Annotated in this window: 63 protein-coding genes, 1 other RNA gene and 1 riboswitch (1 of these 65 only partly in view); of the genes, 27 read left to right on the top strand and 37 right to left on the bottom strand. The window is 73.4% G+C overall.

Annotation, left to right across the window (positions count from 1 at the left end):
* On the bottom strand, positions 1-139 hold the 5' end (the start) of the coding sequence (locus tag VG869_10320) for an anthranilate synthase component I family protein (protein HEV3451590.1). The gene continues 1,085 nt to the left of window position 1, outside the view; only the first 139 of its 1,224 coding nucleotides appear in the window; its start codon is at positions 137-139; its stop codon lies beyond the left edge, outside the window.
* A 164-nt stretch (positions 140-303) separates the two neighbouring features.
* On the opposite strand from VG869_10320, the gene VG869_10315 reads away from it, so the two are divergent.
* Both VG869_10315 and VG869_10310 read left to right on the top strand, forming a co-directional pair.
* Positions 304-1,212: a hypothetical protein gene (locus VG869_10315; GenBank protein ID HEV3451589.1), complete on the top strand. Its 909-nt coding sequence runs from the start codon at positions 304-306 to the stop codon at positions 1,210-1,212.
* A gap of 124 nt (positions 1,213-1,336) precedes the next feature.
* Entirely contained in the window at positions 1,337-1,627 is a 291-nt protein-coding gene (locus VG869_10310) for a GYD domain-containing protein (protein HEV3451588.1), read from the top strand.
* Positions 1,628-1,721: 94 nt separating this feature from the next.
* On the opposite strand, the gene VG869_10305 is transcribed toward VG869_10310, so the two are convergent.
* Positions 1,722-2,516: a methyltransferase domain-containing protein gene (locus tag VG869_10305; protein HEV3451587.1), complete on the bottom strand. Its 795-nt coding sequence runs from the start codon at positions 2,514-2,516 to the stop codon at positions 1,722-1,724.
* A 146-nt stretch (positions 2,517-2,662) separates the two neighbouring features.
* Between VG869_10305 and VG869_10300 the strand changes: the two genes are divergently transcribed.
* From VG869_10300 to VG869_10275, 6 genes are all read left to right on the top strand, one after another.
* Positions 2,663-3,289, top strand: a complete 627-nt coding sequence (locus tag VG869_10300) for a maleylpyruvate isomerase family mycothiol-dependent enzyme (protein HEV3451586.1) — start codon at positions 2,663-2,665, stop codon at positions 3,287-3,289.
* A gap of 348 nt (positions 3,290-3,637) precedes the next feature.
* Positions 3,638-4,510, top strand: coding sequence for a hypothetical protein (locus VG869_10295; protein HEV3451585.1), 873 nt, complete (start codon positions 3,638-3,640; stop codon positions 4,508-4,510).
* 202 nt (positions 4,511-4,712) lie between these two features.
* Positions 4,713-5,648, top strand: a complete 936-nt coding sequence (locus VG869_10290) for a 2OG-Fe(II) oxygenase (protein HEV3451584.1) — start codon at positions 4,713-4,715, stop codon at positions 5,646-5,648.
* Between the two features lie 64 nt (positions 5,649-5,712).
* The gene (locus VG869_10285) at positions 5,713-6,183 is read left to right on the top strand and encodes a VOC family protein (protein ID HEV3451583.1); all 471 of its coding nucleotides are present in this window, start codon (positions 5,713-5,715) and stop codon (positions 6,181-6,183) included.
* 168 nt (positions 6,184-6,351) lie between these two features.
* Complete coding sequence (locus VG869_10280; GenBank protein HEV3451582.1) at positions 6,352-6,885, top strand: hypothetical protein; 534 nt, start codon at positions 6,352-6,354, stop codon at positions 6,883-6,885.
* Positions 6,886-7,104: 219 nt separating this feature from the next.
* Positions 7,105-7,479 carry an ACT domain-containing protein gene (locus VG869_10275; GenBank protein HEV3451581.1) on the top strand — a complete coding sequence of 125 codons (375 nt, stop codon included), beginning with the start codon at positions 7,105-7,107 and terminating at the stop codon, positions 7,477-7,479.
* A gap of 29 nt (positions 7,480-7,508) precedes the next feature.
* Here VG869_10275 and VG869_10270 read toward each other — a convergent pair whose 3' ends face one another.
* Positions 7,509-8,339 (bottom strand): thioesterase family protein, encoded by an 831-nt coding sequence (locus tag VG869_10270; protein ID HEV3451580.1) that lies wholly within the window; start codon positions 8,337-8,339, stop codon positions 7,509-7,511.
* Positions 8,340-8,471: 132 nt separating this feature from the next.
* Here VG869_10270 and VG869_10265 point away from each other — a divergent pair, with 132 nt between their 5' ends.
* Positions 8,472-9,116 (top strand): DUF4232 domain-containing protein, encoded by a 645-nt coding sequence (locus tag VG869_10265; protein HEV3451579.1) that lies wholly within the window; start codon positions 8,472-8,474, stop codon positions 9,114-9,116.
* A 116-nt stretch (positions 9,117-9,232) separates the two neighbouring features.
* Here VG869_10265 and VG869_10260 read toward each other — a convergent pair whose 3' ends face one another.
* The 9 genes from VG869_10260 to VG869_10220 all read right to left on the bottom strand — a co-directional run bounded on the left by VG869_10260 (position 9,233) and on the right by VG869_10220 (position 16,666).
* Positions 9,233-9,661 carry a hypothetical protein gene (locus VG869_10260; protein HEV3451578.1) on the bottom strand — a complete coding sequence of 143 codons (429 nt, stop codon included), beginning with the start codon at positions 9,659-9,661 and terminating at the stop codon, positions 9,233-9,235.
* Between the two features lie 329 nt (positions 9,662-9,990).
* Positions 9,991-10,218 (bottom strand): hypothetical protein, encoded by a 228-nt coding sequence (locus tag VG869_10255; protein HEV3451577.1) that lies wholly within the window; start codon positions 10,216-10,218, stop codon positions 9,991-9,993.
* 157 nt (positions 10,219-10,375) lie between these two features.
* Positions 10,376-11,293, bottom strand: a complete 918-nt coding sequence (locus VG869_10250; GenBank protein ID HEV3451576.1) for an ABC transporter substrate-binding protein — start codon at positions 11,291-11,293, stop codon at positions 10,376-10,378.
* Positions 11,294-11,318: 25 nt separating this feature from the next.
* Positions 11,319-11,996: an ATP-binding protein gene (locus VG869_10245; protein HEV3451575.1), complete on the bottom strand. Its 678-nt coding sequence runs from the start codon at positions 11,994-11,996 to the stop codon at positions 11,319-11,321.
* Positions 11,993-13,042: an ABC transporter ATP-binding protein gene (locus VG869_10240; protein HEV3451574.1), complete on the bottom strand. Its 1,050-nt coding sequence runs from the start codon at positions 13,040-13,042 to the stop codon at positions 11,993-11,995. The genes VG869_10245 and VG869_10240 overlap by 4 nt, the downstream gene beginning before the upstream one ends.
* Positions 13,039-14,151, bottom strand: a complete 1,113-nt coding sequence (locus VG869_10235; GenBank protein ID HEV3451573.1) for an iron ABC transporter permease — start codon at positions 14,149-14,151, stop codon at positions 13,039-13,041. The genes VG869_10240 and VG869_10235 overlap by 4 nt, the downstream gene beginning before the upstream one ends.
* Complete coding sequence (locus VG869_10230; GenBank protein HEV3451572.1) at positions 14,151-15,398, bottom strand: ABC transporter substrate-binding protein; 1,248 nt, start codon at positions 15,396-15,398, stop codon at positions 14,151-14,153. The genes VG869_10235 and VG869_10230 overlap by 1 nt, the downstream gene beginning before the upstream one ends.
* A gap of 23 nt (positions 15,399-15,421) precedes the next feature.
* Positions 15,422-15,591, bottom strand: a riboswitch (cobalamin riboswitch).
* Between the two features lie 42 nt (positions 15,592-15,633).
* Complete coding sequence (locus VG869_10225) at positions 15,634-16,008, bottom strand: DUF6027 family protein (GenBank protein ID HEV3451571.1); 375 nt, start codon at positions 16,006-16,008, stop codon at positions 15,634-15,636.
* A gap of 85 nt (positions 16,009-16,093) precedes the next feature.
* Complete coding sequence (locus tag VG869_10220) at positions 16,094-16,666, bottom strand: YceI family protein (protein HEV3451570.1); 573 nt, start codon at positions 16,664-16,666, stop codon at positions 16,094-16,096.
* Between the two features lie 198 nt (positions 16,667-16,864).
* On the opposite strand from VG869_10220, the gene VG869_10215 reads away from it, so the two are divergent.
* The 5 genes from VG869_10215 (at position 16,865) to VG869_10195 (ending at position 20,521) form a co-directional block, all read left to right on the top strand.
* Positions 16,865-17,461 carry an isochorismatase family protein gene (locus VG869_10215; GenBank protein HEV3451569.1) on the top strand — a complete coding sequence of 199 codons (597 nt, stop codon included), beginning with the start codon at positions 16,865-16,867 and terminating at the stop codon, positions 17,459-17,461.
* A complete protein-coding gene (locus tag VG869_10210; protein ID HEV3451568.1) occupies positions 17,458-18,858 on the top strand; it encodes a nicotinate phosphoribosyltransferase in 1,401 nt (466 codons plus the stop codon). The genes VG869_10215 and VG869_10210 overlap by 4 nt, the downstream gene beginning before the upstream one ends.
* Before the next feature lie 341 nt (positions 18,859-19,199).
* Positions 19,200-19,682: an ATP-binding protein gene (locus VG869_10205; GenBank protein ID HEV3451567.1), complete on the top strand. Its 483-nt coding sequence runs from the start codon at positions 19,200-19,202 to the stop codon at positions 19,680-19,682.
* Positions 19,679-20,167 carry a hypothetical protein gene (locus VG869_10200; protein ID HEV3451566.1) on the top strand — a complete coding sequence of 163 codons (489 nt, stop codon included), beginning with the start codon at positions 19,679-19,681 and terminating at the stop codon, positions 20,165-20,167. The genes VG869_10205 and VG869_10200 overlap by 4 nt, the downstream gene beginning before the upstream one ends.
* Positions 20,168-20,197: 30 nt before the next feature.
* Positions 20,198-20,521: an STAS domain-containing protein gene (locus tag VG869_10195; GenBank protein ID HEV3451565.1), complete on the top strand. Its 324-nt coding sequence runs from the start codon at positions 20,198-20,200 to the stop codon at positions 20,519-20,521.
* 46 nt (positions 20,522-20,567) lie between these two features.
* Here the strand turns inward: VG869_10195 and VG869_10190 are convergent, their stop codons facing one another.
* The 8 genes from VG869_10190 to VG869_10155 form a co-directional block, all read right to left on the bottom strand.
* Positions 20,568-21,374, bottom strand: a complete 807-nt coding sequence (locus VG869_10190) for an ABC transporter permease (GenBank protein HEV3451564.1) — start codon at positions 21,372-21,374, stop codon at positions 20,568-20,570.
* Positions 21,371-22,381 (bottom strand): ATP-binding cassette domain-containing protein, encoded by a 1,011-nt coding sequence (locus tag VG869_10185; GenBank protein ID HEV3451563.1) that lies wholly within the window; start codon positions 22,379-22,381, stop codon positions 21,371-21,373. Before VG869_10185 ends, VG869_10190 begins: the two co-directional genes overlap by 4 nt.
* Before the next feature lie 2 nt (positions 22,382-22,383).
* Positions 22,384-22,839, bottom strand: a complete 456-nt coding sequence (locus tag VG869_10180) for a universal stress protein (protein ID HEV3451562.1) — start codon at positions 22,837-22,839, stop codon at positions 22,384-22,386.
* 1 nt (position 22,840) lies between these two features.
* Positions 22,841-23,152, bottom strand: a complete 312-nt coding sequence (locus tag VG869_10175; GenBank protein HEV3451561.1) for a hypothetical protein — start codon at positions 23,150-23,152, stop codon at positions 22,841-22,843.
* 383 nt (positions 23,153-23,535) lie between these two features.
* A complete protein-coding gene (locus VG869_10170; GenBank protein HEV3451560.1) occupies positions 23,536-24,264 on the bottom strand; it encodes a hypothetical protein in 729 nt (242 codons plus the stop codon).
* Positions 24,261-24,887, bottom strand: coding sequence for an ABC transporter ATP-binding protein (locus VG869_10165; protein ID HEV3451559.1), 627 nt, complete (start codon positions 24,885-24,887; stop codon positions 24,261-24,263). The genes VG869_10170 and VG869_10165 overlap by 4 nt, the downstream gene beginning before the upstream one ends.
* Positions 24,884-25,840, bottom strand: a complete 957-nt coding sequence (locus VG869_10160; GenBank protein HEV3451558.1) for a 2-dehydropantoate 2-reductase — start codon at positions 25,838-25,840, stop codon at positions 24,884-24,886. The genes VG869_10165 and VG869_10160 overlap by 4 nt, the downstream gene beginning before the upstream one ends.
* Before the next feature lie 111 nt (positions 25,841-25,951).
* On the bottom strand, positions 25,952-26,281 hold the full coding sequence (locus VG869_10155; protein ID HEV3451557.1) for a WhiB family transcriptional regulator: 330 nt from the start codon (positions 26,279-26,281) through the stop codon (positions 25,952-25,954).
* 286 nt (positions 26,282-26,567) lie between these two features.
* On the opposite strand from VG869_10155, the gene VG869_10150 reads away from it, so the two are divergent.
* On the top strand, positions 26,568-26,951 hold the full coding sequence (locus VG869_10150) for a hypothetical protein (protein HEV3451556.1): 384 nt from the start codon (positions 26,568-26,570) through the stop codon (positions 26,949-26,951).
* Positions 26,927-27,745, top strand: coding sequence for a SigB/SigF/SigG family RNA polymerase sigma factor (locus VG869_10145; protein ID HEV3451555.1), 819 nt, complete (start codon positions 26,927-26,929; stop codon positions 27,743-27,745). Before VG869_10150 ends, VG869_10145 begins: the two co-directional genes overlap by 25 nt.
* Positions 27,746-28,035: 290 nt before the next feature.
* On the opposite strand, the gene VG869_10140 is transcribed toward VG869_10145, so the two are convergent.
* From VG869_10140 to VG869_10130, 3 genes are read right to left on the bottom strand one after another with little or no spacing between them, the layout of a single operon-like run.
* On the bottom strand, positions 28,036-28,389 hold the full coding sequence (locus VG869_10140) for an STAS domain-containing protein (protein ID HEV3451554.1): 354 nt from the start codon (positions 28,387-28,389) through the stop codon (positions 28,036-28,038).
* Complete coding sequence (locus VG869_10135; protein ID HEV3451553.1) at positions 28,386-29,162, bottom strand: SigB/SigF/SigG family RNA polymerase sigma factor; 777 nt, start codon at positions 29,160-29,162, stop codon at positions 28,386-28,388. The genes VG869_10140 and VG869_10135 overlap by 4 nt, the downstream gene beginning before the upstream one ends.
* Positions 29,159-29,545: a hypothetical protein gene (locus VG869_10130; protein ID HEV3451552.1), complete on the bottom strand. Its 387-nt coding sequence runs from the start codon at positions 29,543-29,545 to the stop codon at positions 29,159-29,161. The genes VG869_10135 and VG869_10130 overlap by 4 nt, the downstream gene beginning before the upstream one ends.
* Before the next feature lie 102 nt (positions 29,546-29,647).
* Here VG869_10130 and VG869_10125 point away from each other — a divergent pair, with 102 nt between their 5' ends.
* The 3 genes from VG869_10125 (at position 29,648) to VG869_10115 (ending at position 31,759) form a co-directional block, all read left to right on the top strand.
* Positions 29,648-30,019, top strand: a complete 372-nt coding sequence (locus VG869_10125) for a hypothetical protein (GenBank protein ID HEV3451551.1) — start codon at positions 29,648-29,650, stop codon at positions 30,017-30,019.
* 320 nt (positions 30,020-30,339) lie between these two features.
* Positions 30,340-30,960: a hypothetical protein gene (locus tag VG869_10120; protein HEV3451550.1), complete on the top strand. Its 621-nt coding sequence runs from the start codon at positions 30,340-30,342 to the stop codon at positions 30,958-30,960.
* Positions 30,953-31,759: a DUF1906 domain-containing protein gene (locus VG869_10115; GenBank protein ID HEV3451549.1), complete on the top strand. Its 807-nt coding sequence runs from the start codon at positions 30,953-30,955 to the stop codon at positions 31,757-31,759. The genes VG869_10120 and VG869_10115 overlap by 8 nt, the downstream gene beginning before the upstream one ends.
* A gap of 24 nt (positions 31,760-31,783) precedes the next feature.
* Here the strand turns inward: VG869_10115 and VG869_10110 are convergent, their stop codons facing one another.
* Genes VG869_10110 through VG869_10095 form a run of 4 tightly spaced genes read right to left on the bottom strand, consistent with a single transcriptional unit; the run spans position 31,784 to position 35,391 of the window.
* Positions 31,784-32,614, bottom strand: coding sequence for a metal ABC transporter permease (locus VG869_10110; protein HEV3451548.1), 831 nt, complete (start codon positions 32,612-32,614; stop codon positions 31,784-31,786).
* A 59-nt stretch (positions 32,615-32,673) separates the two neighbouring features.
* Positions 32,674-33,561 carry a metal ABC transporter permease gene (locus VG869_10105; protein ID HEV3451547.1) on the bottom strand — a complete coding sequence of 296 codons (888 nt, stop codon included), beginning with the start codon at positions 33,559-33,561 and terminating at the stop codon, positions 32,674-32,676.
* Entirely contained in the window at positions 33,548-34,396 is an 849-nt protein-coding gene (locus tag VG869_10100; protein ID HEV3451546.1) for a metal ABC transporter ATP-binding protein, read from the bottom strand. The genes VG869_10105 and VG869_10100 overlap by 14 nt, the downstream gene beginning before the upstream one ends.
* A gap of 44 nt (positions 34,397-34,440) precedes the next feature.
* Entirely contained in the window at positions 34,441-35,391 is a 951-nt protein-coding gene (locus tag VG869_10095; protein HEV3451545.1) for a zinc ABC transporter substrate-binding protein, read from the bottom strand.
* 163 nt (positions 35,392-35,554) lie between these two features.
* On the opposite strand from VG869_10095, the gene VG869_10090 reads away from it, so the two are divergent.
* Positions 35,555-35,755, top strand: coding sequence for a cold-shock protein (locus tag VG869_10090; GenBank protein HEV3451544.1), 201 nt, complete (start codon positions 35,555-35,557; stop codon positions 35,753-35,755).
* An 18-nt stretch (positions 35,756-35,773) separates the two neighbouring features.
* Here the strand turns inward: VG869_10090 and VG869_10085 are convergent, their stop codons facing one another.
* Together VG869_10085 and VG869_10080 are read right to left on the bottom strand one after the other, a co-directional pair.
* Positions 35,774-39,031, bottom strand: a complete 3,258-nt coding sequence (locus VG869_10085; GenBank protein HEV3451543.1) for a UvrD-helicase domain-containing protein — start codon at positions 39,029-39,031, stop codon at positions 35,774-35,776.
* Complete coding sequence (locus tag VG869_10080; GenBank protein HEV3451542.1) at positions 39,028-42,096, bottom strand: PD-(D/E)XK nuclease family protein; 3,069 nt, start codon at positions 42,094-42,096, stop codon at positions 39,028-39,030. The genes VG869_10085 and VG869_10080 overlap by 4 nt, the downstream gene beginning before the upstream one ends.
* A gap of 122 nt (positions 42,097-42,218) precedes the next feature.
* Between VG869_10080 and VG869_10075 the strand changes: the two genes are divergently transcribed.
* The 5 genes from VG869_10075 to VG869_10055 are packed head-to-tail and all read left to right on the top strand — an operon-like array spanning position 42,219 to position 46,531.
* Complete coding sequence (locus tag VG869_10075; GenBank protein HEV3451541.1) at positions 42,219-44,279, top strand: transglycosylase domain-containing protein; 2,061 nt, start codon at positions 42,219-42,221, stop codon at positions 44,277-44,279.
* 51 nt (positions 44,280-44,330) lie between these two features.
* Positions 44,331-45,044, top strand: coding sequence for a C4-type zinc ribbon domain-containing protein (locus tag VG869_10070; GenBank protein ID HEV3451540.1), 714 nt, complete (start codon positions 44,331-44,333; stop codon positions 45,042-45,044).
* Entirely contained in the window at positions 45,041-45,460 is a 420-nt protein-coding gene (locus VG869_10065) for a ribonuclease HI family protein (GenBank protein ID HEV3451539.1), read from the top strand. Before VG869_10070 ends, VG869_10065 begins: the two co-directional genes overlap by 4 nt.
* A 4-nt stretch (positions 45,461-45,464) precedes the next feature.
* Positions 45,465-45,947 (top strand): hypothetical protein, encoded by a 483-nt coding sequence (locus VG869_10060; protein ID HEV3451538.1) that lies wholly within the window; start codon positions 45,465-45,467, stop codon positions 45,945-45,947.
* Complete coding sequence (locus tag VG869_10055) at positions 45,944-46,531, top strand: histidine phosphatase family protein (protein HEV3451537.1); 588 nt, start codon at positions 45,944-45,946, stop codon at positions 46,529-46,531. The genes VG869_10060 and VG869_10055 overlap by 4 nt, the downstream gene beginning before the upstream one ends.
* A 19-nt stretch (positions 46,532-46,550) precedes the next feature.
* On the opposite strand, the gene bioB is transcribed toward VG869_10055, so the two are convergent.
* Positions 46,551-47,621 (bottom strand): biotin synthase BioB, encoded by a 1,071-nt coding sequence (gene bioB, locus VG869_10050; GenBank protein HEV3451536.1) that lies wholly within the window; start codon positions 47,619-47,621, stop codon positions 46,551-46,553.
* A 98-nt stretch (positions 47,622-47,719) separates the two neighbouring features.
* On the opposite strand from bioB, the gene rnpB reads away from it, so the two are divergent.
* Positions 47,720-48,096, top strand: an RNA gene (gene rnpB / locus VG869_10045) — RNase P RNA component class A.
* A gap of 256 nt (positions 48,097-48,352) precedes the next feature.
* On the opposite strand, the gene VG869_10040 is transcribed toward rnpB, so the two are convergent.
* The 5 genes from VG869_10040 to VG869_10020 form a co-directional block, all read right to left on the bottom strand.
* Positions 48,353-48,634 (bottom strand): hypothetical protein, encoded by a 282-nt coding sequence (locus VG869_10040; GenBank protein HEV3451535.1) that lies wholly within the window; start codon positions 48,632-48,634, stop codon positions 48,353-48,355.
* Between the two features lie 377 nt (positions 48,635-49,011).
* Positions 49,012-49,611 (bottom strand): dihydrofolate reductase family protein, encoded by a 600-nt coding sequence (locus VG869_10035; protein ID HEV3451534.1) that lies wholly within the window; start codon positions 49,609-49,611, stop codon positions 49,012-49,014.
* A 250-nt stretch (positions 49,612-49,861) separates the two neighbouring features.
* Complete coding sequence (locus VG869_10030; protein HEV3451533.1) at positions 49,862-50,251, bottom strand: VOC family protein; 390 nt, start codon at positions 50,249-50,251, stop codon at positions 49,862-49,864.
* Between the two features lie 221 nt (positions 50,252-50,472).
* On the bottom strand, positions 50,473-51,573 hold the full coding sequence (locus VG869_10025; GenBank protein ID HEV3451532.1) for a YHYH protein: 1,101 nt from the start codon (positions 51,571-51,573) through the stop codon (positions 50,473-50,475).
* A gap of 46 nt (positions 51,574-51,619) precedes the next feature.
* A complete protein-coding gene (locus VG869_10020) occupies positions 51,620-52,522 on the bottom strand; it encodes a diiron oxygenase (protein ID HEV3451531.1) in 903 nt (300 codons plus the stop codon).
* Positions 52,523-52,664: 142 nt separating this feature from the next.
* Between VG869_10020 and VG869_10015 the strand changes: the two genes are divergently transcribed.
* Complete coding sequence (locus tag VG869_10015) at positions 52,665-53,315, top strand: TetR family transcriptional regulator (GenBank protein HEV3451530.1); 651 nt, start codon at positions 52,665-52,667, stop codon at positions 53,313-53,315.
* A 102-nt stretch (positions 53,316-53,417) separates the two neighbouring features.
* Here the strand turns inward: VG869_10015 and VG869_10010 are convergent, their stop codons facing one another.
* Together VG869_10010 and VG869_10005 are read right to left on the bottom strand one after the other, a co-directional pair.
* On the bottom strand, positions 53,418-54,518 hold the full coding sequence (locus VG869_10010) for a glycoside hydrolase family 43 protein (protein HEV3451529.1): 1,101 nt from the start codon (positions 54,516-54,518) through the stop codon (positions 53,418-53,420).
* Between the two features lie 94 nt (positions 54,519-54,612).
* Positions 54,613-55,074 (bottom strand): TauD/TfdA family dioxygenase (locus VG869_10005; protein HEV3451528.1); only part of this gene is annotated, 462 nt, incomplete at its 5' end.

Here is a 55,074-nt window from a genome sequence, read left to right as displayed (position 1 = left end):
CGTACGCGAGATAGCCGGCCCACCAGCCCGGGGTGAGCCGTTCGAGGGTCTCGAAGGCCGCGTGCCCCGATGCGGCCACCACCTCGACGGGCTCCGCGGCGACGACGAGCCGCCCCCCGGTGCGAAACGCGACGGGCATCGCTCGAGCGGAGGGGAGCGGCCACGGCGACATCAGTGCCGCACGCTAGGCGGACGTGGAGCTCGGACCAGGCTCCATTTCGCTCGCCTGGTGATCGGGGTCACTGCTGAACGTCGCGTCGCGGGCCGTCGCCCCGTCGCGGGGGCGGCATACGATGACCGGCGATGCGAGACGTTCAGGTCAGCGTCCGGGCCCGGGCTCTGGCCGCCGCGCTCGAGCCGGTCGCGGGGCAGGTGTACTTCTCTCCCGAGTGCCACGCGGGATACGCGGCGCTCGGCTTCGGGGCCAGCCCGGGCCGGGCTGGTGACGTCGCGCTGCCCGACGGTCCGGCGTACTTCTGCAGCCGAGGCTCGGTCATGGGACAGGTATCCGGGGAGCTGATCGCGGCCGCCTTCGCAGTGTTCAACCCGGCGGCGGTGGTGCCCGCGGTCACCCACGGGTGGTCCCTGACCGATGCGGCGACGATCGGCGCCGTCCGCACCGCGGGGGCCACCGGTCAGCTGGTCCGCGTCCTCGGTGAGCGCCCCGAGGGAATCGAGGAAGCGACCGCACTGCTGGCGCGGGCGAACGAGCGGCTGCCCCCCGAGGGACGGCCCCTCTACGCCGGGCTGCTGTCCCTGGGCCTGCCGGGAACCCCGATGGGAGACCTCTGGCGGCTCGCCGACCGTCTGCGGGAGTACCGAGGGGACGCGCACACGGCGGCGTGGACCGCGGCCGGCTTCCACGCGGCCGAGATCGGCCTGCTGACCGAGCTGTACTGGGGGCTGCCCACGCGCTCCTACGTCCGCACACGGGCGTGGACCGACACCGAGCTCGACGACGCCGAGGGCGCGCTCGTCGAGCTGGGGCTGCTGGCCGGGGGCGCCCTGACCGAGGCCGGACGGACGGCGCGCGAGGGCATCGAGCAGGCCACCGATCGCCAGTGCCGACCCATCCTCGAGTCCCTCGGCGAGGGCTTCGACACCCTCGTGGGGATGCTCCTGCCCTGGGGTGCGGCCATCCGCGGCGCCGGCGGCTATCTCCCATCGGGCCCGCACGACCTGGCCACGGCCGCCGCCCCGAGTTCGCCCTGAGTCGTCCCGCCGGGGTCGGACCGGCCTCGCCGTTCCTCGAGCGGGCGCGACGTCGGGCCGCTGAGGCACCGAGTTGGGTGCACCTACGATGCGGCCGACGGAACCACCCGATCAGGAGGGAGCGATGCCGACCTACGTGGTGCTCGCGAAGATGACCCAGCAGGGTATCCAGGCCGCGAAGGACATCCCCCAGCGTCGGGCCGCGGCCAAGGAGACGGCCAAGGCGCTCGGCATTACGTGGCTCGACGGGTACCTCACGATGGGGAAGTACGACGTCGTGCTGCTCCTCGATGCTCCGGACGACGAGACGATGGCGAAGTTCGCGCTCCAGATCGGCTCGCGGGGGAACCTCTCGACGCAGACGCTGCGGGCCTTCAGCGAGGCTGAGAGCGACCGGCTCACCGGGTCGTTGTAGGCCCACACCCACATCCTCCCGACGGCGACGCGCGCGCCCCACCGCGGTCCGTTTCCCGACGGCCCGAGACGCGGCGGGAGGGCGGGCGCGCCGGCTACGCGGGCGTTGCCGGCGACGGCTCCGCGGCGCGAGCGGCGTGGACGACCGTGTTCGTGAACGACACGAGGATCTGCTCGTCCTGCTGGGTCGGGTCGAACCCGGTCGCGCCGCCGCCACCGATGTCCCGGTGCAGGGCGGCCATCGTCGCCGCCCGATCCGAGGATTCGGTCAACATGACGTCGATCGGCAGGGTCGCCACGACCGAAGTCTCGGCGTAGGTCAGCGGGCCGACCGTTCGCCGGATCAGATCGGCGACCTCCTCCTCAACCAGCGCGCTCACGTGCGACGGGTCGATGAGCCGGTGGAGATCGTCGAATGCGCCACGCACCGCGGTGCTCGGGGCGATCATGTCCGACACGACGACGCGCCCGCCCGGACGGCACACCCTCGCCATCTCCGCCACCGGCGGCGTGGGGTCCGGGAAGTGATGCAGCGCCCCGCGGCACATCACCAGATCGAAGGAGGCGTCGACGAAGGGAAGGGCAGCGGCGTTGCCCTCCTGGAGCAGCACGTTCGCGATGCCAGCCCCCTGGAGCCGGTCAGCACCGACCCGGAGCAGCGCCGGCGTCAGGTCGACGCCGACGACTTGGCGGACGTGAGGAGCCGCAGTCTCGGCCGCGTGCGCAGCACCACAGGCGACGTCCAGCACGATCATGTCCGCGTGCAACGGTTCCAGCCAGGCCAGCGTCGACGCGGGGCGACGGGCGAAGGGCGAGTCGTCACCGGCGAACAGGGACACCTGACGCTCGAACGATCGGCGGACGACGTCGTCATGGTCCGGCGTGGGCACGCGCCGATTATTACATTGCTGTTGGTGACGGACTCGGGGGAACGCGACCGAGGGTCGGCGGTTCGATGGCCGACATCGAGATGGTCGGCGTCGACCCCGGGCCGCCGAGCGGCACGAACGACTGCACCGACTGAAGGAGCGACAACATGGCCAACGCTGACGTGTGGTCGACGATCCATGCTGAGCGCGACGCGCTCGCCGAGGATCTCAAGCCGCTCACCGACCACCAGTGGGAGACCCCGTCTCTCTGTGCAGGATGGTCCGTGCGCGAGGTCCTCGGCCACATGACGGCGACGTCGGAGCTCACGGCCCCCAAGTTCTTCGCCGGCCTGATCGGGTCCGGGTTTCGATTCAGCGCCATGCAGGACGCGGCCATCGCCAAGCAGATGGACGGCACGGCCGCGGACACCCTGGCCCGGTTCGAGGCCCAGGCTGGAGCGACCACGCACCCGCCGGGGCCAACCGATTCGTGGCTCGGTGAGACGATTGTCCACGCCGAGGACATTCGTCGGCCGCTCGGGATCTCGCGCCGTTACCCCGTCGGCGCGGCGACACGGATCGCTGATTTCTACCGGCGCTCCAACCTCATCGTCGGCGGCAAGAAGCGCGTCGCCGGCCTGCTCCTGCGAGCAACCGATTCGGACTGGTCCGCCGGCAGTGGTCCCGAGGTGCAAGGGCCGGCGGTCTCCTTGGTTCTCGCGATCACGGGCCGCAAGGCCGCGCTCGACGACCTGTCCGGCGACGGCGTCGGCACCCTCGCGGCGCGCATGTAGGCATCCGAGGTCGAACGGACACGCGGCTCCGGGGGACGCGGGCCGGCCGCGAGCCACGGTTCGCCGGGACCGCCTACGGTGCATCGGCAGCGGCGGTGCGACGCCTCGATGCTGGGGAGGGGACGAGGGCGGGTGCGGTCAGGGATCGCGGCCGGCGATGTCGGCTCCGAGAACCGTCGCGCGGGCGCGACAGCCCGCTCCCGACCCCGCGGCGCGACGAGCCGGCTGCTGGCCCGTGCGCTCGCGGCCACGCTGTGTGTGGCCAGCGTCGCGTCGGCGGCTCCCGCGGCGGCCGGAGGAGTCATCCGCCGGCCGCGCGTCGTCCCGATCGGCGCCTACGCGGTCGGGATGATCAGTGCGACCTTCGTCGACCCGAGCCGTGCGACCGCTCCGAACGGGACCTTCCCCGGCTCTTCCAGTCGCACCCTGCTCACGGCCATCTACTACCCGGCTCGCGGGACGCCGGGCGACAAGCCAGTGGCCAACGCACCGGTCGACACCTCGCACGGGCCCTACCCGCTGGTTCTGTTCAGTCACGGCGTGCTGGCGCGGGGCGTGTTCTACGAAGGCGTCCTCAAGCAGTGGGCCTCCGCCGGGTACGTCGTCGCGGCTCCCGACTACCCCCTCTCGAACACGAATGCGCCGGGCGGCGTGACCTTCGGCGGTGGTGTCTCCGACGTGAAGAACCAACCCGCCGACGCGAGCTTCGTCATCAGCCAGGTCCTGAAGCTCGACAAGACCGAGCACCTGGTGGGGGGCACCGTCGACCAGACGCGTGTCGGGGCGTCCGGCCATTCCCTCGGCGGCATCACGACGTACGGCCTCGTGTTCAGCGCCTGTTGCAGCGACCGGCGCATCAAGGCCGCGGTCCCCATGTCGGGGTTCGCGGGCATCGTCGATCGTGCCGATCGCTACTTCGGCGGCTTGAAGGTGCCCCTGCTCACCCTCCACGGCAACGCCGATCCGATCGTCCCCTATCAGCTCGACATCGAGGGCTTCGCCCGCGCCAAGTCCCCGAAGTTTCTCGTCACCTTCCTGGGTGGCGGCCACATCTCGCCGTTCCTCGGCGGCAGCGATCCCGCGGCCGTGGCGCTCCAACGAGCCACCGTCGACTTCTGGGACCGCTACCTCAAGGGCGACAACGCTGCGCTCGGTCAGCTGCGAGCCGATGCCAGCGTCACGGGTGTCACGACCCTCCAGCAGGATCCGGGCCGCGGGTAGCCGGCCGCGAGTCTCGACGACGCCGGCGCGCGTCCGGGTCCGCGCCGACCCGTCGCGGCTCGGCGACCGATCCGAGGCCGAACCATCCGGCGGGAGCCGGCCTCCGGGCGGGACGTTGACCCGCTGCGAGCTCGTCGGCTGCGGTTCTGCTCAAGCCGCGGATGCAGGACGTCGAGAAGATGCCGGTGGAGGCGCCAACCGGGTGGGCTTGCGCGTGATCGCCCCGGGTCCGAACCTCGAGACGGTGCGACCGCACGGGCTCAGGATCGACACGATCCGGGACCGAGTCGGCGCCCTGACCCACGAGTTCGCGACGGCGACGCCCTTTCGCCACGCCGTGCTCGACGGCTGCCTGGACATCGATCGACGGGAGCTCGGGTCGTTCCCCGACTTGACCTGGCCCCATTGGAACGATCTGGGTGACACCTACCAGCACGGCAAGCGCACGTGCCAGGACCGGGCGGCGATCCCCTCGCCGTGGGGCGAGCTGATCGACGAGCTCAACGCGCCACCGTTCCTCGGCCTCCTCGAGCAGATCACCGGGATCGCGAAGCTCATTCCCGACCCGTACCTCGAGGGCGGCGGTCTCCACCTGTCGGCGGCGGGTGGGATCCTGGCGCCTCACACCGACTTTCACGTCTACGGCCGGCTCGGCCTCTACCGGCGCCTCAACGTGCTCGTCTACCTGAACCCGGATTGGGCGCCCGGCGACGGCGGCGTCCTGACCCTCACCCACGCGCACCACCCGGAGCGTGGTCGGCGCCAGATCGAGCCGGCCTGGGGCCGGATCGTGATGTTCGAGACCAATGACGTGTCGGTCCACGGCTTCCCGGAGCCAGTCGGGCCGGGCCGGTGCCGACGGTCCATCGCCACCTACTACTACACGTCCACCGAGACCCGAGGCTTCAGCGGTGACTTCACGACGCACTGGCGTGACCACGGGCGGATCCGTCCCCGGCAGCGCCTCCGCTTCTGGATCGCTCGGCTGCTGATGCAGACCTCCCGCGGCTTCTCGCTCCTGTCACATCTGGTGAACCCCAACCAGGGCGTCGGCTGGCGGTGGCGTCTCCGAGCCCCGAAGGATCAGCCCGGCCCGGCGTCGACGCCAGGGTTGCGGCGCCGCGGATCCCGACGCTAGGTTCTGTCGAACACACGTTCGCCCCCGGGACGCGTCCAGGTCCCCAAACCAGCAGGAGCAGCCGATGAGCCCCTCGGTGCCGCCGATTCCCTCCGACTACCCCCGGGTCACCCCGGCCCTGTACATCAACGGCGCCGCGAAGGCCATCGAGTTCTACCAACAGGTGCTCGGGGCCAACGAACGGCTCCGGATCGACGACCCGAGCGGACGCGTCGGCCACGCCGAGCTGACGATCGGCGACTCGGTGATCATGCTCTCGGACGAGTACCCGGACATGAACATCCTCGGACCCAGATCGGTGGGTGGAACCAGCGTGAGCCTCAACGTGTACGTGGAGGACGCCGACGCCACCTACGACCGCGCGTTGGCGGCCGGCGCGACGAGCATCCGTCCGATGGCCGACCAGTTCTACGGCGACCGGTCGGGCCAGTTCGAGGACCCGTTCGGTCATCGGTGGAGCGTCGCCACCCACATCGAAGACGTTGCGCCGGACGAGCTGGCGAGACGCGCCGCCGCCGCAATGGGCGGAGGCTGATCGCCGGCGCGACGCCCGGTCGTCCTGGTCCCCCGAGCCCCCGGCGCCATCGGCGTGGCGCCGGGTCGGTGGCTCTCGCTTCGGTCCCGGCCTCGGTCGTGGTTAGGGTGATCGGGCGTGCAGCCGTGCGCGCGCCGTCGTGGCGCGAGCGGGCGGCACGGTCGAATCATGGTGGCTCGAAGGCGGATAGAGCGGATTGGCGTCGGCGCCCTCGGTGTCGGCCTGGGCGTTGGTGCGACGGTCGGGCTGCTCACCGCCGGTCCCGGGACCGCGTCGCCGCGGTCGGCGCGCTCGACGACCAGCAGCGTCGCGACCACGACGGTGCCCTCCTCGCCGAACACCACCACCGTCGCGGCCTCGGCGCCGACGGTGATCGATTTCTACGCCTCGCCGACCAGCGCGGTCTGCGCTCGTGACCAGCAGCAGGTGCGGGTCGTCCTCGTCTGGTCGACCCGGGACGCCGCGAGCGTCTCGCTCGAGGCCGCCGGCGGCACCCTCGCCGACGCGCAGCCACCGACCGGGACGTATCCGGTGCCGTTCGACTGTCCCGCCGCCGGCGTCACGACCCGTCAGGAGGTGACGCTGATCGCCACCGGCCAGGGGACCACCCCGTCGACGCCGATCGCGGTGGCGATCACCACGCCGAGCTCCAACGGGAACGGGCACGGCCCGCACGACGGCAGCGGCGACACGAGCGGGTAGCCGGCGGCGCGGAGCCGCCGGTCGGGGACCACCCGAGGAGCAGGCTCGCGCCGGGGCCCCCGGCCGCCGCCCGCACCGATTGCCGAACCGTCGTCGCCGATCTATACCAAGCACCGTGGATCGCGGTGAGGGCCCGGCGCCCGCGGCGCTCGCACCTGCCATCGCTCGGTCGCGAGGCGGTGGCTCGGGCCGAGCGGCGACGCAGGACGGAGGCGCGTGATGGCGACCGACCTCACGGTCTACCTGGAGGACCAGCCGGGTCAGCTGGCGAGGATCGGCGAGATCCTCGGGGGGGCCGGCGTCAACATCGAGGGTTTCTGCGCCGTGACGAGCGGCGGCGGGCAGGGCGAGGTCCACGTCCTGGTCGAGGAGGCCACCGACGCGTTCACCGCCCTGACCGCGGCCGGGATCCACATCGCCTCCGAGCAGGAGGTCGCGGTCGTCCCCGTCGAGGACCGCCCCGGCGTCCTCGGCGACGTCAGCCGGCGGCTCGGCGACGCCGGCGTCAACGTCACCCTCGCCTACCTCGCCACCAGCACGCGCCTCGTGTTCGCGGCCGACAACCTCGCCGAGGCTCGGGCCACCTTGGACTGAGTCGATCCCGGCGACCCGGCGGAGACCAGCTAGGGCGGGCCGGTCGAACGGCACAGCAGCTGGCCGCCGCCCGACGCGACGAGACGCCCCGCCCGAGACCACAGCCGTCCCGTCCACCCGATGAGGCCGTCCGCAGCGATCGGCGCGTGTCCGTCGGCGAGGAGCCACGGCTCCTCGCGCGCCGGCTCGTGGAAGGCGACGTAGAGGTCGAGGCTCGGCGCGATGAACGGCGGGTCGCGCCAGGCGTGATGACGGTGCGCGGCGGGCCAGCTCTGCACGTCGAGCAGGATCACGCAGCGGGCGGCGTCGAGCCACGGGTCGTCGAACGTCGCGGTGGGCCGGAGCCGGGCCCAGCTCTGCCAGATCGGCGCCAGGGCCGCCGCCGGCGGCCACACCGGCTCGAAGTCGACCGGGCGCGACTCCACGTTGTCCCAGAAGGGGTAAGGCCGCGGCGTGTTCGGCGCCAGCGCCTCCATCGGGAGCAGGTCCTCGGGGTCGGGCACGGTCGGCGCGCGGGTCTGGTGGTGCTCGAGCCCGGGACCGGTCGCGACGCTCCAGACCTGCGCGCTGAGGATCGGTCGACCAGCCTGCGTGACGGCGACGCGCTGCGCGCACGCTGTGCGCGCGGTCCGCTCGAGGGTGACCTCGAGCTCGACGGGCTCGAACGCGGCGACCCGCAGGTACTGGCAGGCGAAGCTCGCCGGCCGGGCGAAGGGGGTCAGCGCGCCGGCGGCCCGGAGCGCGAGGGCGGCGACGTACCCGCCCATCGGCCCCCAGATCTCCCAGTCGCGACGGACCGAGGCCCGGAACCGGGTCGAGTCGACCGGCTCGATCGCGGTGTCGACGTCGAGGTCACCCACCGGCCCAGTCTCGCCCGCCGGGCCGGGCGGCGCCCCGGTTTGTGGCGGCGACGGTCGACGGCTCGCCCACCGACGATCGCGGCGGACCGGTCGCGCCGACCGGGACCGGGGCTGTGCGATGCTGCCCGCACGGTGAGCTCCACGCGCTCGAGCCTGATCCGTCGACCCGGGCGGGACGACCGGGGTGCGGACGCTGCGCCCGCCCGCGTCCGGCTCCGCGTGGCCGTGCTGGTGGGGGTCGTGGCGCTGACCGCGTGCAGCGGGGGATCGTCGGCCCGGTCGAGGCCGAGAACGACGGCGTCGACGGCTTCGACGTCGACGACCGCGACGACCTCGACCCCCGCCGGGGCCGCGCGCTGTCACACCGCCCAGCTGCACGTCTCCTTCGGCGCGGTGGGCGCCGGGGCGGGGCAGCGATACGTCCGCCTGATCCTCACGAACGCGGGCCCGGCGTGCCAGACGATCGGCTACGTCGGCCTGCAGCTCCTCGGATCCGCCGGCCAGGCCCTGCCGACCAACGTCGTCCGCGACACGTCGCGTCCGGTGGCCACGGTGAACCTGGCCGCCGGGGGCCAGATGTCGTCGGTGCTGCACTGGGGCGCGATCGCCGCGGCCGACGAGCCCCAGAGCGGCCCCTGCGAGCCGACACCGCAGCAGGTCGAGGTGACACCGCCGAACGAGGTGCAGTTCGTGGTGGCACCGTGGCCGGGGGGTGCGGTCTGTGAGCACGGGCGCATCGACGCGGGCCCGCTGCAGCCGGGCGTCCCGCCGCTCTGATTCCGCGGCACGCCGGCGACGCGGCGGCTCCGCACCGGAGACGAACACGGCGGCGGCACCCGTCTTGGGTGCCGCCGCCGGTTCGCGCTGCGGTCAGGCAGGGGAGGAGTGCAGCGCTAGGAGGTCGGGATGGTGAAGTTGCACTTCTGGCTGAAGTAGGCCGCGATCTTCTTGAGGTCCTCGCCGTACTGAGCGCCGAAGCCGGACAGCTGGGTGTACGAGCTCGGGTTCGAGAAGTCGACCTTCGCGAGCTGGGCGAACCCCTGCGCCAGGTGCCGGAACGCCGACCGCAGCTGACTCGGTCCCGTGCTGGCCAGCTGGTTCAGCGCCTTGGCGCCCTGTCGGAACAAGGCGCTCAGGCTCTTCGGGTTGTTGAGATTGGTGTGGGCCTGGGCGCTGTTGACCTTCTGGTACCGCTTCACGAGATCGCTGCAGGAGGCCGAGGCGGAGCGGCTGCTGCCGGCGTCCGCGTAGGCCACGCTCGTCTGCGCGGCGAGCCCGCCGCACGCAAGCACTGCCGCCACCATGATCCAGAATCGCCGCATTCCCGTCCTCTCGCTCGTCGGTGTCGTGGGCCCGCACCCGAGCCGGGCCGGCGGCGGCGGCCGCCGGCAGGACGCGAAGCCTCGCCCCGGCCCATCGCCGGGCCTTTCGTCCGCTATCGGCACCCGGGGACGGCGGCTGTAGGCCGAAACCGGAGCGGGGCGGACACCGCGACCCGCCCGGGGACGGCGAGGCGCTCGCGCCTGCCGCCGGCGCGGTCACACCGGGCCCGGTCGGTTCGCTCACGAGCGGCGTGTCGGCGACCTCGGCCACGTCGTGCGAGGCGGCTCCGCCCGGCGTCGGGTCGACGGGCGTCGCCGTGGGTCAGGGGCTAGCCGGCGTCGCCAGCCGGGCGGTCCGCGGGCTGCGGGGCCCGGGTGAGCACCTCGGCTCGCTCGCCGGGGCCGTGCCGCTCGACGTGGCCGTCGTCGAAGAGGACGCGGACGCTGTCGTCGGCGTGCTCGACGATGGCGGCGCGGTGCAGACGCCCGTCAGCGTGGCGCACCGTGACCCCGGCCCGAAGCCGGCCCCACGGGACCCCGATCAGCGTTCCGTTCATCGGAGTCCTCCCTCCGTGTGGCGTCGCCTCGGTGGCGCGCCGCCGGCTGAGCCGGGTTCGGCGCTCCCCCAAGCATGCCGCGCGATCGACCCGACGCGAGCGCGGCTTTACGGATTCTTGACCCTGCCGCGCCGAGGGCGTCGGCGTCCTCGGCCGGTCAGCCGTCGACGACCGGGACGATCGCGGCGCGGTCCGCCGCGGGCGGCGGCCACGCGTCGGGATGGAGGATGCCGGCCAGGATCTCGACGCCGTCGACGAGCCGGGGGCCCGGCCGCACGAAGTAGGAGGAGGCGTCGACCGCCCACACCCGTCCCGCGGCGGCGGGCGTCCGCGCCAGCTCGTCCCGAAGCCGACGGTCGGCGGCCGCCAGTCCCCGGGTCTCGTCGAGGCCGTAGCCGCACGGCGCGATGACGACCACGTCCGGCTCGGCGGCGACGATCGCGGGCCAGTCGAGCGGCACCGAGTACTCGCCGGGTCGGGCCCCCACCGGCTCGCCGCCGCCGGCGACCACCATGTCCGGGATCCAGTGCCCGGCGTTGTACGGCGGGTCGGTCCACTCGAGGACGAACGTCCGGGGCCGGGGTCGCGACTCGACCGCGCTCGCCACCCGCGCCAGCCGCCCTCGCAGGGCCGCCACGAGGGACGAGGCGTCGGCCCCCCGGCCCGTACACGCGCCGACGGTCTCGATCGAGCCGAGGACGTCCTCGAGTCGCTTCGGGTCGAGGGTGACGACGCGCGCGCGGCAGCCGAGGTGGTCGAGGGCCTCGGTGACGTCGGCGACGTCGATGGCGCAGACGGCGCAGAGGTCCTGGGTCACGACCACCTCGGGGTCGAGCGCCCGCAGCGCGCCCTCGTCGAGCGTGTAGATGGCGGCGTGGGCGTCGGCCCGCTCGCTCACGACGCGATCGATCTCGGCGGGGGAGAGTCCCGGCGGCAGGGAGGTGTCCGAGACCACCGGCTTGGTCCGGGCCTCGGCGGGGTAGTCGCACTCGAACGTCACGCCGACTAGGTCGTCGCCGAGCCCGAGGGCGTAGACGATCTCTGTGGCCGAGGGCAGCAGCGACACGATCCGCACGGGCGTCTCCGATCTCGACCGGGGCCTAGCCCGGCACCAGGTCCGCGAACGCGACGGCCCCGCGCCGCGTCACGGTCCCGACCTCGACCGGGACCGGGTGCGAGAAGCGGGGGTTGTCGGTGACGAAGGTGTGGAACTCGCCCGTCTCGGCGCACGGGTCGGCGCCGTCGGGCAGGTCGGCCAGCAGCTGCTCGTCGTAGCGGCGCCCGAGGAAGGATTCGTCGAGGAGCTCGAGGTTGACGGCCACGACGACGGCCCGGATCCCGGCGGCGAGGACCTCGCGGGCGAGCGCGGCGGTGTCGGGCCGCCAGATCGGGAACGACGCGGTCCAGCTCGACCGCGCCATCTGGCCCGATCGGAAGTCGCGGTGGTCCTCGAGGAAGAGGTCCCCGAACGCCATCTCGTCGAGGCCGGCGAGGGGTGGCTGCTCGAGGGCCGCCGCGATCGAGGCCTCGTAGACCTCGTTCGGGCACGGGTCGGGGAAGGTGACGGTCGCCAGGGGGATGTCGAGGGCCTCGGCCTGGGCGTGGAGGAGCTCGGGGCGGACGCCGTGCCCGCTGGATCGGCCGTCGGCCCCGAACGTGCTGAGCAGGGCGGCCACGCGACGGCCCTCGGCCTCGAGCCGGCGGAGGGACATGGCCGCGTCCTTGCCTCCGCTCCACGACAGGGCGACGGGCCGGCCGGGCTCCGGGGACGGGGTCATCGGGTCCCCCCCGGTGGGCGGCCGGCGGCCACGCGCCGGGCGAGGGCGGCGAGCGGCTGGAGGGCCTGGTGTGTCTCGACGCCGCCGGCGTGCCGGGCGATGACGGTCGGCGCCGAGCGGGGCCGCTCGAGCACCTCGATCGCGAGGTGGACGGCCCCGTCGACCTCCGGCGGGTCGACCATGAAGCCCTCGCGCTCGAGGATCCGGCGGGCGAGGGCGGCGTGGAGCGAGTCGCCGGCGACGGTGGCGACCCCGCGGACCTCGCCGCAGAAGACGAACCGCCACTGCCGCGGGTCGAAGGCCCAGCTGCCGGTCGGGAAGGCCCGACCCAGCACGCCGCGGGCGGCAATGTCCTCGGGGAGACCGGTCTCGATCCGGCGCTCGGCGTCCAGCACCCAGATCGTGTCGGCGCTGCGCAGCGCCAGCTCGAGGTCGTGGGTCGCCAGCACGACGGCCAGCCCCCGCTCGCGGGTCAAGCGACGGAGCAGGGCGACCAGCTCGACCCGGGCGGTGACGTCGAGGAACGCCGCCGGCTCGTCGAGGAACAGGACGGACGGCTGCTGGGCGAGCGCTCGTGCGATCATGACGCGCTGACGCTCGCCGTCGCTCAGCTCGACGACGACTCGGTCGATGAGGTGACCCGCCGACACCGTGTCCAGCGCGGCGGCGAGGAGCCGCTCGTCGTCGGCGTCGAGGCGCCCGAACCACCCGGTGTGGGGGTAGCGGCCGAGCCCGACGAGGTCCCGGGCGCGCAGCCGTCCGGTGTCGTGGTGGTCGGTGAGCACGGCGGCGACGCGCCGGGCGACCTCGAGGCGGCGCATCGCCCGGAGCTCCCGCCCGCTGAGCAGGACCTGGCCGCCGAGCGGAGGCTGGAGCCCGGAGCACGTGCGCAGCAACGTCGACTTGCCGGTGCCGTTCGGCCCGACCAGGCACGCGAACTCGCCCGCGGCGAGGGTGAGGGACACGTCGTCGAGCACCACGGTCGGGGCGTGCCGGCCCCGCCGGTACCCGACCCGCAGGCCGCTGGCCTCGAGCGCGGCGGTCACGCGCCGAGCGCGCCCGCGCTGCGGCTGCTCAGCACCACCCAGATGACGATCGGCGCGCCGAGGAGGGCGGTGACGGCGTTGAGCGGGAGGACGAAGTCGGCGCCCGGGAGCTGGGCCGTGATGTCGGCCGCCAGCGCGATCGTCCCGCCGAGCAGCATCGAGGCGGGCAGGAGCAGCCGGTGGTCGCTGGTGCCGAGCGCGGCCCGGGCCAGGTGGGGGATCGCGATGCCGAGGAAGCCGATCGGGCCGCAGAAGGCGGTGGCCACGCCGGCGAGCAGCGCCGAGGTGCCGATGGTCGCGACGCGGGTCCGGCGGACGTTGACGCCCATCGTTGCCGCGTAGCGCTCGCCCAGCAGCAGGGCGTTCAGCTGCTTGACGCCGACCGACGCGACGGCGAGCCCGACCAGGAGCACGGGCACGAGCACGTGGAGCTGCTGCCACGTGACCGACCGGAAGCTCCCCGCCTCCCAGGCCAGGAACTGCTGGATCCGGGGCCCGTCGGCCGAGGCGATGAGCACGGTCACGAGCGACGCCACCAGGTAGCTGACCATGAGCCCGACCACGAGGATCGTGACCGTCGAGCGGACCCGACGGGCGGCGACGAGCACCAAGGCCATGACCAGCGCGGCGCCGGCGGTTCCGGCCCCCGCGATCCCGACCTGGCCGAGCCCGCCGAGCCCGGTCAGGAACGTGGCCTCGCTCGACGCGCCGGCGAGGACGACGATCGCCACCCCGAGGCTGGCGCCCGCGCTCACCCCGAGCACGAACGGGTCCGCCAGCGGGTTGCGGAACAGGGTCTGCATCTGGAGCCCGGCCACACCGAGCGCCGCCCCCACCAGGACGCCGGTGATCGAGCGCGGCAGCCGGATGTCCTGCACGATGACGTGGTAGACGCCGTGCGGCTCGTGACCGGTCAGGACCCGGACGACGTCGAGGACCGGGATGGCGACCGAGCCCACCGCGATCCCGAGCACGAAGACGACGACCAGCGCCACGCCGAGCAGCGGGAACACGACCGCGGCCCGGCTTCGGGTCCGCCGGTCCCGCCCCACCGGTTGGTCGGACGGGGCCGCCGTGGCGGCGGCGGCGACGCGCTCCTCGGTGAGCATCAGCGCTGGGGCAGTCGCACGTAGAAGACGAGGTGATGATCGCGCAGCCGGTCAGGGTGGAACACCTTGATGAGGTCGGCCAGCACGAGGTCGGGCCGGGCGTCGCCCCGCTCGAAGAAGTCGAGGCCGCCGTTGGCGTTCTTCACCCGGTTCGGGACCCAGACCTGGTGGGTCTGGAACGGCCGGAAGCCCTGGTAGCGCGGATCGTCCTTCTGGGCGTCGGCGAGCGAACCCCAGAACTGGCTGCCGTCGATCCAGACGTCCGCGCGCGCGGCGCGGCCGAGCTCGGCCTCGAGGTCGATCATGATCGGGCCGCGCTCGGGGTTGTCGGCCCACACCGACGTCGCGCCCGCGTCGGCGATGAGCCGGGCCGTGAGGCTCTGGCCGCCCTTCTCGTAGAAGGTGCCGGAGTCCTCGAACCCGGTCATTACGAGCGGGCGACGCGACGGCGGCGCGCTCGCGCTGAGCGCGGCCAGCCGACGGTACGCGCTCGCGACCGCGCTGTAGACGCTCTGGCTCCGACGCTCCTGGTTGAACAGCGTCGCGATCAGCTTCGCCCATTCCGCCTGCCCCAACGGGCTGGGCTCGAGGTACTCCGCGACCGCGACGACGGGGAGGCCCGCCTCCCGCAACTTGGCGTACGCGGGTGAGTCGGTGCCCGCCGTGAGGAGGACGTCGGGCTTGGCGCCAAGCACCCGCTCGACGTCGACGGCCCCGGACCGGGCGAACTCGACGAACCCGGGGTCCTTGAACCGCTGCCGCACCGCCTTGGCGTACACGTACTGCTCGCTGCCGACGCCGTGCAGGGCCTTCGTCTCGCCGATCTCGACCAGCGGGATCAGCTCGGTCGTCGACTCCGCGAACAGCGAGCGGACCGGCACGGACACCACTTCGGCGCCCGCCAGCGCACCCGTGAGCCTCGGCGCCGGTGTGCCGCACTGGACGAGCACGTAGGTCTGGGGGCTGCCCCCCGGGAACGGGACCTTCACGGTCAGGACCTTGTAGCTGCCGTGGTAGGTCACGGTGAAGTTCTGCGCGTCGCCGACCGTGGCCTTGTCGGGGAAGTAGTCGAGACCCCGCCGGTAGCCGTGGACGCATCCGGTCGGGTTGGTGAGCACCGCCGTCGACGCCGGCGTCGCCAGCGCGCCCGCGAGGGCGGCCGACACGACGACGACGAGCGCGACGGCGGCACGCGGCGCCGCGAGGAAACGGCGCGACACGCGCCGGGGACGACGAGGCGACGACATGGCGACCCATCCTTCGTGGGGGCGAGCTGTCAAACCGTCGCGGCCGGTCTCCTGGCTCCCGGTTCGTCGCTCCCCCCGCCTTCCCAGCCCGCTTGGGCCAGTGGCACGCCTGGGGGTCGCTCCCCGGTCACAGTGGCGAGGACCACGCCGGACTCGCACCGGCTTCCCGAACACCGCGACGCGGAATGTCTAGGGCGGTCACGGTCGGTCCGTCAACCGCCATGGGTGGTGGCGCTCACCCGTAGGCGTCGGGACGGTCGAGCGGCATCCGCAACCACGCGAGCATCTCGCACAGCTGGGCGTACGCGGCGAGCCGGGCCTCGTCGGTGCCGGTCGCCTCGGCGTCGTCGCACACGGCCGCCAGCCGCCGTGTCATCGTCGGCCCGATCTCGAGGAGCCCGCCGCTGCCGCCGGTCGCCCACTTGGCCAGCACGTACCGGCAGATGGCACCGACGGGGACACCGAGCGCGGCGCCGAGGTTGCCGATGGTCTGGAGGGGGTCCAGGAGCGAGTAGAGCGCGACGTCAGCCTTGAAGTTGGCGTCGGGGTCGTCGGCGGGCCAGGGGCCATCCCAACGCTCGAGGCGGATCACCGGTTCGTCCGTCGTCATGGTTCGAGAGACTCGCGCGGCGAGGCTCGCGTCGGCGGCGGCGACGCCGGCTGGCGGCGGGGGACACCGCCAGCCGGGTCGGGGGTCAGGCGGCGGGCGTCTGCAGGATGGCCTCGACCTCGAGGGTGATCTGCACCCGCTCGCCGAGCCCGAGGCCTCCGCCTGGGAGCGGTGCGTTGAACGTGATGCCGAAGTCGCGCCGGTCGATCTCGGCCGAGGCCGAGAACCCGGCCCGGCTGTCGCCGAAGGGCGTGTCGGGCTGGAAGCCGTTCAGCTCCAGCGTCAGGGGGACGCTTCGGGTCACGCCGTGCATGGTCAGGTCGCCCTCGACCAGGAACCGGTCGCCGTCGGCGCGAACGCTGGTCGAGCGGTAGGTGAGGGTGGGGTGCCGGTCGGTCTCGAAGAAGTCGACCGAACGCAGGTGCTGGTCCCGGTCGGCGTTGCCGGTGTCGATGGACGCCATGTCGACGGTGGCCGTCACCGAAGACGCCAGGGGGTCCTCGGCGGTGACGATCTCGCCCTCGAAGCGGCGGAAGTGCCCCCGGACCTTGCTCACCATGAGGTGGCGGACGCTGAAGGACACCTCGGAGTGGACGGGGTCGATGGTCCAGGACCCGGCGACGTAGCCCGGGATTTCGGTTGCAACGGTGCTGGTCATGATGGCGCTCCGGTGGTTGAGGACTGAACAGTTGAGCACGTTACTAGCACTTGGTTGAACTGTCAACCACCCGCCGGCATTCCGGGCGGCGGGCGGGGGGAGGGCCGGCGGTCGGCCGGGGGTGTCGAGCGCCACCCGCCGGCGGCGCGCGACGATCCGGACCGGTCCCCGGATGGCCGCCGCTGCGGAGGTGTGGTGATGGGCGAGGTCGCCTACGACGACCACACCGCGCTGGTCGTCGTCGACCTCCAGAACGACTTCGCCAGCCCGCAGGGGAGCCTGTCGGTTCGCGACGCCGAGGCCGTGATCGGGCCGATCAACCGGGAGCTCAGCCGGGCCCGGGCGGCCGGCGCCCTCGTCGTGTACACGCGGGACTGGCACCCGCCGGAGACCCCGCACTTCCAGGCCTTCGGCGGCAAGTGGCCGGTGCACTGCGTCCGGGACACCTGGGGCGCCGCCTTCCACCCCGACCTCGTGGTCCTGGACGACGCCCCCCAGATCTTCAAGGCCACCGGGCAGGAGGACGGCTACTCGGCGTTCTCGGTGTTCCACCTGGCGTCGGGCGAGACGGGTTCGACCGGGCTCGAGGCGCTGCTGCGCGAGCGCGGGATCGAGCGGGTCGTGCTCGCCGGGCTCGCCACCGACTACTGCGTCCTCGAGAGCGGTCTGGACGCCCGGCGCGCCGGCTTCGCGGTCGTCGTGCTCCACGAGGGCGTCCGTGCCGTCGACCTCGAGCCCGGCGACGGCGCCCGGGCGCTCGAGCGCCTGGAGCAGGCCGGCGCCGAGCGGGCGTGAGCCGACGCGCGGGTGCCGGCCTCGAGCCGGGCGCGGCGGCGCTGTTCGTCGACCTCTACGAGCTCACGATGGCGGCCAGCTACCACCAGCTCGGGCTCACCGACCGGGTGACGTTCGACCTCTACGTGCACAACCTGCCGCCGCGGCGGAACTACGTCGTCGCGGCCGGGCTCGAGCCGGCCCTCGACTACCTCGAGGACCTGCGGTTCGACGAGGCCGCCGTCGTCTACCTGCGCTCGCTCGGGCTCTTCGACGAGTCGTTCCTCGGCGCGCTCGCTCAGCTGCGGTTCAGCGGCGACGTGTGGGCCATCCCGGAGGGCGAGCTGGCCTTCCCGTACGAGCCGCTGCTGCGCGTGTCGGCGCCGCTCGTCGAGGCCCAGGTCGTCGAGACCTTCCTCCTGAACTGCGTCGGGTACCAGACCCTGATCGCGACGAAGGCGGCCCGACTCAGCACCGCCTGCGCCGGCCGGCCGTTCGTGGACTTCTCGCCCCGGCGAGACCACGGCACCGACGCGGCCATGAAGGCGGCCCGGGCCGCCACCATCGGGGGTGCCGCGGGCACGTCGCTGGTCCTCGCCGGACGCGAGTTCGACCTCGAGCTCAGCGGCACCATGGCGCACTCGTACGTCATGCGCTTCGAGCGCGAGGAGGACGCCCTGCTCTCGTTCGCGCGCGCGTACCCGAGGCGCGCCGTGCTGCTCCTCGACACCTACGACACGCAGGCCGGCGCCCGAATCGTCGCCGCCCTGGCGCCGCGCCTCCGCGAGGAGGGCGTCGTGCCGCGCGCGGTGCGGCTCGATTCGGGCGACCTCGCCGAGCTCGCGCCGGCGGTGCGACGCATCCTCGACGACGCGGGGCTGGACGGGGTCGGGATCTTCGCCTCCGGCGACCTCGACGAGTACCGGATCGCCGACCTCGTCCACCGTGAGGCGCCGATCGACGCCTTCGGCGTCGGCACCCAGCTGGGCACGAGCGGCGACGCCCCGTCGATCGGCGTGGTCTACAAGCTCGTCGAGGACCCCACGGGGCCCAAGGTCAAGCTGGCGCCGGACAAGCTCACCCTGCCGGGCCGCAAGCAGGTCTACCGCTCGAGCGAGGACGGCCGGTACTCGCACGACGTGCTCGCACTCGCCGACGAGCCCGGCATCGAGGGGCGCCCGCTGCTCGAGCCGGTGCTGCGGGGCGGGCGACGGGCCCGCCCCCCCGACGGGCTCCGTGCGGCCCGCGCCCGGTGCGCGGCGGCGCTCGCCGCCCTCCCGGACCACCTCCGCGGCCTCGACGCCGCCGAGCCCGCCTACCCGGTCCGTCGGTCCGACGGGCTGGCGGCGCTCTGCGAGCGGCTCCGGACGGAGCACGAGTCGGATGCTGGCCGCATCGACGGCCGAAGGGATGGGTAAGAGGAGGCGGTGCCCCGACCGCAGGGTCCGGCGATGGCGGTCGCCGCCCCCGCCACCCCGCTCGACCCGGCCCCGCCGGCGACGCCGACCGTCGGCGCCGGGCGCGCGCGCCTCCGACGGACGGGCGTCGCCAGCCTTCCTCCTCCGGTCTCGGTGCGGCGTGCGTCCCGCGGACCCACCGCGCCGCGGGCAGCGTCGGGTGCGGCGCCACGGATCGGGACGACGACGGCGTCGACGGCGGCGCGCGATCGCTCGCGTGCGGGTGGCGCGGCGCGCGGCGTCGCGGTCTCGAGGGGGACCATCGGTTACTGTCCGCGTCGAGCGCCGAAGGCAGTCATGGTGTGATCTCCAGGCTTGATCTCCCCGCCGAGCCCACCAGCCCGGGTCGGGCCCGACGGTTCGTGGCCTCGGCGCTGGCCGGCGTTCCGGCCGACGTCGATCTCGTGGCGCTGCTGGTCTCGGAGCTGGTCACGAACGCCGTGCTGCACGCCCGCACCCCCCTCGAGGTGGTGGTCGAGACCACCCCGGACTCGGTGGAGGTCAGCGTCCACGACGGGTCGCGGGTGCGACCGGCGCTCCGCCGCTACGACCGCGACGCCGCGACGGGCCGCGGGCTGCACCTCGTCGAGGCGCTGGCGGACCGCTGGGGCGTCGACGTCGACGCCGGCACCAAGCGGGTCTGGTTCGCCCTCGGGGTGCCGAGCGCCCGGTCGGACGGCCGCGCGACGGCGGCGTCGGCGCGACCTCGTCGCCAGGCCCCGAATCCTCGTGCCCGACGCGACGAGCCGCGGCGGCGTCGCGGAGGACCCGAGGCGCGGGTGTGAACCCGCCGGGCCCGACCGGCGACGGTGATGGCGACGAGCTCGTCGCGGTGCACATCCTCGGGCTCCCGCTCGACGTGCTCCGGCGCGCCCGTCAGCACCAGGATTCGCTCGAGCGCGAGTTCCGCCTGATCGGCTTGGCGCAGCCCGAGGACCGGACCCACGTCACCGCGCGCCTGCTCCGCCTGGTCGGCGACCTCACGGAGCAGTTCGCGGCGACCGGCCGGGAGTGGCGCGAGCAGATCGAGGCCGCGCAGGCGCGCGGGGAGCGAGCGATCGACCTGGTGGCGTGGGTCCCGCCCGCGGCCGCCGCCGCCAGTCGACGGCTCGCGGCGCTGCTCGAGGAGGCGGACGACTTCTGTCGACGCGGCGACCTCCTGACCGTGGCCACGCCACCCGAGTCCGTCGACCTCCGACGGTGGTACCTCGGCGAGTTCGTGGCCCAGATCGGCGGCGCCGCCCCGACCCCTTGGAGCGAGCGGGACTGAGCCCGACGGGGGTCTGTACGCTGCGGCGAGATGGGGAACGCGGAGCCGCTCGGCGTGGACCTGACGAGGGACGGCGACCGTCTCCGCGTGGCCGTGCGCGGGGAGCTCGACCTCCTGGCCGCACCGCACCTGCGCACGGAGCTCCTCGAGGCAACGAAGGAGGATCCCGCCGCCATCGGCCTCGACCTGTCGGCGGTCACGTTCATCGACTCGACGGGCATCAGCGTGATCCTCCAGGCCTGGCAGCGGGCCAGCGCCAACGGCAGCCGCCTCGTCGTGGACTCGGCCTCGCCGGTCGTCGCCCGCGTCATCGAGGTCGCCGGCCTCACCGAGCTGCTCGGCGCCGACTCGTAGCCCGGGCCGCGGCCCGGTGCCGCCCGGGCCGGCGCCGCCGCGACGATCAGACCGCGCGGCGGTAGCGGGCCACGGCGATCGGCGCGCACACGGCCGTGAGGGCCACGATCCACACCACCGCCTTGAGGACCGCTGAGGCCGTGGGACCGCCGAGCGTGAGCGCCCGCACCGCATTGACGACGACCGAGACGGGCTGGTTGCGCGCGAACGCCTGCAGCCATCCCGGCATGCTGCTGACCGGGACGAACGCCGACGACGCGAACACGAGTGGCGCCAGCACCGGAAACGACGCCGCCTGCGCCGTCTCGCTGTCGGGCACCGAGAGGCCCACGATGGCGAAGACCCACGACAGCGAGTACGCGAACGCCAGGACGAGCCCGAGGCCCGCGGTGACCGCGACCACGTTCGTGTGGACGGTCCAGCCCACGATGAACCCGACGACGACCATGAGCACGACCACGAACACGTTGCGGAGCAGGTCGGCCAAGGTGCGTCCCACGAGCACGGCCGACCGCGCCATAGGCAGGGACCGGAAGCGGTCGACGAGGCCCTTCTGCAGGTCCTCGGCGAGACCCACCCCGGTCTGGAGCGCGCCGAACGTGACCGTCTGCACGAAGATGCCGGGCATCAGGTAATCGACGTAGGGGACCCCCGGCACGCGGATCGCGCCGCCGAAGACGTACCGGAACATCAGGACGAAGATCACGGGCTGCACCGTCGCGAACACGAGCAGCTGCGGGTTTCGGCGCAGGGCGAGCGTGTTCCGCCAGGCGATGGTGACCGCGTCGCTGGCCGGGTGGGCGCGCCCGAGCGCCGACCTGGAGAGCGGGGCCGTGGTGGTCGGCGCGCTCACCGACCGCCCCGCCGGCGCGCGGCGTCGGCCGGGCCGTCGCCCGAGTCACCGTCGCTCGGCGCCTCGGCGGCGTGTCCGGTCAGCGACAGGAACACGTCGTCGAGCGTGGGCTCCCGGAGCGCCATCGTCATCGGCTCCAGGTGCTCGGCGTCCAGGGTCCGGACGGTGGCGAGCATCGCGCTGGCCCCGTCGGCGACGTGCATCCGCAGCTCGTGGCCCTCGACGTCGACCGAGCCCAGCGCGGCCAGCCGCGTCGCCGCGACCGTCGCGCTCTCCTGGTCCTTGAACGCGACCTCGATGACCGTCGATCCGAGCTGGCCCTTCAGCTCGGCCGAGGTGCCCTCGGCGATGATCAGGCCGTGGTCGATGACGACGATGCGGTCCGCCAGCCGGTCGGCCTCCTCGAGGTACTGGGTCGTGAGCAGCAGCGTCGTCCCCGACCCGACGAGCTCCTCGATGACCCGCCACAGCTCGGTGCGCCCGTACGGGTCCAGCCCGGTCGTGGGCTCGTCGAGGAACAGGACCGGTGGGCGGTGGACGAGCGCCGCGGCCAGGTCGAGGCGGCGGTGCATGCCGCCGGAGAAGGTCCGGACCAGGCGGTCGGCGGCGTCGGCGAGCTGGAAGCGCTCGAGCAGCTCGTCCCCGCGCCCGGCGATCTCGCCGGCCGGGATGTGGGTGAGCCGCCCGACGAGGCGCAGGTTCTCGCGAGCGGTGAGGTTGTCGTCCACGGCTGCGTACTGGCCGGCCAGGCCGATCATCGCCCGGATCAACGCCGGCTCGGCGGCGACGTCGATGCCGAGGACCGTGGCGGAGCCGGCGTCCGGGCGCATGAGGGTGGTGAGGATCCGGACCGCCGTCGTCTTGCCGGCGCCGTTGGGCCCGAGCAGGCCGAGCACCGTGCCGGTGCCGACCTCGAACGAGATTCCGCGCAGCGCCTCGACCGCCGCCGGCCCCGTGCCGAACCGCTTCACGAGCCCGTCGGCGGCGATGGCGGCCTCGGCGACCATCGTCAGTCGGGTCGGTCGGACGGCGAGCTCGACCGCCAGGTCGCGGGCACCGCGACGATCGGTCGCGCCGCGTGCTGGAGCAGGTGGTGGGTGGTGCTGCCCAGCATGAGCTCGGCGAGCGTGCCCCGACCGGTCATGCCCACCGCGATGAGCGTCGCTCGCTCGCGCTCGGCGCTGCGGAGCAGGGCTTCCGCGGCCCGCCCGGTGAGGAGGCGGGTCTGGTAGGGCACGCCGGCGGAGCGGGGGACCTGCGTCCACTCGTCTCGGAGGCGGCGCTCGAACTCGTGACGCATCGGGTCGGGGTTGATCTGGATGGCGGCCAGCTCCCACTCGAACGCCGACGAGAGGACGTAGGCGACGAGCAGCTCGCCGTCGTTGCGCACCGCGTAGGCGGTCGCCCAGTCGAGCGCGCCGCGCGCCGCCGGCGTGTCGTCGTAGCCGACCAGGATTCGCTCCACGTCAACGGTCCCGACCGGTGGCTCCCGATCCGCGCGATCCACCCGCTCGGGTCTCCTGCTCGCGGATCCAGGCGACGACGTCGTCGGGCTCGCCCTCGGCGTGCTCGGCGAAGTAGGCCTCGAGCCAGCGCAGGATCTGGTCGTCCGTGAAGCCGTCGGCTTCGAGACGGGCCCGCACCTCGTTCTCGGCCAGCCGCTCCGGCTCCACCTTCTCGATCGGGACCGGGGCCCCCTCGACGCCCGCCTGCTCCGGGGACTCCGGCTCGAGGCCGTCGTCGCCGCCGTCGCTGCGGTGGGGATCGGGCGCGGCCATCGGCTCCTCCGGGGGGCGGGACGGCCGACACGCTCGCCGGCCGCGCCCGAGGATAGGCCCGCACCCGTGCAGCGCCGGCGGTCGACGGCCCGGGCGCCGCGCCGCGCACGCGCCGACGCCGTGCCCGCTCGATCGCCAGTCCCCGTCTGCCGACCCGGCGGGGGGCGACCCCGACCGACCGGGCGTGCGCACGGGCGGGGATGCGCGCGCCGGTCGGTCAGGTGGTGGGCCCGGCCCGCCGCGCCGGGGGAGCCACTGCGGCGAGCCGGGCCACACTTCGGCGCGGGGCACCCGACGGTTCGAGTCGCGGCCCCGTCGCCCGAGCCGAGGACGGCGCGCGGCGCCGAGGTCCCGACCCCGGCCGCCGACGTCCCACGCCAGGGTTACGGGGCGGGGTCGGAAACGGATTGACTCGCCGGCGTGTCGACGCCGGCGGGGCGGGCCACGCGCGTGCGCCAGGCCCAGATCAGCATGGCGACGGCGGTGAGCCCGACCGTCCAGGCCACCGAGCGGCCGGCCGCGGCCGCGACGGAGGCGACGTGGGCCTTCGCCGCCGCCCGGTCGAGCAGCGCCTGGGCGCCGCCGAGCGGCAGCGCCGCCACCGCGCCGCCCTCGGACGGCAGGATCATCTCGATGCCGATGAGCCCGATGAGCAGGAGGGTGGCCTCGAGCTCGTACGGGACGAGCGCGGCCAGCACCAGGCCGAGCGGCACCGAGACGAGGGTCACGAGCACGAGCGCGGCGGCCAGCGCGAGGAGGTGGGGGGTGCCGGAGACGCCGGCGAGCAGGGCGCCGAACAGGGCGCTGAGCGCCAAGCCGGTCACGTCGAGCAGGACCACCCGGGCGCCGAGCAGCTCGGCGGGCCGGTAGCCGTCGAGCACGAGGCGCTGGTCGACGGCGCGGGCGCCGAGCGCGGTGAAGAGGCTGGCGCCGGCGATGGCCCAGCTCAGCCCGAGTCCGCCCGCGGTGAAGGCGTGGCCGCCCCCCGAGGTCTTGCTCACCACGAAGAACACCACCGGCAAGGCCACGAGCAGACCCAGCGCCAGGGCGCGCCGGCTCAGGTCCCGCCCGAACATCTCGACCGCCGTCGCGGTCCGGCGCAGCGAGGTCATCCCCGTCGCGCCGGCGGCGTCAGCCCGACGATCCGGTCCACCCGGTCCAGCTCGGCGAGGAGGTGGGTCACGACGAGCACGCCGCGGCCGGCGTGGCGCCAGCGCTCGATCTGGTCCCAGAAGCTGACGTAGCTCCCGCGGTCGAAGCCCTGGTACGGCTCGTCGAGCAGGAGCAGGGCGGGGTCGCCGAGCAGCGCCAGCGTGAGGTTCAGCTTCTGGCGCGCCCCGCCCGACAGCTCGCGGACGGGCTGGCGGGGGCTCCCCGAGAACTCGAGGTCTCGAAGCTGCGCCCACCCCCGTCGTCGTGCTTCCCCGCGGTCGAGGCCGTGGCCGCGCCCGAACAGCATCAGGTGCTCGTCGACCCGCAGCGACTCGAGGAAGGTGGCGTCCTGCGGGCAGTAGCCCAGCCGGCCGCGGGCGGCCACCGTGCCGGCGTCGGGGCGGATGAGGCCGGCGCAGATGCGCAGCAGGGTCGTCTTGCCCGATCCGTTCTCGCCGACCAGCGCGACCGCCTCACCGCCGCGGAGCTCCAGGTCGACCGCGTCGAGCACGGAGAGGCGTCGAAACCGCTTCGAGACGCCGCGCACGGCGAGGGCCGGGCGCGTCGCGGCCGACGCGGTCACCCGACGAGCCGGGCCAGGTCGTCCTCGCTGACGGCGCCGGGAGCGGCGCCGGCGCGCGCGAGCTCGTTGGCGAGCCGCTGCAGGGCCTCGTTGACGGGCGTCGGCACGCCGTGGAGGCGACCCAGCAGCACGATCTCGCCGTTCAGGTAGTCGGCCTCGACGTTGCCCGTCTTCCGGCTGAGGCTCTGCCACGACGACCCACCCCGGTGCCGGCCGTCGGGCGGGCGCGGCCCGAGGTCGGCCCGGCGGGCGGCGTCCTCGGCCTCGGAGGCGTACGCGATGCCGGCGGCCTCGAGGCAGGCGACGCCTTCCTCTCGGGCGCGGGCGGCGACGGCGCCGACGCGGCTGCCCGGGCCGGCGATCGCCGCGAGCGCGTTCCCGAGGTTCAGCAGCAGCTTCGTGTACTTCCATCGCTGGATGTCGGGTCGCGGCTCGGACAGGAAGCCGGCGGCGCCCAGTGCGGCCGCGACGGCGCCGGCGGTGTCGTCGACGCCGGCGGGGTAGCGACCGATGTCGAGGATGCCGTGCGGCCGGTTCCGGTGCGCTTGCACGACGCCCGCGTCCAGGTGCGTCGCCGGACACATCACGCACACCGCGTACACGTTGGCGAAGCGTCGCAGCGCCCGCCGCTCGTTGTCGACGCCGTTCTGGACGCACGCGATCGGCGTCGTCGACGGTGCGACCGCGAGCGCGTCCAGCGCCGCCGCTGTGTGCTGACTCTTCGTCGTGAGGAGCACGACGTCGTCGTCGTTCAGGTCCAGCGTCTCGACGTCGTCGGTCGCCGGCACGCGCTCGACGGTGGTCCCGTCGGGCGCGTCGACACGAAGCCCGTGCTGGCGGATCGACTCGAGGTGGGGGCCGCGCGCCACGAGCGCCACCGAATGACCGCCCTCGTGCAACCGCGCTCCGACCAGCCCGCCGATCGCCCCCGCTCCGAAGACGACGAAGCGCACGCGTCATTCTCGCGCGCGAGGCTCGCCGTCGGTCCCTCGGCTGTGGCGCGCGTGGTCACGGACGTAGCAGTCGCGCGGGACCCGAGTGGGCCCGGCTCGGTCTCGAGGTGGTCAGGAAGCCTGGAGCCGAGCGGTGAAGCCGCTCGCCAGCGCCGGCCGGTATCCGGCCGAGGCGCGTTCCTCCTCGGTCTCGCCGCCCCAGAACCCGAACTCGCGGTTCTCGCGCGCCCAGGCCCGACAGGGCTCGAGCACGGGGCACGTGGCGCAGAGCGCACGGGCCGCTCGCTCGCGTCGGCTGCGTCGCCCGGGCCGCTCACGGTCGGGCGCGAAGAACAAGTGGGTGCTGCCGCGGCACTCCGCTTTGGCCGCCCAGCCGAGGGCGAAGTCGTCGCCGTCCGCCTCGGGTATCAGCTGCAGGTCGTCGATCAGCGCCGCTTGCATCCCCGCGGTCCGTCCTTTCTGCCCGTGGCGGCCCCAACGGCAACGGTCGAGGTCCGCCCGCGTCGGAGTGGGAAACGTCCGTTTCGTGTACCCGGGGCGGCAGGGGTGCAAACCCGGCTCGGCCCGGGCCGGGGATTTAGGAGCCGCCGGCGGGGGAACGAGAGAGGGATGCCTCCGAAGCGCCTCGTGGCGGCGCGGCCCGGCCCGACCGTCCCGACCGGCGGGCGTCGGGCCCGACCGGCGCCCCGGCCCAGGTCAGCGGGCCGACCCGCCCGTGGCTGAGGCCATGCCGGAGCCGGTCGAGGTCCTGCACCTCGTGGTGCCGCCGTACGCGGCGCACCTCGAGGCCGTGCGAGCCGTGGCCGGGCACGCCGCCGACCGGGCCGGCCTCGAGGCCGACGACCGCGAGGACCTCTGCCTCGCCGTCGACGAGCTGTGCCAGCTGGTCGTGGGCGCCACCGACTTCGCCCTCCTCGTGACCCTGGCGGCGCACCCGTCGATGGTGCTGGCCCGGGTCGTCGCCCGTCGTCGGGACGGCGCCGCCATCGACGAGCTGTCGAGCCTCGCCGCCGCCGTGCTGGCGCGGGCGGTGGACTTCTACACGCTGGGCCCGTCCGACGACGCCGTCGAGGGCATGGTCGTGAAGTGCCGGGCCGGGACGCGGCGGTGACGGGCGACGCTCGCCCCGAGGAGCCGGACCGCCAGCCCTCCGAGGACGATCGGTTCGCGGCGTACGCCCGAACCGGCGACGTCAAGCTCCGCAACGAGCTCGTCGAGTCCCACGTCCGCCTGGCCGAGTTCTGCGCCCGACGCTTCGCGTACCGCGGCGAGCCGTTCGACGACCTCCGGCAGGTGGCCCTCGTCGGCCTGCTGAAGGCGGTCGAGCGCTTCGAGCCGGACCGCGGGGTGCGGTTCACGTCGTTCGCAACTCCGACGATCGTCGGCGAGCTCAAACGGCACTTCCGCGACCGCGGCTGGACCGTCCACGTGCCCCGGCGGCTCCAGGAGCTGCACCTCGAGGTCGGGCGTCTGGTCGGCACCCTGAGCCAGCAGCTCGGACGCACGCCGACCGCGGCCGAGATCGCCGAGCGGGCGGGGGTGACCGAAGAGGAGATCCTCGAGAGCATGGAGGCGGCCACGATGTACCGGCCGTCGTCACTCGACGTGACCCGTGTCGACGATGACGGGCTCGAGGTCGCCGTGGCCGCCCGCGTGGGCACCGACGACCCCGAGCTGGGGGCGGTCGAGCGCCGCGTGGAGCTGGCCGAGCTCCTCGAGCGGCTCCCCGACCGCGAGCAGCGCATCGTCTACCTGCGCTTCTTCGAGGGCCTGACCCAGGCCGAGATCGCCGACCGGGTCGGCCTGAGCCAGATGCACGTGTCCCGCCTGCTCGCCCGCAGCCTCGACGTGCTGGCCGACCCGGCCGCGCCGGCGCCGGGCGGCGATCCGGACCCCGAGTCCTGACTCGCGCCGGGCGAACCGACCCCGGCTCGGGACGGCGACCAGCGGTCGTTGCCCGCCCGTCGCGGGCCCGTCCGGGCCGGGCCGCCCCCGCCGCCTCAGGGTCGCCCGGCCGGTGCCGGGGTCTGGGCGCCCGTCGAGGCCGGGACCGGCGCGCCCGAGCCCGGCCCTTGGGGCCGGGCTCGGGGGTTCCGCCGGTCGGGGTGGGGAGCGGCCGGCGGGAATCTAGGAAGGACGGGCGCGGACCGTGGAGCGGGTATGCCCCCGGGGAGCCGGCCCGGAAACCTCGAATCTCAGCGGATGGTGAAGAGCTCGGTCAGCCCCGTGACGTCGAACACCTTCCGGACCGGGTCCTGGAGGCCCTGGAGCACGAGCTGCCCGTCCCGGTCCCGCTCTCGGAGCCGCCGGAGGGTGCCAACGAGCACCCCGAGCCCGGACGAATCGACGAAGGTCACGTCGCGCAGGTCGACCACGATCGGGCCGCCCCGGTCGACGAGCTGATGGAGCTCGCGGCGCAGCTCCGGAGAGGTCGCCACGTCGACCTCGCCGCTGACCCGGAGGACCCAGCTGCCGGGTTGCTCGCCCGGGCCGGCCACGAAGGTGGCGGGGCTCGCGGCGCCGTCGCGGTCGGACGGGCTCCCGGTCACGGGCCCTCCAAGACTTCGCGGTCACGCATGCGCGCACCGAGCGTCGCGAGGCTGCGGTGCAGGAGCCGGGACACGTGCATCTGGCTCACGCCGACCCGGTCGGCGATCTCCGCCTGGGTGAGTCCCTCGAAGAAGCGCAGGAACACGATCCGCCGCTCTCGCACCGGCAGCGCCGCGATCATCGTGCGCACCAGGGCCCGGTCCTCGACGTGGGCGAGTTCCTCGTCGTCGGCGCCGACCCACCCCGCGCCCGCGTTCTCGTCGTAATCCGACGGCGCGGCGTCCAGGGACCCGGCGCGGTAGAGGCTCGCGGCCTCCATCCCCTCGAGGACCTGCTCCTCGGCGGCGCCGACGTGCCGGGCAATCTCGGACGGGGTCGGCGCCCGGCCGAACTGCTGGCCCAGCTCGCTGCGGGCGCGCTCCACCCGCAGCGACAGCTCCTGCAGCCGTCGAGGCACCCGCACCGACCAGGTGCGGTCGCGGAAGTGACGCTTCAGCTCCCCGATGATCGTGGGCCCGGCGAAGGTCGTGAAGTTGAGGCCGCGCTCGGGCTCGAACCGCTCGACCGCCTTCAGCAGGCCCACGAGCGCGACCTGGCGCAGATCGTCCAACGGCTCGCCGCGGTCGGCGAAGCGCCGCGCGAGGTACTCGGCGAAGCCGCGATGCTCCTCGATGAGCGCGTTGCGGAGCGCGCGCGACCGGCTGCGCCGGTAGGCGCAGAACCTCGCCGCGCTGAGCGCGGCGGCGTCGGCGACCGGCGCCCGGGTGTTCACGCGGAGACCGCCGATGCGGCGGACTTGACGAGCACGAACGACATCCGCTCGCCGTCGACCGCGAGGGCGTGGTGGTCGGTGACGGCGTCGACGATCAACGCCGAGACGCCGGCCAGCCGCGGGGCGGCGGCGCCGCGTCGCTTCGGGGCCGAGCCCCGGACGATCACGCGTCCGCCCCGGACGACGAGCCGGAGCAGGAGCCGCTGGTCGGTCGCATCCATGAGGGTGTAGCAGAGCTCGCCGACGGCGACCCGCAGGTCGTCGAGCTCGTTGCGATCGAAGCCCGCTTGGCCGCCGGCCTCGGCCGCGACCAGCCGCGCCGCCCGAAGGTGACTGGTCCGCGGCGGCACGAGCAGGCAGACCTCGTCGTAGTCGTCCTCCACCCTGGGCGCCGCCTCGTCTGTCCCGCCGCGGCCGTTGACGAGCGCGGTGTTACCCGTGGCTCCGACGACGCTAACCCCGCCACGGGCCAATAGCCTCACGGGGTGGCCGTCGACGCGCACGTGCGGGTGGAGTTCCCGGCCCGACCAGAGTTCCTCCGCCTGGCCCGCCTGGCCGCCGCCGACCTCGGCAGCCGGGCCGGCTTCGACTACGAGGAGATCGAGGACCTGCGCATCGCCGTCTCCGAGCTGTGCGCCATGATCACCGGCGGGCAGGACGCCGCGGTGTCCCTGTCCTTCGCGCTGAGCGAGGACGCGGTGCGCGTCGAGGGATCGACGCCGTACGAGGGCGCCGAACTGCTCGCCGACGACCTCGACCTCGCCCGCGGCCTGGTGGCGGCGGTCGTCGACGAGCACGACGTGTCCACCGACGGCGAGATGGCCCGATTTCACCTCGTGAAGCGCCGACACCACTGAGCTCGCGGCGTCGCGCCGCGGCTCACGTCCTCGGACGCGGCCGGCTCCGCGAACACCGCGAGAACAGCACGCGACGAGGCGGCGAACTCGCCGGCGCCGCGCGCACCCACCCGCCCCGGCACGACGGAACCGCCGACGCGCGAAACGGATAGATCGCCCGCAAGGGACGGCCGTGGCCCTCGACCGCCGCACGGCTGCAGGCGGTTGAGTCGCCGCTCAAGGTCGGCGCGCCGGGCGCCGATGTTGCCGCGTGTGGCTGGGACCCCATCACGGCGACCGTCTACGCTTCGCCACGCCCTCCTTCCCTCGCGGATGACCGAGTGACTCGACGCGCGATGACGACTGCTCGACTCCGGATCGTCGCCACGGCGGCGATCCTCGCCGGCGGTGCCGCGTTCGCCGCCTGCGGCGGCTCCGGCCCGAGCGTGGCGTCCCGCGTCCACCAGAGCGGGAGCACGACGACGTCCTCGACGGGCAGCACCACCACCACGACGGGGAGCACCACGACGACGGCGCCGACCACCACGACGACGACGAACGCGGCCACCGCGCAGCGCGTCAGCTACGCCGGCCTGGTCTTCGGGGTGCCCACGGGCTGGCCGGTCTACGACCTCGCCTCCGACCAGTCACGCTGCGTGCGCCTCGACGCCCACGCCGTGTACCTGGGTCAGCAGGGATCGACGGCACGCTGCCCGGCCCACGCCTTCGGGCACACCGAGTCGGTCCAGGTCGAGCCGCTGAACGCCCGGGCGCAGACCGACGCCGCCGTGGCCACGCAGGCGGAGACCCTGAACGGCCTGCGGGTCACCGTCGACCCGCACGGCGAGACGTCGGGCGCGCTGACGGCGGTGTTCCCGGACCAGGGACTGGTCGTCGTCGTCACGTACGCCAACAGCGCGGCGCTCGCCGAGCAGATCCTCGCCAGCTTCCAGCATGCGTGACCGACACCGACGGACGCGCCTCGCCGTGGTCGCGGCCGGCCTGCTCGCAGCGGGGATCCTGGCTGCCTGCCGGCCGCTCCCGTCGCCGCCGCCGCCCCCGCCGGGCGTCTTCACCGGCCTCGGCTTCGACACCTGCGCGGCGCCGTCGACCGGCGAGATGGGAGCGTGGCTGAACTCCCCGTATCGGGCCATCGGCGTCTACATCGGCGGCGGCAACCGCGGCTGCAGCCAGCCGAACCTGACCGCGGGGTGGGTGTCGCAGGTCGGCGCCTGGGGCTGGCGGCTCGCTCCCCTCTACGTGGGCCTGCAGGCGCCGTGCTCCGGCATCGGGGCCACGATCAACCCGGCCGCGCCGTGGCCGCAGGGCGTCGTGGCCGCCGACGACGCCGTGCTGCACGCCCGGCTCCTCGGCCTCGGCGGCGGCACACCGATCTACTTCGACATGGAGGCCTACGACAACTCGAACGGACCGTGCGTGTCGGCGGTCATCAACTTCATCAACGGCTGGGACTGGGAGCTCCACCAGGACGGCTACGTCGCCGGCTTCTACTCGAGCGCGGCGTCGGGGATCGCCGACCAGCTGCGCTTCGTCGGCTACCCGAACTACACCGTGCCGGACGCCATCTGGTTCGCGCACTGGAACGGCGTGGCCTCGGTGTGGGGCGACCCCTACCTCCCGGACACCAGCTGGTACTTCCATCAGCGCATCCACCAGTACTCGGGGGGCCACGACGAGGGCTACGCCGGGGTGGTCCTGAACATCGACGGCGACGCGTTCGACGCGCCCACGGCCGGCTAGACCCCCGCGCCTAGACCGCCGCGCCTAGACCCCGGCGCTGGGCTGAGCGGCGGGCGTCGCCCCGGCGCCGGCCCCGGTCCGGCTGACGACGAGGCTCACCGCGTAGGCCGTGGTCGCGACCGCGAGGATCGAGAAGCTCGGCGGCAGCACGTCGACGAGGTAGCTCGCGGTCAGGCCCGCCCACACCGCGGCGACGGCCAGCCCCGCGGACAGCCCGAGCCCGAGAAACGGGCGCGCCGTGAGCCGGCGCGCCGTCGCGCCGGGAGCGGCGAGGAGGCCCACGAGCAGCAGCGCGCCGACCGCGGTCGTGGCCTCGGCCGCGCAGGCGCCGACGAGGGCCAGGAAGCCGACGCCGAGCGCACGGACCGGGATGCCGCGGGCCGCCGCCACCGCCGGGTCCACGCTGGCGAACAGCAGCGGGCGGGCGAGGACCAGCGTCACCGCGACGACCCCGACGCCGATCAACGCCGCGGTCCGGGCGTCCGCGGCGCTGAGCCCGAAGATCGAGCCGAAGAGCACGCGCACCCCGGCGGTCCCGTTCGACCCGCTGCTCGCGGTGGCGTAGATGCTCTCGAAGAGCACCCCGAGGCCGAGCACCCAGGTGAAGACGGTGCCGACGACGACGTCGGAGGCCTCTCGGTGCCCGAGCCACCCGAGGACGGCGCCGGCGCCGATGGTGGCGGCGAAGAGACCCAGGCGCAGGTCGAGCCCGGCCGCGAGGGCGGCGAGGGCGCCGGCGAAGGCGACGTGGCTGAGGGCGTCGCCGCTGAAGACCTGCACCCGCAGCACCACGAAGTAGCCGACGACACCAGCAGCCCCCGCGATCGCGGTCCCCGCGAGGAGCGCCTCACGCATGAACGGGTGCGCGAGGAGGTCGCCGATGCCCGAGCCCACGGCGAGCACCGACGCGACGGTCACGCCCGCGCCGCCCGGCGCTCGCGCGCCCAGCGGCCCGTGCGGGCGCCCAGGTACCCGACGAAGGCGATCGAGGTGACCCAGAAGCCGACGGGTCGGTTCGAGTAGTAGGCGGCGGCCAGGGCCAGCCACACCGTCGCCAGCCCGAGCGCGACCGAGAGGGTGAGCCCCGCGACCGGCCGGGCCGTCAGGAGGTGGGCCGTCGCCGGCGGCGCGATGAGCAGCGCGAAGACAAGGAGGGAGCCGGTGATCTGGCTGGCGGCGCCGACCGCGAGCCCGAGGACGATCAGAAACGCGACGCCGAGTCGCCGCGCCCCGATCCCGGCCGCGGCGGCGACGTCCGGGTCGACGGACGCGAACAGCAGCCGCCGGCCCGTCAGCGCCACGACGGCGAGGGCGGCGAGCGCGACCGCGGCCAGGGCCAACACCTGCGCGTCGGTGATGCCGAGGAAGCTGCCGAACAGGAGCGCCTCCACGCCGGTCAGGAACCCCGAGTACAGGGTGACGAACAAGAAGCCGGCGGCGAGCGCGAACGACTGGAACGTCCCGATGACGGCCGCCTCGGTGGCGTCGCCGTCGCCGCCGTCACCCCGGGCCAGGGCGACGAGCACGGCGCCGGCGGCGCACGCGCCGAAGTAGCCGACGGTCGCCGACGCGCCGAGCCACAGCGCGCCGGCGGCGCCGGGAAACCCGACGAGTGACAGGGTGTGAGCCGCGAACGCCTGCCGACGCAGGACCACGAACCAGCCGACCACCCCGGCCACGACGGCGACGATCGTCCCGGCTCGGAACGCGTTGACCATGAAGTGGAACGACAGCAGCTGGTGGACGTCGTCGACGAGGTTCCAGGAGGGCGCGGGCGTCGAGCCGGCGTCAGCCAGCGTCACGATGCTCGCTCCGGTGCAGCGACGGGTGGTAGGTGGGCGCCTCCGGTTGCCCGACGACCACGAGGCGGCCGTCCGACGCGCGCAGGACCTCGATCGGGACCCCGTAGAGCCGGCTCAGGGTCTCGGTGGTGATCACCTCCTCGGGCGTCCCGATCGCGGCCCCGCCGCCGGCGAGGTACACGACCCGGTCGAGGTAGGAGAGGACGGGGTTCACGTCGTGGGCGACGACGAGGACGGTGACGTCTCCGTCGCACCGGATGCGCTCGACGAGCGCCATCACAGCGGCCTGGTTCGGGAGGTCCAGGCTGTCGAGGGGTTCGTCGAGGAGCAGCAGCGCCGGGTCGCGGGCGAGGGCCTGCGCGATGAGCAGCCGCTGCTGCTCGCCGCCCGAGCACTCGCCGATCGGTCGCCCGGCGTAGGCCGACGCCCCCACCCGCTCGACGAGCTCGGCCACGCGGCGGTCCACGGCGCGCCGGCCTCGCCCACCCGGGAGCGGGACACCCCAGCGGTGCCCGTCGATCCCGAGCCTCACGACGTCGACGCCGCGGATCCGAAGCCCGGGGTCGAAGCTCCGACGCTGCGGCAGGTAGCCGATGCGGGGTCCGGCCGATCCCGGCCGGGCGCCGAGGACGACGGCGTCGCCGGCCGCGAGCGGCACGAGGCCGAGGAGCGCCCGGAGCAGGGTCGACTTGCCGACGCCGTTCGGTCCGAGCACGGCGACGAGCTCGCCGCGCTGCACCGTGAGGTCCACGTCGTGCCACACGGTCCGGCCCCCGACGCGAGCGGCGGCGCCTCGGAGCTCGACCGCCGGGCTCGACACCGGTGGGTCCACCACCCGGGGGCGCCCCGGTGCGCCGTCGAGGTCGCCGCGTCCCGGCGTCACGAGGACGGCGCGGTGCTGGCCCGGCCGACGGCTCGCTGCAAGGCGGCGCGGAGGGCCTGCAGCTGGCGGACCTGCCAGGCCTGGAACGTGGTCGTGGGCGGCGCCAGGGTCTCGGTCACGGTCGTCACCGGGATCGCCGCCCGCTTGGCCGCAGACACGAGCCGAGCGATGTCCGGAGTGGAGTTCTGGCTGTTGAACACGAAGACCTTGATGGCCTTCGATTGGATCTGCTGGTCGACGGTGGTCTTGTCGGCCGCGGTGGGATCGGTTCCCTCGCTGATCGCCCGGAGAAACGTCGTCGGCGTCAGCAGCGGCAGCCGGAGCGCGGCTGCCAGTGGGCTCATGATGCTCTCGGACGCCCCGATGGACGTGCCGCCGAACTCGGCCCCGATCTGCGCGATGAGGGCGTGATAGGGCGCCAGCGCCGATTCGAACGCGGCGTGCTGGCGCGCGAAGTACGCGCGGTCACGGGGGTCGAGCCGTGACAGCTCGGTCGTCACCCGGTCGGTGAACCGCCGGACACTGTCGGGCGAGTACCACTGGTGCGGGTTCCCGTCGGCCGGGACGCCGAGGAACTGGCCGACGTTGAGGACGGTCCGGCTGCCGCCGGGGTTCGCGTCCAGGAGCCGCTGGGCCCACGGGTCGTAGCCGACCCCGTTCTCGATGACGAAGCGGGCCGACGCGATCGCGCGCCCGTCCGCGGGCGTGGCCTCGTAGCTGTGCGGGTCGGTGTTCGGGTTGGTGATGATGCTCGTGACGCTGGCCTGGGTTCCCGCGAGCTGCTTGGCGATGCTGCCCCACATGTTGACGGTGGCCACCACGCTGAGCCGGCCGCCCGCCGCGCCCGTGGTGCCGGCGCCGGCGGCCGGGCCGCGGGCCAGGACCGCCCCGAGGACCAGGACGACCGCGGCCCCGCGGCGCCATCGGGCGGATCGATCGCGGGCCATGACCCTCCTGATCCAAGAACCATCCTGATAGTGATTCTCAACCTAGCCGCCCGGACGCCCCGGCACCAGGCCGCGGGCGGCGCGGGGTGCCTTGCTAGGGTTTGCGGCGGTTTGAAGGAGCGTTGATCAGTTGGTCAACTGCGAGCGCTGAGGAGTTGATCGAATGGTCAACGGCACCGTGAAGTTCTTCAATGCCGAGAAGGGGTATGGGTTCATCGCCCGCGAGGGCGGTGACGACGTCTTCGTGCACTTCTCGCAGATCGAGGGCGAGGGCTACCGCACCCTGCAGCAGGGCCAGAAGGTCGAGTTCGAGATCGGTCCCGGTCGCAAGGGCGACGAGGCCCGCAACGTCCGCGTGGTCTGACCCGGCTCCAGTCCGCGGTCACGCCGGGATCGAGACCAGGCGCTCGCGCACGGCACTGATCGCGGCGGGCAGGTCGACGATCGGGCGCTCGAGCGCGCCGCCGGCCCGGGCGAACACGAACACGCACCGAGCCACCGGCTCTGACAGCGCGGCCTCGAGCGCGAGCGCGTACGCCGCGCCCTGGACCGAGTAGCGGGCGACCGCGGCGTCCAGGTCGGCGTCGGTCGGAGCCCGGTCGGTCTTGTAGTCGACCACGACGAGGCCTTCCGGGCCGCGGGCCAGGAGGTCGACGAAGCCTTCGAGGAGGACGCCCTCGACCTCGGCCGCGACCGGCACCTCCCGCCACCGGGGCCAGCCGCCGGCCACGACGGCCTGCACGGTCGGTGCGGCGAGGACGCTGGCCGCCAGCGTCCGGACCTCGGCCTCGCGGTCGCCGACGCCTTCGGCCAGGGCCTGCGCGCGTGCCGTCGCCTCGAGACCGGCGCCGGTCGCGAGGTCGACGGTCTGGAGGACGGCGTGGACGGCGCGGCCCAGCGCGGTCCCGGCCCGACCCCGCTGCCACGGCGGACGCGCGTCCACCGCCACCTCGAGGTCTTCGCGCTCGAGCTCGGCCAACGTCGTCGCCGCGATCGAGCCCGGCGCGCTGGCGCGCTCGATGACAGCGAGCCGGTGCTCGATCCACGCCTGGCGCCGGGCGGGGTCGGCGCTGGCGGGCGGCGGCGAGACGCGAGGGCGGCGCGGCGGGGCGCCCTGGCGTGGCACGAGGTCCTCGTGGGGGGCGGCGGCCAGCCGGGGTGCGAGGCGCGCGGCGTGGCAGGGGCCGTTCGCCTTGTGGTGCAGGCTCACGACCAGGTGGTCCCGGGCCCGCGTCATCGCGACGTAGAGGAGGCGGAGGCGCTCGGCCTCGTCGTGGGCCTGCTCGTCGCGCCGCCGCGCCGCGAAGCCCGGCGTCTCGACCAGGGTGCCCCGCGACGCCGCGCCCACGTGCAGCTCGGGCCCGGACGGGCCCCAGAGGACCGGCGGCGGCTGGTTCGACGGCACCGTGTTGAGCCCGGCGAGGATCACGATCGGGAACTCGAGGCCCTTGGCGCCGTGCACGGTGAGGATCCGCAGCGCCGGGTCGTCGGGCTCAGGGGCGACCGACTCGTTGACGCGCGCCCCCTCCTCGGCCTGCCGACGAGCCCACTCGACGAACCCGCGCAGGCTGGTCTCACCCGCGTCCTCCCAGGCTCTCGCCTGGTCGAGGACGAACCGGATGCGCCGCCAGTGGTCCCGCGGCCGTCGATGTCGCGCCGCCAGCTCGAGCAGCCGCCGCTCGCGCACGACCGCGGCCACCGTCCCGCTCACGGTTCGCCACCATCGCGCCTCCCAGAAGCCCCGCAGCGAGCGCAGCGCGCCGGCGACCGGGTCCGCGTCGCCGACCGCCGGCTCCCGGCGGTAGTCCCACCCCCCGCCGGCGGCGGCGTGCTCGACGAGCTCGGCGTCGGTGCACCCGAAGCCGGGGGAGCGCAAGGCGGCGACGATCGCGATCTCGTCGGTGGGGTCGTCGACGGCGGCGAGGACCGACAGCAGGTCGCGGACCTCCGCGGTCGAGTACACGAGGCTCTGCGACTCGACCCGCACCGGGATCTCGGCCTCCTCGAGGCCCGCCTCGAGCGCGGGCAGCACCGTCCGCGACGGGATGAGGAGCGCGATGTCGCGCTCGACCGCGGCGCGGACGCGTCCGTGGTCGTCCACGGGCCAGCCCTCGTCCACGATCTGGCGCACGGTGGCCGCGATCTCGGCGGCTTCGTGCTTGCGCACCTCGGCGACCGGCGCCTCCGCCGCCGCTCCGATCGCGGCGACCCGAGTCCGGTCGGCGGGGACGTCCCGGTGCGCGTGCAGCGGCACGTGCGCGGCCTGCACGCCGGCGATCTCGTCGAGCAGCGTCTCGAAGACGTGGTTGACGGCGTCGAGGATCGGCGGCGCCGACCGGAAGTTCTCGACGAGGGCCACCGGCTCGAGGCCGAGGCGCTCGCGGGCCTCGTGGTACACGCGCAGGTCGGCGTCGCGGAACCGGTAGATGGCCTGCTTCGGGTCCCCGACGAGGGTCAGGGCGCCGGGTCGGACCTCGACGTCCGACCATCGCCGGCGCGCCGGGTCCGGGTCCGACGTCGCCAGCAGCACCGCGAGCTCGATCTGGAGCGGGTCGGTGTCTTGGAACTCGTCGACCAGCAGGCACCGGTAGCGGGCCGCGGTGGCCGACCGGGCTCCGGGGTGGTCGCGCAGCAGGTCGCGGGCGAGCACGAGGAGGTCGTGGAACCACAGGCGACCCTCGTGGCGGCGCTCGTCGGCGCTCCGGCGAGCGAACGCGGCGAGGCGGGTCGTCAAGACCGCGAGGGCGCCCCGGCGGAGCTCGTTCACGACGTCGACCCGCACCACCTCGGCGTCGGCGCAGGCAGCTCGTGCGGCGTCGACGTCGTGCCAGCAGGCCCGCCGGCCGCGGCGACACTCGAGCCGGGGCACGGCGAAGATCGCGTCAAGCACGTCGAGCGGATCGGCGGCGGCGGCGAGGGCGTCCCGGTAGGCGACGAGGGCGTCGATGTGCCGGGCCAGGAGGTCCTCGCCGTCGGTGCAGGCGTCCCGCCGCAGGGCCAGGAGCCGGTCGAGTGACACGCGCAGGTCCGCCACCCGCGGTGCCGGCGTCGCCGGCGGGTCCGCCGGCGGCGGCAGCCGGTCGTGGTAGGTCGAGAGGGCGACGGCGGCGGGCCGAAGGTTCGCCACCGTGAGCCCGCCCGCGAGCCAGGTCGTGAGCGCGTCCTGCAGCGCGGGGTCCGAGTAGAGCTCGTCGACGAGGGCGGCCCACCGCTGCTCGAACGCGACGCTGGCCTCGATCTCCTCCAGCACTCGGAAGCCGGGTGGCAGGCCGAGCTCGAACGGATGCTCGCTGAGGATCCGGTGCGCGAACCCGTGGAGCGTCGTCAGCGCCGCCTCGTCGAGCTGCTCGAGGGCGGCCGCGCAACGCTGTCGCTCGATCGGGTCGCGCGCCGGGTCCGCGGCCGCCGTGACCTGCTCGAGCGCGGCGCGCACGCGGTCCCGCAGCTCCGCCGCGGCCGCCTCCGTGAACGTGATCGCGGCGAGGTGCCGCAGCTCCACGTGACCGGCGGCGACGAGCGCAACGACGCGGTCGACGAGCGCGGTGGTCTTGCCCGTCCCGGCACCGGCCTCGACGAAGAGGCTGGTGTCGTGCGCGTCCCGCACCCGGTCGCGGGCGGGCTGGTCGTGCACGACGCTCACGGCGCCCGATCGGTCTCGGCCTCGAGGGCCCAGAACGGGTCGAGCGCCGGGTCCCCGGCCTTCCGCGCCCACGCCGCCCCCCGGTCGAGGGGGCAGAGGCGGTCGTACGGGCAGCTGAAACAGTGGTCGAAGGTCTCACGCTGGCCCCGAGGATCGTACGTGGGCTCACCGGGGTAGGCGGGGAAGCATCCCTGCTCGACGCCGTCGACGATGGCGTTCACGACGGCGTCGAACCGGGCCCGGACCGGCGCGTCGAGCACGAAGCCGTCGAAGGCGTCCTCGACGGCGGCCGCGCGCGTGAACCAGTAGTACGCCTCGGCGTGCCGCGCGCCGGTGCGCTCGACCGCCGCGAGCGCGTACACGGGCAGCTGGAGGAGCCGTCCGGCGTCGACGGGATCCTGGTCGAGCCGCGGGTAGCGGTCCGGGTTCCCGCTCTTGTAGTCGTACACCACGACGCGGGTCCCGTCGGGGGACCGGTCGACGCGGTCGATGCGGCCGCGGAACGTGACCGGCTCCGAGCCGGGACGCGGGACGACGACGCCCGGCTGCCCGCCGATCCCGAAGGCCAGCTCGAGCCCGTCGGCCGCGGGCGCGGCGTCGCGCTCGCGGCGGCGGGCGGCGTCGATGTCGAGGAACCGGAGCGCGCTCCGCTCGATGCGACGGCGAGCGAACCGCCACAGCAGCGGTCGGCCGGTGACCCCGCGCGCCTCCGCGTCGTCGCAGCAGGCGTCGACGATCGCCGCCATCCGGGCCCGATCGCGCTCGTCCCAGGCCTTCGAGGGGGACGACGGCGGGCGCTCGCGCACGAACCGCTCGAGGATGCTGTGGATCAGGGTCCCCTCCTCGAGGGGACGGATCGTGTCCGCGGCCTCGGGACGCGGGAGCTCGCGGACCCGCAGCACCCGGCCCAGCAGGTACCGGAACGGGCAGACGGCCCAGTCCTGGAGCGTGGTGGCGCCGATCGGCCGCCCGTCCTCGCCGCGACCGGTCGACGGGCCCACGTTGCCGTCGGCCGCCGTGAACGCGGCCGAGGCCCGTCGGGCCGCGAGCGCGTAGCCGCGCCCGAGCGCCCCCTCGGCGAGCGGGTGGTCGGCGACGGCGCGCCCCGCGTCGCGCCACTCGGTCAGGGCCCGGAGGTCGCGCTCGACAAGCGAGCCCGGCTCGGCGTCGCGGACGACGCCGGCCTCGAACGACGCCACCACCTCGAGCCACGGCGCCGGCTCCGAATCGCGCAGCTGCTCGGCGCTCACGAGTCGCCCGGCGTGGCCGGAGGCGACGTCGAGCAGCCAGCGGGCCGGGAGCCGGCTCTGCTGCGCCCGCGGGTCGGCGCGGGGGAACGACACCAGCGCGGCCTCGGCGCCCGCCAGCGCGGCGACGTAGTCGCGCCGCTGCTCACCGCGGCGCGCACTGGTCGTGACGAGCCCGGCGGCGGCGCGGTCGGCGTCGGAGAGGAAGGGGTCCTCCCGGCCGTGGGGCGGGAGGGTGCCCTCGGCGCCGCCGAGGACGGCGACGACATCGAAGTCCGCCGCGTAGGCGGCGTGGAGCGGTCCGACGAAGACGCCGGTCCCGAACCGGCCCACGTGGGCGCCCGGCGCGTCGAGGGCGGCGTCGAGGGCGGCCCGGAAGCGCGCGATCCCAGCCGGGTTGCCGAGCTCGTCGAGGGTGGCGAGCTCGCCGAGGGCGTCGTCGATCCGGCGGGCGGCCTCGAGCTCGGGGTCCGGCCAGTCGCCTCGCCGGCCCTCGCCCCCGAGGAAGTGGGCGAGGAGGTCGCGCGCCCAGCCCGCGAGCGCAGCCCAGCCGGGGGGCTCCGGCGGCCGGGCGCGGGCCACGAGGTCGTCGACGAAGGCGAGGAGTCGCCGAGCCTGGTCGCGGTCGCGCTCGAGCCGGCCGACGTGCCAGTCCGCCGCGTCGTCGTCCGTCGCCGCCAGCTCGGCGTCGAGCTCCCGGGCGTAGTGCTCGAGGCGAGCCGCCCATTGGTCGGCGCCGGTGACGACGCCGGCAGCGCGGGACACGAGGTCCCACCGGGCCGCGGGGACCCGCCGACCGCCGTCGAGGACCGGGCCCGCCGCCAGCCACGCCGCGACCGCGTCGCGGGCGAAGTCGGCGTCGACGAGGTCGACGACGCCGGTGAGGATGCGGCCGACGATGGTGTCGGCGAGGCGCGTCGGCGACGGACCGTTCCACGGGACGCCGGCGCCGTCGAGGAGCTCGGGCACGAGCCGGGCGTACGGCTCGCCGACCGGGAAGAGGATGGCCATGCGGCCGAGCGCGGTGCCCGCCTCGGCGCGCGCCAGGAGCCGGCGCACCACGGCTCGGGCCTCGTCCTCGGGATCGGGAGCGGCGAGCAGAGCGGGCGCCGGCGCGGGTGGCAGCCGGTCGTCGGCGGCGACGACGGTGACGCGACCGGCGGCGGCGAGCGCCTGCAGCAGACTCGCCTCCGCCACCGTGAGCCGGCGCGGGAGGTAGACGATCACGCGGCCGAGCTCGTCGAGGGAGGCGCCGCCGGCGACCGCGGTCGTGGCCGCGCGGGCCAGGTCGTGCTCGTCGTATCCGAAGCGCGTCAGGGTCAGGAAGCGCTCGTAGAGCGCGACGATCCCCGCGGGGCCGGGTCCCCGGGCGGCGAGGGTCGCGAGCGCGCTCGGTGCGACCCCGCGCAGCTCCGCGAACGTCGCCGCCAGGCCGTCGTCGGTGGCCCGAGTCGCGGCGACGGCGGCGAAGGGGCCGGGATCGGCCGCGAGAGCGGCGTGCACGGCCTCGACCCGGCGGGCCGCGGTCAGCGGCACCCGACCGGCGTCGGCCAGCGCCGGTGCCCCGAGCAGCTCCGCGACGCGGGCGAGCGGGAGGAACCGGACGTTCACGAGGCCGCGGCGTCGGCCGAGGTCGCGGCGGAGCGCCAGCCCCGCGTACGGCGACGGGACCGCCACCGTCACGGGGGCCAGGGGATCGGCCGCCTGGGCCCGCGCGACGAGGTCGCGGAGCACGCCTCGGGCCGGGGCGCCGAACGCGGTGGCGACCACGGGCACGCCCGCGGGGACGCCGTCAGGCCCGAGCTCGGCGCGGCTCACCGCCGGAGGCTACCGACCGGGTGCGACGACCCTTGTGGGACAGGGGCGAACCAAGAATCGGGTTCTCGCTGTGCCAATCTGGATCCTTCATGTTCCGGCTTAGGCCGGCCGCCCGGCGGTTGGTGACCACCATCGTGATCGGAGGGTTCGCCGTGGGCGCGTGCCTCGCCGCGCTCCTGCCCGGGACGGCGGTGTTCGCCAAGAGCTACCAGTACCAGAGCAACACCATCGGCCAGCTCCGGGCGCTGGCTCAGCGGTCGACCGTCTACGACGCCACCGGGGCCCAGATCGGCCAGCTCGGCACCCAGAACCGCGAGGACGTGAGCCTCGACGAGGTCCCGAAGATCCTGCAGAACGCCGTGATCGCGGTCGAGGACAAGACGTTCTGGAGCAACGACGGCATCGATCTCAACGGGGTGTTCCGGGCCGCGGTGCGGAACATCTCGTCGGGCCAGATCGTCCAGGGCGGATCGACGATCACCCAGCAGCTCGTCAAGCAGCGCATCCTGACCTCGAAGCGGGACGTGAACCGCAAGCTGAAGGAGATCCTCCTCGCCCTGCGGCTGGCGAAGAAGTACTCGAAGCGCCAGGTCCTCGAGCAGTACCTGAACACCGTGTACTTCGGGCAGGGCTCGTACGGGGTGAAGGCCGCCGCCGAGCGGCTCTTCCTCAAGGCCGACGCGGCGTCCCCGTTCGGGGTGCAGGCGACCCAGCTCGGCCAGGTGTCCGTCGGCGAGGCGGCGCTGCTCGCTGGGCTCATCAACAACCCCGAGGGCAACAACCCGTTCACGAACCCCGCCGGCGCCCGCAAGCGTCGGGCCGAGGCCCTCCAGCGGATGGTCATCGAGCACTACATCACCCAGGCCCAGGCTGACGCCGCGAACCAGGAGCCGCTCCCGACCATCAAGCCGCCGTCGGACCTGCGGCCCACGAACGCCTGGGTCGCCGAGGTCCAGCTGCGCCTCTTCACCGACCCGGTCTACGCCGCGCTCGGCAAGACGACCCAGGAGCGCCAGAACGCGGTTCTGAAGGGCGGCCTGAAGATCTACGCGACCCAGGACCCGCGCCTGCAGGACCTGGCCCAGAGCGTGGTCGACCACGACCTCGGCAGCCCGGCCGGGTTCACCGGGTCGCTGGTGGCGATGGACCCCAAGACCGGCGAGGTCCGCGCCATGGTCGGCGGGGGCGGAAACTTCGCTGGCCACCAGTACAACATCGCCACCCTCTACCCCGGCCGCCAGGCGGGGTCGACGTGGAAGGTCATCACCCTCGCCGCCGCGCTCGAGTCGGGGTTCTCGCCGAACGACATCGTCGACGGGACCTCGCCGTGCGTCCTGCCGCCGTGGGGCATGACCCAGAACGCCGAGGCGGGGGGAGTGGGGACACTGCGCCAGCAGACCGCGGGCTCGGTGAACTGCGCCTTCGCCCGCACCGAGCTGGCGGTCGGCTTCCCGAAGGTGATCGACACCGCCCACAAGATGGGCATCACCCAGACCACGCTGAAGCCGGTCCTGACCCTGACGCTCGGCACGGTCGAGACCACGGCGCTGGAGATGGCCACGGTGGCGAGCACGATCGCCAACGAGGGCGTGCACCACAGCCCGGTGTTCGTGTCAAAGATCGTCGGTCCGCAGGGCCAGGTCATCTTCGACGCCAAGAACCTGCCCGGCACCCAGGTGATCAGCAAGGACACCGCCGACTGCGAGACCGACCTCCTCAAGGGTGTGATCACGGGCGGCACCGGCACCGCGGCGCAGCTGAACGGCCGCGACGCGGCCGGGAAGACCGGCACCACCGACAACCTGACCGACGCCAACTTCCTCGAGTTCACGGGCGGGGCGCAGCTCGCCGACTTCATCTGGCACGGCAACCCGGCCGGCCGGATCCCCGGCGCTGGGTTCGGCGGGCAGACCGCGGCACCGGCGTCGAAGGACTTCATGGACCATGCCCTCGCGGGCCAGCCCGCGCTGCCGCTGCCCGATCCGGGGCCGGCGTGCCAGCGGCCCGGCGGGACGATCACCCCGCTCGGTCGCGTCGCCGGCGGGCCGGGGGCGCTACCGGGCGGTCCGTCGGTGCCGGTCGGCCCGCCGCCGACGGTGGTGATCACGCCGCCGTCGGCTCCGCCGACCGCGCCTCCGACGACGACGCCGAGGACGACCCCCAGCACGACGCCGAGCACGTAGCGCCGGCCGGGGGATGGTGGGGGGCGCCACCCGGCTCGTAGGGTGCGACGCGTGACCGCGCTCGAGCCGCTCCTCGCCCTCCAGGAGCGCGACCTGGCGTTGGACCGGCTGCGCCACCAGCGGGACGCGCTGCCCGAGCGGGCCCGGCTCGCCGGCCTGACCGAACGGCGCGAGGTCCTGGCGGCGGACCGCCAGGCGCGGCAGGCCCAGCGGGACGAGGTCGCTCGCCAGGAGCAGCGCTTCGCCGACGAGGCGGCCCAGCTCGGCGAGCAGGCCGGCGCCGCCGAGCGTCGCCTCTACTCCGGTGAGGTGGCGTCACCGCGCGAGCTGCAGGCGCTGCAGGCCGACGTCGAGCAGCTCCGGCGCCGTCAGCGGACCGTCGAGGACCGGGAGCTGGGCGCGATGGAGCAGCGCGAGCCGCTCGACGGCGAGCTCGCCACCGTCGACGCCGAGTGGCAGGCGGCCGAGGCCGACGCGGCGCGGACGCGCGACGAGCTCGGCCAGCGCCAGCAGGAGCTCGAGGCCTCGATGGCGGTCGAGCAGGCGGCGCGCGACCAGCTGGCGGCCGGGATCGAGCCCGGCCTGGTCGCCGACTACGAGCGGCGCCGAGCCCGCGCCAACGGGGTCGGCGCCGCCCGCCTCGTCGGGTCGACGTGCCAGGGCTGCCACCTCGCCGTCCCGGCGACCGAGGTGGACCAGATCCGCAGGCGGGGCGACGGCGCCGTCGCCTACTGCGACAACTGCGGCTGCATCCTCGTGCCGTGACGGGCCCCGACGAGGTCCTCATCTACTGCGACGGCGGCGCACGCGGCAACCCGGGGCCGGCCGCGATCGGAGCCGTGGTCCTCGACCCGACCACCGACCCGCCGACCCGGCTCGCCACGGTCAGCGAGCGGATCGGCGTGGCGACGAACAACGTGGCCGAATACCGGGCCGTCATCGCCGGCCTCGAGGCGGCGCGCCCGCACCACGCTCGGGTGGCGCGGGTTCGCGCCGACTCCCTGCTCGTGGTCCGTCAGCTGCAGGGGGCCTGGAAGCTCAAGCACCCGCCGCTCCGGCCCCTCTTCGAGCGAGCCCGGGCCCTGCTCGCGGAGTACGAGGTCGTCGACCTCGCCCACGTCCCCCGGGAGCTGAACACCGACGCCGACCTGCTCGTGAACGCCGCCCTCGACCAGCCCTGACGTCGTGCTGCTCTGGTCCACGGCCCTCTCGATCCTGCTCGTGGCCAACGTGTTCCGGAGCAGCGGCCTCGACTACCGCCTCGTCGCGCTCGGCGCACTGGCGCCCCTCTTCGTCGACGCGCCCGTCGGGCACCGGGCGGTCGGGCACACCCTCGTGTTCGCGGTCGGGCTGTTCACGCTCGTGATGGCGGCCACCGCAGGACGCTCCCGGCTGCTGCGGCGCCGGCTGCTGTGCCTCCCGATCGGCGTCTTCGTCGGGCTGGTGTTGTCCGGCGCGTTCACGCAGGACCACGTATTCCTCTGGCCGTTCCTCGGCGACGGCTTCGGCAACGAAGGGCTGCTGCCCGCGTGGTGGGTCGTGCTCCTCGAGGAGCTCGTCGGCCTCGTGGGCTGGTGGTGGATCGTGGGCCAGTTCGACCTCTATCTCATCGAGCCGCGTCGGACCTTCCTGCGGTCGGGTCGACTCCGCGAGGGCGCGCCGTCGTGATCGTGCTCGTGCGCCACGGCGAGACCGACGCCAACCGGGCCGGGTTGCTGCTCGGTCGCGCGAACCCGACGCTCAACGAGCGCGGCCGCGAGCAGGCCGCCGCGGTCGCGGCGGCGCTGCGTCGAGACCCGGTCTCGCTGATCCTGACCAGCCCGCTCGACCGCGCTCGCGAGACCGCCGCCGCCATCGGCGGCGCGACCGGTGTCGAGGTCGAGGTGGAGCCGAGCCTGACGGAGATGGACTACGGGGACTGGGACGAGCGGCGCCTCGCCGACCTCCCGCCCGCGGTCGCGGCGCAGTGGCGCGCCGACCCCGCCTTCGCGCCGCCGGGCGGCGAGAGTCTCGCCGAGCTGCGTGGTCGCGTCGAGCCGTGCACGCTCGCGCTCCTGGAGCGGGCGGCCGACGGGACCGTGATCGTCGTGAGCCACGTGTCGCCGATCAAGACGATGATCCTCGTCGCGCTCGACCTCGGGGACCTCTTCGCCTGGCGGCTGCGGCTCGACGTGGCGTCGATCTCGCGCGTCGGTCCCGGGCCGTCCGGGCCGGTGCTCATCAGCTTCAACGACACCGGCCACCTCCGCTGACCGGCGGCCCCTCCAGGCGTCAGTCGGCCTGGACCGGGATCGACGCGCGGGGCGGGCGAGCATGGGCGCCGGCGCCGTCGACGACGAAGCGACCCTCGCCCGGCCCGTCGGCCACCGGCATGCCGAGCGCGTCCAGCAGCGCCACGTCCGCGTCGGGGGGGCGGCCGGCCGTGGTGAGGTAGTTCCCGACGATCAGCGCGTTCGCGCCCGCGAGCAGGCCCATGGCCTGGAGCTCGCCCAGGACGCGCTCTCGGCCGCCGGCGAGGCGCAGCCACGCCGACGGCAGCACGAGTCGGAACAACGCCACGGCCTGGAGGGCCTCGCGCGCCGAGAGCAGCGGCCGCGCTGCGAGTGGCGTGCCCGGTCGGGGATCGAGGAAGTTGATCGGGACCTCGCACGGGTCGAGCGCGGCCAGCTCGAACGCGAAGTCGACCCGCTGCTCGAGGGTCTCGCCGAGGCCGACGATCCCGCCCGAGCACAGCTCCATGCCCGCCTCGGCGGCGATGCGGGCGGTCCGGACGCGGTCGTCGTAGCTGTGCGTCGTGCAGATGCTGGGGAAGACGGCGCGGCAGGCCTCGAGGTTGTGGTTGTAGCGGCGGACTCCCGCGGCGGCGAGTCGGTTCGCCTGCTCCCGCTCGAGGAGCCCGAGCGAGCACGCGACCTCGAGGCCGGTCTCGCCCCGGACCGCGCCCACCGCCTCCAGGACCCGCCGGAGCAGCCGCTCCTCGGGGTTGCGCACCGCCACCACGATGCAGAACTGCGTCGCGCCGGCGGCGCGGGTCCCCCTCGCCGCTGCGAGCACCTCGTCGAGGTCGAGGAACGGGTAGACGTCGACGTCGGTGTGGAAACGGGCCGACTGCGAGCAGAAGGCGCAGTCCTCGGGACACGCCCCCGACTTGGCGTTGATGAGGCTCTCGAGCTCGACCGTCGGGCCGCAAAAGCTGAGTCGGACGCGGTGCGCCAGCGCGACGAGGTCCGGCAGCGCGTCGAGTGGAAGGGCGGCAAGGGCCGCGACCTCGTCACGGCGGAGGCGCTCCCGGCGATCCACCAGTCGGGACTCAGCCCGGGTGAGTGCGTCAGGTCGGGCCATCGGGCGGAGAGCGTAGAGGGCGTGGCTCGGCGGCCCCGGCCCGATGGCCCGACCCGCCCCACCGCCGTGCCCCGGGGGTGGGAGAATGGCGCTGGTAGCGAGTCGGCCGGGCGGCCGCGTGCCGGCTTCGGTCGGTCCGAGGAACGTCCGGACTCCGCAGGGCACGGTGCTGGGTAACACCCAGTCGGGGCGACCCGCAGGACAGTGCCACAGAGAACAGACCGCCGATGGCGGCGTCAGCCGCACAGGCAAGGGTGAAACGGTGCGGTAAGAGCGCACCAGCGCCCGGGGTGACCCGGGCGGCTCGGCAAACCCCACCGGGAGCAAGGCCAGACAGGGGGAGGACGGCCCGTCTATAGACACCCCCGGGTAGGCCGCTAGAGCTGGCGGGCAACCGACAGCCGAGAGGGATGGCCGCCCCGGAGCGTCGGGCAGACGCTCCGGACAGAATCCGGCGTACAGGCCGACTCGCCACCATTTCGTTAGCCATCAACGGACAAAGGCTATGGGCCGCCGCGCTGTCCTCAGCGAGTCCTCGGCTCGATCGACGCACCCATCGAACAAGACAGCCACAAAAGCGCGCGATCAGCAAGCGCCCGGTCGTTGACTGCTGAGTTGATCGTTGGGTCCCCGGCGTGCCCTGCATCCCGATCTGATTGCGCCATCCCGGCGGTCTTGTCGTCCGGTTGGGTGCTATCCCGTCGCGTCGAACCGCGGCGGAAGGTCTCACGTCATCTCTGCCCGACCTCGCGGGAATACCAGCTGTGAAAGTCGCGCTCGGTGATCTCAGGGGCCCGGGCGCGGTCGCCCATCGCCTCGCCCATCGCCTTCTGCAGTCGCCCTTCCGCGAAACGGTCGAAATGCCGTCGGGACTCCCAAACGTCGCTCACGCCGAGGTGCCCACCCGCGTCGTGGGATCCATGCGCGATGAGCCCGTCAGGCCAGTCCGCCGGGAAATTGAGTGCTTTGCAGATCTTGTCGTAGTCCTCGATCGTGTTCTCTGGGAAGTTCAATCGCAATCCAATGGGCATCTGCAACCTCTTTCGTGTCCGCTGGATGCGGACGCTACTCCGAGCCAACCGGGGATCCTGCGGGAAGGGGAGTGGCGAGCGACGAGCGCCTTCAAGAGCACCCGGTGTTGCTTGCCATGCGGATCCGCTTCGGTCGGTTAAGGAAGGCAACGGGTCGCGGCTCCACAAGATATGCGCACCGAACTCGTCCCTCTTGCAGTGAGGTGGACTATGTCGCACCCCTATGCTGACGGGCCGCAAACGGAACCGTCTTTGATCCCAGCGGACCGGCGATTGGGCTCGTCGTCGCCTGAGATACACCCGGCAGGGATGGCGCGTATTCAATTGCCGTCGGCACGTGCCCTGTGCTCAGCACTTGGCTAAGTAATCCTGTAGACGATATGGGTGGCCAGCGGTGAGGTGGCCACCTCGACTGGCTCGGCGGATAGCTCCGACAGGTCATCGAAGATCCGTTCCCCGCTCCCCAGCACCACCGGGACGAGGTCGAGCACGAGCTCGTCGAGGCAGCCGGCCTGCAACGCCTGGCGAACTGCGCTCGCCCCGCCCGCGACGTCGATCGCGCGGTCGCCGGCCTCCTCCGTCGCCTTGGCCAAGGCCGCGTCGAAGCCATCGACGAAGTAGAAGATCGTCCCGCCCTCCATCGTGATTGGGTCGTGCGGGTAATGAGTCAGTACGAACACCGGGGCGTGGTACGGCGGCTCGGAACCCCACCAACCGCGCCAATCCGAGTTGCCCCACTCGCCACGAACCGGGCCGAACATGTTGCGGCCCATGATGTAGGCCCCGCGGGGGCCGAGCAGCCGATCGGTGAAGGCCTGGTCGACTTGGTGCTTGGGATCGTTGAGATGCCAGCGGTGGAGCTTTATTCCGTCGACGCCAAGCGGGTTCTCTTCGCTCTGGTCAGGTCCAGCCACGAAACCGTCGAGAGAGATGGACATGTGACTCGTGACGAACGACATGCTGCTCAACCTCCTCTGCTGGCCGTCCTCGTCGCGTCGCTGCACCGCACGCAGCCGGCGGGGAACTTCAGGAAACGCTAGAGGTGCGCTGAGACCCGCCCCGCTTGCAGGGCGAGGGTCGCATCCGAGTCCCGGCTGTGCGTGTCAGTGGTGATCGTTTCAGTCGTAGAGATTGGCAGTGCTGGGCTCGGGTTTGGTGGGGTCGCTGCCAACTGGCCGTTCCTCTTGAGGCGGTGTCATGGGGGACGGTTTACCTGCCGAACATTTCCCTCTCGTAGACCATCGCTGCCAACTCGTTCCCCTCGGTGTCGAGGAATTGGGTGAGAGTCCCGACGGTAGGTATCTGGACTTCTTGGTAAGTGATGGTGCCGCCGTTATCGATGACCTTCCTGCGGATGGCACCTAGATCCTCGACGGCGACGGTGCACGTGAAGCCTCGAGTGCCGGTACCAGCGAGTCGTTCCTCCCGGCTGTGGAGCGCTCCGTGGATGCCGGGATGGTCGTCGTCTCCGGTGATGACGTTGTAGAAGCCGGGCGGGCCCCAGGCTTCGAACCGCCAGCCGAACACGGCTTCGTAGAAGCGGCGAGCACGGTCGACGTCGTCGGCGTGGATGGCGAAGTGCACGACGTTGTGAGGCATGAGCGACGATAGACATTCGGGTGGTGTACGTGCTGGCCTTCTGTGTCTGGGTCTGACGACTCGGCCTGGGTCCCGAGCCGTTTCCCGGCCCGGGAGACCCTCCAGCTTGGCAACGCTGAACGCTCCGGGCTTTGGCGGTCGTGCCAGCCGAGCCTCAAGATCGGCCACCCTGGGCATGTTCATACGCGGTCCGACGTATTCAGCCGCTTGCGCCATTTGCTTTAGCGCTGTGGAGGAGCGCCGGGGAGAGCGGGGAAGGCATTTCTGGTTGGTGTGCCTCGGAAGCATGCCACCGTGTTCGGAAAGTCTCGTGTCATCACGTAGTGGTACGTGGTGACGTGCTTTCCTTCCCACGGGATGGTTGAGGTCGTGCCGTGGCAGACATCGAGATCCGCGGTTGTGAGCTCCTTCCCGTTGTCGTCGTAGGGGCTGAAGATGCCGAATCCGTCGAGCGCGTAACCGACCAGAGCGGTTCGTTCGTGGATATTGGGCGTGCACTCGGAAAGTGAGAACCGGTGATATCCGCCGCCGGGTTGCGGTACGCCGGTGCAGACGTCTTGGATTTGGTAGGCGAGTTCGTTTCGGCCACTGGAGTCGAGCGGGACATGTACCGGCACGCCGTCGAGCGTGATCCCAACCTCCTTATAGGTACATGAGGGGGATGCCGCCAGCGTGGGGTAGCGCGGAATCGAGTAGGAGATGTGTTGGGCCGTGACCGCGTTCGGGTTCGGGTCGTATAGATACGCCGGCTCGCTGGCTTGAACCGGGAACCGTCCGGTTGGCACCCCGAGTGGGAAGCCGTTACCGGTGATCACCCGCTGGGTGCCGGTCGTCGTGATCGTGAACCGCGCGTTGGGGTAGCGGACGTTCCCGGAGTCGACGGGCTTCTGTGTCACGTCGTAGGTACCGGACGCTCTGTTGATCCACGGGCCTTCGCGCCGCGCACCAGGACCATTGCGCTGCTGGAACATCTTGGGATCGCAGACGAACACGTATCCCGGTCTCGGCGCATCGGTGACGTAGTGCTGGTCTCGGAGCGGCAACGCGGTCGGGCTGATCGATGTCGAGCGCCGCAGCCAGATGGTCGGGCGCGTGATCGTCGGCGGTCCCCGAACGGCGGAACGCGATGCGCTCCCGGAGCTGCACGCGATCAAGCCGAGGACCACAGCCAGTGAGACGAAGACGCGGACGAGTCGCCACCCATGGCCGTCGCCAGGATTCGGCGACGAGGTGGAGACCGTGGGCGCACCCAACCGCTCGACAGTACCCACCACAGATCCCACCACCCCTGCATCTGTCGCGGGGAAGTGGTCGACCTCCATTGGCCGCGCCCTGTCCTGCCGTTGGTATCTCAGGCTGCCTGGCGGCTCACCCGGCTACGCGTCGCCAGAAGAGGGGAACGCGGCCGCGCTCGAGGACATTGGCGGCGATCAGGCCATCGAGCACGGCGCGAGCCACCTGGCGGCGCAACGCGACGCGCTCGGGCTGCCGGCGGACTCGGAGCCAGGTGCGGACCGACGGAAGCCCAACCGTCCGGTAGACGAAGGGCTGCACGATCATGTCGAACATGAAGACGGTCATGAGCGGCACGATCCAGCGAACCGCGAACCGGTCAGTCCACGTCGCGTGCTTGTAACGCTCTCCGACGGTCATGCGGGCGAAGGCCAAGTGCCGAGCCTCCTCCAGGCGGTGGTATCGGCTGATGTCTCGCACGTACGGGTCGGTGTCGGGGTTCTCGGCTGCGAGCCGCTGGAGCAGATCCGGTGTTTCCTCGCCGACCAGGACCAGGGCGTCGAGCGTCGCTGGCCGCCGAAAGAGCAAGGGGAGAAGCCGTGATCGGATCGCAGTGGCGAGTCTGCTCTCGAACGGGTTCCACTGCCGGGGCGAGAGCTCGTCCAGGAGGCGCACGAACAACCGGGAGTGCCGAGTCTCCTCGCCGATCTCGTGCAGGGCGTACGTGAAGCGCGGATTCGTGACGTCATCGCTCAGCGCCATCTGATACGCGAACCCGGACATGAGCACGGCCTCGAACAGGAGCCCGAACCGGACGATCGAGGCGAGCTCCTCGCGGGCCAAGGTGGCGCGCTGGGCCGGAGTGAGCGAGACATCGAGTCCCGCGATCGACAGCAGCTCGTCGGGGATCGGCTGCTCGTTGGTCAGGCGACCGGTCACCTCGACGTCAGGCTCGACGAACCGGTCGCCGGACGCGCGGTTCAAGCGCCGGACCCGGCTCGTGTTCGCGGCCTCCGAAGCAGTTCGGCTCGCAGTCATGGGCTCGTCCTTCGGGCGGATCGGAGGTGACGCCTCGGCTGTCCTCACTCGTCGGGTCGCACCGGGGGCGTCCTGACCCCCGGAAATCTAGTGAATTTGAGGGATTAGCGCAATTCCATGAATATAGGTTTATACTGAGACCGTGACGGTGACGGCATCGCCGATGACCAAGGGGGAGCGAACCCGGCAGGTGGTCTTGGACGCCGCCATCGCCCGCTTCGGGCGGGACGGCTACCGCGACACTGCGCTCGCCGCGATCGCCCGCGACGCTCGCCTCAGCGGCACCGCCGCCTACGCCTACTTTCCGAGCAAAGAGGCCTTGTTCGTCGCGGCGGTGGACGAGGACGCGGCGGCGGTGATCGGCGAGGGGTTGTCGACCCTTGATGACGACGTCGACGTCGACCGCTGGCGCGAGACGCTGATCTTCGCGCTCGTGGCTGCGGTCGAGCGGCACCCCCTGGCGCGGCGGATCCTGGCCGGGCTCGAGCCCGAGTTCAGCGTCCGGCTGCTGACCATTCCGGCCCTCGAGCAGCTCCGCGAGGCGTGCCGCGAGCGCCTTCGCCGGCAGCAGGCCGCCGGCGTGGTCCGCGGCGACATCGAGGCTGAACCGATCGCGAACGGGCTCGTGGCGATCGTGCTCTCGCTGCTGATGTCACTGGTCCAGACAGGGACTGACCCCGCGGCATTGCTTGGCCGTGACGTCGCCGCCGTCATCGAGGCTGCGCTTCGACCGCCACGCGCGTTGGCCGCGGATCGGGCCAGCCGGACGCAGGAGCGTGACGAGCGCGGGTAGCCCGAGCTCGGTCCGGCTCGTCGCAACCAGGACGGAACCACGTTCCCGTCGCCTTGCGCCGACCCGCCTGGACGATTCGATCTTCGGCCGTCGCCGGCGCGGTCAGAAGGCTCCCAGGTATGGCCCGAAGCCGCTGAAGACGACGTGGGCGAGTGCGACCGGTCGGATCGTCTTCTCCGGGTATCTCACCGCCCAGGGGCCATACACGATCCAGTAGCCGTTCCCGTCGGCGAAGAGTGATGACTCGCCCGGTCCGGAGCCTTGGGTGTTCGACCCCAGGAACGGCCGAGAGGAGGCCGGTTTCGTGCACGGCCCGGCGGGACCCCGGCATTCGGCCACGCCGATGGCGTACTTCGGCGTGTTGTACCAGTTGCCGGAGTAGAAGAGCCAGTAGTGGCCGCTCGCGCGCACCATCTGCGGGGCCTCCACGACCTGACCCTCCCAGAGCTGGTCGGCGGTGACGATCACCGTCCTCGGACCGACGAGCGTGAGCCCGTCACCGCTCAACCGCTGGGCGTAGATGGAGGCGTGCCGCGTGCCGTTCGGGTCAGCGTTGTCGTCGGACTTCCAGTGCAACCAGAGGGTGCCGTCACCGTCGACGAACGTCCGCGGGTCGATCGAGCCGCGACGATCGAGCTGGCAGACCAGCAGCCGTTCGACCGGCTTGAACGGTCCCGTCGGCGTGGACGCGGTGGCGGTCCCGATGCACCGGGTCCATCCGTTCTGGCTCTTGACGAGCGCCGAGTAGTACAAGACCCAGGCGCCGTTGACGCGTCGAACGTCCGGGGCCCACGTCGAGCCCCACGTCGCCCAGCGCGGCAGCGTGGGCAGGGCGTCCCGCGCCGGGCTCCAGTGCGCGAAGTCGGTCGAGACCCAGAGCGGCAGGTTCGGGGAATCGAACGTGCCCGATTGGCTCGAGTACAGGTAGTACTTCCCGTTCGTCACCAGCACGAACGGGTTGGGCCGGTCCCGCCCGGGGTCCACGATCCTCGCCGGGGAGCTCGAGTCGGCGCCCGGTACCCCGCCTCCCGGCCGGGTGACGATCCTGGTCGGGAACCTCGGCGCCGCGGTCGGGGGGGCGGCCGTCGACGTCGTGGCTACGACGACCGCGACGCCGGCCACGACCGCGAGGCCGGCCACGGGGACCAGGACGCGGGCGGCACCGGACCCGCTCCGCAGCCGGCTCAGGAGTCGCCGCAGCACCGATGTGTCATCGACCGGCGTCGCAGCCCGACGCTCGTTCCCGCGCCGCTTCGACGCCCTCGCCCATCAACGGTGGGCTCATCACACCCGGTGATCAGTCCGTGCCCGGAGGCGGCATCGCGGGCCCGAAGGGACGGTCCCCCCGCAGCGTCACCCGATGGACGATCCGCACCGCGTCGCCATAGTCGTCGAGGGCGTAGTGCAGGGTGGCCCGGTTGTCCCAGAAGGCGACCGTCCGCTCGTGCCAGCGGTACCGGCAGGCGAACTCGGGCCGCTGGCAGTGCCGGTAGAGCATGTCGAGCAGCGCAGCGCTCTCGACCTCGGAGACCCCCAGGATCAGGCGCGTGAACTGCGAATTCACGAACAGCCCGGCACGGCGGGTCTCTGGGTGGGTGCGCACGACCGGGTGAGCGGCCGGGTAGAGCTTGTCCACCCACGCGCCGTCCCACTCGAAGCCCCCGTTAGCCTCCACGTCGGCGGCGAACCACGGGTCGTGGTGGATTGCGACCAGCTGGTCGCAGAGGCCGCGGACCGGCTCGGCGAGCGCGTCGTAGGC

The sequence above is a fragment of the Acidimicrobiia bacterium genome (genome assembly GCA_035948415.1).
Taxonomy (GTDB): Bacteria; Actinomycetota; Acidimicrobiia; order IMCC26256; family PALSA-555; genus PALSA-555.
Note: the sequence above shows the minus strand (reverse complement) of the source record. Positions and strands in the feature narration are given on the sequence as shown.

Bases quoted from the DNA above. Each gene is read 5' to 3' on its own strand.
- VG869_10315 (HEV3451589.1), top strand. From the start codon at position 304: ATGCGAGACGTTCAGGTCAGCGTCCGGGCCCGGGCTCTGGCCGCCGCG.
- VG869_10310 (HEV3451588.1), top strand. From the start codon at position 1,337: ATGCCGACCTACGTGGTGCTCGCGAAGATGACCCAGCAGGGTATCCAG.
- VG869_10300 (HEV3451586.1), top strand. From the start codon at position 2,663: ATGGCCAACGCTGACGTGTGGTCGACGATCCATGCTGAGCGCGACGCG.
- VG869_10295 (HEV3451585.1), top strand. From the start codon at position 3,638: ATGATCAGTGCGACCTTCGTCGACCCGAGCCGTGCGACCGCTCCGAAC.
- VG869_10285 (HEV3451583.1), top strand. From the start codon at position 5,713: ATGAGCCCCTCGGTGCCGCCGATTCCCTCCGACTACCCCCGGGTCACC.
- VG869_10280 (HEV3451582.1), top strand. From the start codon at position 6,352: ATGGTGGCTCGAAGGCGGATAGAGCGGATTGGCGTCGGCGCCCTCGGT.
- VG869_10275 (HEV3451581.1), top strand. From the start codon at position 7,105: ATGGCGACCGACCTCACGGTCTACCTGGAGGACCAGCCGGGTCAGCTG.
- VG869_10260 (HEV3451578.1), bottom strand. From the start codon at position 9,661: ATGCGGCGATTCTGGATCATGGTGGCGGCAGTGCTTGCGTGCGGCGGG.
- VG869_10255 (HEV3451577.1), bottom strand. From the start codon at position 10,218: ATGAACGGAACGCTGATCGGGGTCCCGTGGGGCCGGCTTCGGGCCGGG.
- VG869_10245 (HEV3451575.1), bottom strand. From the start codon at position 11,996: ATGACCCCGTCCCCGGAGCCCGGCCGGCCCGTCGCCCTGTCGTGGAGC.
- VG869_10235 (HEV3451573.1), bottom strand. From the start codon at position 14,151: ATGCTCACCGAGGAGCGCGTCGCCGCCGCCGCCACGGCGGCCCCGTCC.
- VG869_10230 (HEV3451572.1), bottom strand. From the start codon at position 15,398: ATGTCGTCGCCTCGTCGTCCCCGGCGCGTGTCGCGCCGTTTCCTCGCG.
- VG869_10225 (HEV3451571.1), bottom strand. From the start codon at position 16,008: ATGACGACGGACGAACCGGTGATCCGCCTCGAGCGTTGGGATGGCCCC.
- VG869_10220 (HEV3451570.1), bottom strand. From the start codon at position 16,666: ATGACCAGCACCGTTGCAACCGAAATCCCGGGCTACGTCGCCGGGTCC.
- VG869_10215 (HEV3451569.1), top strand. From the start codon at position 16,865: ATGGGCGAGGTCGCCTACGACGACCACACCGCGCTGGTCGTCGTCGAC.
- VG869_10195 (HEV3451565.1), top strand. From the start codon at position 20,198: ATGGGGAACGCGGAGCCGCTCGGCGTGGACCTGACGAGGGACGGCGAC.
- VG869_10185 (HEV3451563.1), bottom strand. From the start codon at position 22,381: ATGGTCGCCGAGGCCGCCATCGCCGCCGACGGGCTCGTGAAGCGGTTC.
- VG869_10175 (HEV3451561.1), bottom strand. From the start codon at position 23,152: ATGGCCGCGCCCGATCCCCACCGCAGCGACGGCGGCGACGACGGCCTC.
- VG869_10170 (HEV3451560.1), bottom strand. From the start codon at position 24,264: ATGACCTCGCTGCGCCGGACCGCGACGGCGGTCGAGATGTTCGGGCGG.
- VG869_10155 (HEV3451557.1), bottom strand. From the start codon at position 26,281: ATGCAAGCGGCGCTGATCGACGACCTGCAGCTGATACCCGAGGCGGAC.
- VG869_10150 (HEV3451556.1), top strand. From the start codon at position 26,568: ATGCCGGAGCCGGTCGAGGTCCTGCACCTCGTGGTGCCGCCGTACGCG.
- VG869_10115 (HEV3451549.1), top strand. From the start codon at position 30,953: ATGCGTGACCGACACCGACGGACGCGCCTCGCCGTGGTCGCGGCCGGC.
- VG869_10110 (HEV3451548.1), bottom strand. From the start codon at position 32,614: ATGCGTGAGGCGCTCCTCGCGGGGACCGCGATCGCGGGGGCTGCTGGT.
- VG869_10095 (HEV3451545.1), bottom strand. From the start codon at position 35,391: ATGGCCCGCGATCGATCCGCCCGATGGCGCCGCGGGGCCGCGGTCGTC.
- VG869_10090 (HEV3451544.1), top strand. From the start codon at position 35,555: ATGGTCAACGGCACCGTGAAGTTCTTCAATGCCGAGAAGGGGTATGGG.
- bioB (HEV3451536.1), bottom strand. From the start codon at position 47,621: ATGGCCCGACCTGACGCACTCACCCGGGCTGAGTCCCGACTGGTGGAT.
- VG869_10035 (HEV3451534.1), bottom strand. From the start codon at position 49,611: ATGTCGTTCGTCACGAGTCACATGTCCATCTCTCTCGACGGTTTCGTG.
- VG869_10030 (HEV3451533.1), bottom strand. From the start codon at position 50,251: ATGCCTCACAACGTCGTGCACTTCGCCATCCACGCCGACGACGTCGAC.
- VG869_10025 (HEV3451532.1), bottom strand. From the start codon at position 51,573: ATGGAGGTCGACCACTTCCCCGCGACAGATGCAGGGGTGGTGGGATCT.
- VG869_10020 (HEV3451531.1), bottom strand. From the start codon at position 52,522: ATGACTGCGAGCCGAACTGCTTCGGAGGCCGCGAACACGAGCCGGGTC.